The organism is Streptomyces sp. NPDC043853, assembly GCF_056436025.1.
The window spans coordinates 57,672-114,468 of the sequence record NZ_JBWKDJ010000015.1 but is presented as its reverse complement, the minus strand read 5'-3'; the positions used below and the strand labels follow the sequence as shown (position 1 = coordinate 114,468).

The following is a 56,797-nucleotide window of genomic DNA, read 5'->3' as shown; positions in this document are numbered from 1 at the left end:
TTGAGCGCCGAGGGGTTCGTCAGGGAGACCGTCGAACTCGACCCGGACGCGGTCCTGGACTACCTCCGGCCGATCATCGAGCCCGCCGTGGTCGAGGAGTTCACCTTCACCCGGGGGTGGATGCGCGGGCAGGCGGCACGGCTCGCCGATCCGCGCTCCCCCGCACACCAGTTGGGCAAGCAGCTCAACCTGCCACCGTCCTACCTGCTGATCCACCGGGTGACGCTGAGCACCATCGGGGTGCTGTGTCAGCTGGGCGCGACGGTGCGGCTCGGGACGGAACTGGAGGCATGGCTCCCGGGGTTCACCACCGAGGACTGATCACCACCAGGAGGAGTCGAGTCTTCCCTCGATCGCCCGGATGTTGGCCCGGGCGCAGTCGTGGCAGAAGTACTCCCGGACGCCGTTTTCCACGGAGCAGGTCCAGGTGATCGGGGCTCCTTCGGGGGACCGGGTGCCGCAGCGGGCGCACACGACGGTCCGGTCCTCTGGCCCCTGCGGTACGGGGTGGGGGGTTGGCTGGTCCACCTCCAGACGATACCGCCGCACGGCGTTGACAGCGGGCCGCAACGCACCGGGGGGACCGGTCCGTTCGGACCGGCCCCCCCCAAGGGTGGTGCTGTCGTGGCGCGCGGGACGTCAGTGCATGACGGCCATGGCCAGCGCGCGCCGGGCGCGCATCGAGACGCGCTCGGCCCGCCGCTGCATGCGGCGCGCGTTGACCAGGCGGACGGCGCGGCGCTCGGCGTGCGCCTCACGCAGGCGGTCGGCCATATGGGCACGGGCCAGGGCTTCTGGGATGAGTTGCATTTCGCGGGTCCTGTTCTGGCGCGAGGTGATCGCACCGGCGGTGATGAAGTCTTCGGTGGTGGCGGCGGCCTTGGAGGGGGCCAGCTCGCTCGTCGCGTGGGTGGTCATGGGGGCCTGCTTCAGGGGGTCGTGCGTCAGAGGGCGGTCGATCGTTCCGAATCCGGTGCGGTGGGCGGTGTTCATGCCACGACCGGGTTCTTGCGCGGGCGGCCACGCGGCCGCTTGCGGGCGACGACCACGCCCTGGACGAAGAGCTCGCCACCCCAGACGCCCCAGGGCTCACGGCGCTCCATCGCACCGGCGAGGCAGGCCTCGACCAGCGGGCAGGTGCGGCAGAGGGACTTGGCGTACTCGACATCGGCCGGGGACTCGGCGAAGAAGACCTCCGGGTCGAACGAGCGGCAGGGAACGGGTACGCCGAGCTTCTCGATGGCGTCGTCGAGCGCGGTGAGCGCGGTGAGCGGAGTCAAGGTGGAGTCCTCCGGGACTGCGGGCGGGGAGATCGTTCGGTTCTGCGGTACGGACGGGGCGTGCGCTTCGAGTTGCACGGTTGGTTTCTTCCTCGTCTGGTCGTTCCGGCCGGTCGGCCGGTGTGGCTGGTACCTGGTCTTGCCAGTCCCGAGGCCCCTTCGCCCTGCCGTCCCCGTTCGGGGACAAACAGAAGGGCCGCGGATCCCTGGTGGGGTTCCGCGGCCCTGAAGGCGCCGGCCTGATCATGCGATCAGGCTGGATCACTCCAGGGTTCGAGCCCGCGGAAGGCCCACATCAGGTGGTGCTGCGTCGTCTGCTTCTTGGATCCGGCACCGGCCGCCGCAAAGGCATAGGCGCCATGTGCCGCCTGCTGCTTCGCTACTGCCACCGGTGCCTGGGTCGGTCGCTCGTTGCGCTCTCGGACCGGAAGGGTCGCCAGGACGGCGGGGCTGTTCGCGGAAATCGCGGACAGACCGGTGCCCTGACCCAGGGAGGCGGCGGAGGCGGCAAGGAGCGACGTGGAGCCGAGCAGGCAGGAAGCGGCGACCGGGCGATCGGTCATTTTGGTGAAGGTGTTGAAGCTGATCACTGGTCTCGCCTCCTCTCGGCGTCTCGGGGACGGGCTCTGGTGGGCCTGTCCCGTGTATTCGGATAAGTACAGCACGAAGACAGGGCTTCCAAGAAGCCGCTGTTCTCGTGGTTAAGAACCTATGGGGATCCCCAGGGCATGTGCAAACTATTTTTCCGACGAGTTTCTACGCGTCGTCAGCCGACTCGGAGTCAAGCTCCTGACCTGCACAGATGGCCAGGACATCGGCTCCGTACCGGTCGAGCTTGCGGCCACCCACGCCCGAGATCATCGCGAGCTCGCCCGGCTCGGCGGGCGCGGCCTCGGCGATCGCCATGAGGGTCTTGTCGGTGAAGACGCAGTACGCCGGCAGGCCCTGGGCCTTCGACTGGGCCGCGCGCCAGTCGCGGAGGCGCTCGTAGAGGCCCTCGTCCATGTCGGACGGGCAGTCCTCGCAGCGCATCAGCTTGATCTCGCCCGCTTCGGTGAGGGTCTTGCCGCAGACCCGGCAGAGGACCGGCCCGCGCCGGTTCCGCTTGCGGGTGCCGCCGACCTCGGGCTGCGCCCGGTGTCCCGGGGCGGCGGAGCCGGGCCGCAGCCCGCTCAGGAACCGGCTGGGCTTCCGGGAGGCACGGCCCCCCGGGGCCCGGGACAGCGCCCAGGACAGGGTCAGGTGCAGCCGGGCCCGGGTCACGCCGACGTAGAGCAGCCGGCGCTCCTCCTCGACCTGCTCCTCGGTCTTGGCGTAGGTGATCGGCATCATGCCGTCGGTGAGGCCGACCAGGAACACCGCGTCCCACTCCAGGCCCTTCGCGGCGTGCAGGGAGGCCAGGGTGACGCCCTGGACCGTCGGGGCGTGCTGGGCGGCCCGGCGCTCGTCCAGCTCGGTCACGAGGCCGGTCAGGGAGGCTCCGGGGTGCGCGCGGCCGAAGTCCTCGGCGAGCCGGACCAGCGCGGCCAGCGACTCCCACTGGTCGCGGACCGCTCCGGAGCCGGCCGGCGGCTCGGGGGTCCAGCCGGTGGCGCTGAGCACGGCCCGCACCTGCCCGGCCAGGTCCACCACGTCGGCCAGCAGCGGGTCGCGGGCGCCGGAGTGGGCGGCTCCGCGCAGCGCGAGCACCGCCCGGCCGACCTCCTGCCGCTCGAAGAAGCGCTCGGCGCCGCGCAGCTGGTACGGCACTCCGGCGTCGGCCAGGGCCTGCTCGTAGACCTCGGACTGGGCGTTGATCCGGAAGAGGACGGCGATCTCGCCGGCCGGCACCCCGGCGGCGATGAGGTCCCGGACCCGGCGGGCGACGCCCTCGGCCTCGGCGGGCTCGTCCGGATATTCCGCATAGGCGGGGTCGGGGCCGGGCTCGCGCTGCGAGACCAGTTCCAGGCGGTGGTCGGCGGCGCGGCCGCGGGCCTGGTTCAGCAGGCCGTTGGCCAGGTGGACCACCTGGGGGGTGGAGCGGTAGTCGCGGATCAGCTTGACGACCGTGGCCTGCGGGTAGCGGGTGCGGAAGTTCAGCAGGTGGTCCGGGGTGGCTCCGGTGAAGGAGTAGATGGTCTGGCTGGCGTCGCCGACGACGCAGAGGTTGTCGCGGTCCCCGAGCCAGAGTTCGAGCAGGCGCTGTTGGAGCGGGCTGACGTCCTGGTACTCGTCGACCACGAAGTGCTGGTACTGGGCGCGGATCTGGTCCGCGATGACGGGCTGGTCCTGGAGGATGGCGACGGTGAGGAGCAGCACGTCCTCGAAGTCGATCATTCCGCGGTCGCGCTTGAGCTGTTCGTACCCCGCGTAGATCCGAGCGATTTCGGCCATGTCGCGGGGGGCCTCACGGCCCGCCTTGATCGCCGCGGCGGGATAGTCGCCGGGGATGATCTGGGTGACCTTCGCCCATTCGATCTCGCCCGTGACGTCCCGCAGCTCGTTGCGGTCGAGGCGGACGGAGCAGCGGGCGCCGGCTTCGGCGACCAGCTGGATCTTCCGCTCGACCAGGCGGGGCAGGTCGCCGCCGATCGCTTTCGGCCAGAAGTAGTGGAGCTGGCGGAGGGCGGCCGAGTGGAAGGTGCGGGCCTGGACGCCCTCGGCGCCGAGTCCGCGGAGGCGTCCGCGCATCTCTCCGGCGGCCCGGTTGGTGAAGGTGACGGCGAGCACGCTGGCCGGCTTGAACGCGCCGGACCGGACCCCGTACGCGATCCGGTGCGTGATGGCGCGGGTCTTGCCCGTGCCGGCGCCGGCGAGCACGCACACCGGCCCGCGCAGGGTCGTGGCGACCTCGCGCTGCTCCGGGTCCAGACCGAGGAGCACGGCGTCGGCCGATTCGGCGACGTCCGGGAAGGATGAGGAGTGCGTTACTGCTGTCACCCCGCCATGCTGCCAGGTCCCCCGGGGCGGGCGGGAAACTTGTCCACAGCCCGTGCACAACGGTCATACCGGCGGTCATGACGGCCGCCGTCCGGGCCCCTTACGGCATCGCAGGGCGCCCGGACGGTCACCCCGCGTGGCCTCCGGGGCGGCCCGGGAATGGCCGGGCGGTCCCGTGCGTTCCACTCCTTCGGAACGATCCGCTTCCGACCGATCCGCTCCGGACCGGCCCGAACCGGACCGTTCCACTGTGCCGGACCGACCGCCTCGCCCCGAAAGAGAGTGCCCCATGCAGGACAAGGGTTCCGTGACGATGTACAGCACGACCTGGTGCGGCTACTGCCGTCGGCTGAAGTCCCAGCTGGACCGGGAAGGCATCGCGTACACCGAGATCAACATCGAGCAGGACCCGGCGTCCGCCGCCTTCGTCGAGAAGGCGAACAACGGCAACCAGACCGTCCCCACGGTCCTCATCGTCTCCCCCCAGGGCACCGAGTCGGTCATGACCAACCCGAGCCTGGCCCAGGTCCAGCAGGCCCTCGCGGTCTGACCGGCAGGTCCTGTCACAGGTCCTGCCGGCCGGACCGGCCGCACGACGGAGAAGGCCCCCCGCAGCCGCGGGGGGCCTTCGTGGTTTCCGTCACACCGCCCCGGACCCTCAGCCCAGCGGCTTCGGCAGGGGCTCGCCGTACCAGAGCTCGACCAGCCGCGCCGCGATCGAGATCCCCGACGGCGGCAGCACCACGCCCGTCTCGATGGCCGTGCGGAACTCCTCCCGGGAGAACCAACGGGCCTCCTGGATCTCCTCCCCGTCCACGTTGATCTCCGAGGAGAGCGCGCGGGCGGTGAAGCCCAGCATCAGGCTGTACGGGAAGGGCCAGGGCTGGCTGGCGACGTACTCGACCTCGCCGACGCGGACCCCCGCCTCCTCCCAGACCTCGCGGACCACCGACTGCTCGATGGACTCGCCCGGCTCGACGAACCCGGCCAGGGTCGAGAACCGGCCCTCGGGCCAGTGCACCTGCCGGCCCAGCAGCGCCCGGTCCTGCTCGTCGGTGACCAGCATGATCACGGCCGGGTCGGTGCGCGGGTAGTGCTCGGCGCCGCAGCCGGGGCAGCGCCGGACGTGACCGGCCGCCGCGACGACCGTGCGCTCGCCACAGCGGGAGCAGAAGCGGTGCATCCGCTGCCAGTTCTCCAGGGCCACCGCGTGCACCATCAGTGCCGCGTCGCGCGGGCCCAGCAGCAGGCCGGCCTCGCGCAGCCCGGCCGGGCGCGCCGACTGGTCCATGCGGCCCGGCAGCGCGTCCTTCTGCAGCGCGAAGTAGCTCACGCCGTCCTCGTCGGTGCCGAGGAAGTAGCGGTGGGTCTCGGTCATCGGCGCCTCGAAGGCGGGGGTCATCACGATCCCCGTACCGCCGTCCGGGGTGTCGTCGATCAGGACCTGACCGCCGGAGACCACGAAGACCCGGGTCGTCGGGTGGCTCCAGGCAGCGGCCAGCCATGCCTCGTCGAGGCGGTGGTGCGCGGCGCGATCGATTCCGCTGGGCGCGGTGAGCGAGACGGGCCGCTCGGTCAAGATGCTCACAGTGAGATTCCAACTCCCCCGGTGGTGGGACAGGTGCGGGCAGGCTTGTTCGGTGCGGGCGACGCGGCGCGGTGCGGAGCGCGCGGTGCGGGCTTGGGTGTACGGGTACGGCTCGGGGACGGGGCGGCTCGGTGCCGCGGGTGCGGGTTCGGCGGCGTACGGCCGCTTCGCGCGTACGGGGATTCGAGGGGGAGGTACGCGCTCCGCGGGCGTGCGGCGGCGGTGGTTCAGGCGGGGGGCGGTGTCACGCGGGCCTCCAGGTCTCGGCCAGGTCCGCCCACAGGTAGGCGGCCGTCTCCACGCCCTTCACCAGCAGGTCGAGCTCGACCTTCTCGTTCGGCGCGTGCCAGCCGTCCGAGGGGACGGAGATGCCCAGGAAGAGCACGGGTGCGCCGAGCACGTCCTGGAGATCGGCGGCGGGCCCCGAGCCGCCCTCCCTGGTGAAGCGGATCTTCTGCTCGAAGGCGCGGCCCATCGCCCGGACGACGGACTGCAGGGCCGGGTGGTCCAGCGGGGTCAGGCAGGGCCGGGTCGGGGCGCCGAAGACGATGGAGTGCCGGATGCCGGCCGGGACGAGGGCTGCGACCCAGTTCCGGACCGCGGCCTCCACCTCGTACGGGTCCTGGCCGGCGACCAGCCGGAACGACAGCTTCAGGTGGGCGGTGGCCGGGACGATGGTCTTCCCGCCGGGGCCCTGGTAGCCGCTGCCGATGCCGTTGACCTCGGCGGTCGGCCGGGCCCAGACCCGTTCCAGGGTGGAGTAGCCGGCCTCGCCGAGCGTGCCGTGCGACTTGGCGTTGGCCAGCCACTCCGTCTCGTCGAAGGGAAGCTCGGCGATCAGCTCGCGCTCGGCGTCCGTCAGGTCGACCACGTTGTCGTAGAAGCCGGGGACGGCCACCCGCTCGTCCGCGTCGTGCAGCGCCGCGACCAGACGGGCGGCGACGGTCGCCGGGTTGGGCACGGCCCCGCCGAAGGCGCCGGAGTGGATGTCCTGGTCCGGGCCGAACAGCTCGATCTCGCAGTCGGCGATGCCGCGCAGGCCGGTGCAGACGGTGGGGGTCGTCTCGTTCCACATGCCGGTGTCGGAGACGATCACGACATCCGCGGCGAGGCGCTCGCGCTCGCGCTCGACCAGCGCCCGGAAGTGGGTGGAGCCGGACTCCTCCTCACCCTCGACGAGCAGCTTGAGGTTCACCGCAGGGGCGGTGCGGCCGGTCGCCGCCAGGTGCGCGCGCACGCCCAGGGTGTGGAAGAACACCTGCCCCTTGTCGTCGGCGGCCCCGCGCGCGTACATCCGGCCGTCCCGGACGACCGGCTCGAAGGGCTCGCTGTGCCAGCCGTCGGCGAGGGCGGCGGGCTGGACGTCGTGGTGCCCGTAGACGAGGACGGTCGGCGCGTCCGGGTCCCCGCTGGGCCACTCGGCGAACACCGCCGGGGCGCCGGGCGTCTCCCAGACCTCGGCGGTCGGGAACCCGGTCTCCTTGAACCTTCCGGCCAGCCAGTCGGCGCTGCGGCGTACATCGGCATCGTGCTCGGGCTGTGCCGAGACGGAGGGGATGCGCAACCAGTCCGCGAGGTCGTCGAGGAAGGCGGCGCGGTGCGTGTCGATGTACGTGCGGACGGCGCTGTCCGGGGTCTGGCTCATGCCCACGAGCCTAGCTGTCCGCCTGGTGGTCACCGGCCGGGCCTGTGGACGGTCGGCCACCGCGGTCCGGGCCCGGGTCCGCCTCGCCGAGGAGGATCCGTTCGAGGCGCGCGCGGGTGGGCAGGTTCCGGGGCCTGATGACGCGTCCGCTGCGGACGTGCAGGAAGGCGGCGGTGACCTTGTCCAGCGGGGTACCGGTGGTCTCCGCCCAGGCCAGCCGGTAGATCGCGAGCTGGAGCGGATCGGCGTCGGTGGACCGGCCGGTCTTCCAGTCGACGATCTCGAATCCGCCGCCGGGGGTCGTGTACACGGCGTCGATCCGGCCGCGGACGACCCGTCCGGCCAGGGTCAGCTGGACCGGGACCTCCATCCGGTGCGGGGTGCGGTCGGCGTACTCGGTGCGCTCGAAGGCGGCCTTGAGGGTGTCGAGGTCGTGGGCGTCGGCGATCTCCTGGTCGGACCCGGGGAGATCGCCGACGGGGTCGAGGACGTCGAGCAGCGGGAGGGGCAGGTCCTCGAACCGCGACTCCACCCAGGCGTGGAACCGGGTGCCCTGCCGGGCCGCCGGTTGCGGCGGCTTGGGCATCGGGCGCGCGAGCTCGCGTACGAACGCCTGCTCGTCGGCGGCGAGGCGGAGCAGGTCGCTCGCGGAGAGGGAGGGGGGCAGCGGGACGTCGCGAACGGCGGCGCGGGTGCGGCGGAGCTCGCGGGTGAGGGCGTCGAGGTCACGGTCCCAGGAGTCGACCGTGCGGTGCTCCTCCGGAGCGAGCGCGTCGGCCGGTGCGGCCGCGGGGTGACGGGGGCGGGGCAGCCGTGCGTCGCCCGGGCCCGGGGGCGCGTCGGCGGCGCCGTCCCGTCGGCGCGGGCTCCCCTGGACGGGGCTCTCGCCCCGCTCGTCCCCGTACGGGGGGACGTCCGCCCAGCTGCCTTCGCCTGCGGCGTCGGCCCCGTGCCAGAGCTCGTCCTCGTAGGCCGGGCCGTTTCCGGACCAGGGGTCGTCCGCGTACGCCGGGGCCGGCGGCGCGGGCTCGTCGGCGAGCGGGGCGTCGGGCAGGCGCGCCTCGGCTCCGGCCGGGGGATATTGCCCCACCCCGCCCTCCCCCTCGCTCCGCGGGGGGGACTTCCATCCCGAAACCGGGGCTCCGCCCCGGACCCCGTCCGTGCCGCGCGCAGCGGGCACACCGGAGACCGGACCGGCCTCCTCGACGGCCCACAGGTCATCCCCTGCCGTCCCGTCGGCCGGGCCCGCGGACCCCGGGGCTGCGCCCGGGACCTGTTCCGCACTGCGCGCGGGCAGGCCGGAGGCCGGACCCGCCTCCTCGACGGCCCACGGGTCGTCCCCGTACGACGTCCCGCCGGGCGAGCCCGCACGACGCGGGGCCCCGCCCCGGACCCGGTCCGCTCCGCCCGCGTCACGCGCGGCGGGCACACCGGGGGCCGGATCCCCGGAGGCCGGGGCTGCCTCGTCAGCAGCCCACAGGTCGTCCTCGGACGGGAGCGGTTCCTCCTCGTACGACGGGTCTTCGCACGACGGGGGCCAGAGGTACGGATCCTCCGGTGGAGCGGACAGGTGGGACTCGACCAGGGCCGCGGCGGCGCGGCGGAGACGGAACGAGGCCGGGTCCAGCGGCAGGGGCCACGCGTGGGGGTCGGCGGTGGTGTCGGTCAGCGCCGGGTTCTCCGCCTCGGGGGCGGGTTCCTCGGCCCATGCCTCGACCTCGCCGCGGCCGGGCAGCTCGCAGTGCTCGCGGAGGGCGGTGAGGAAGCCCGAGGGGCCGCGCCGTCGCTTCTGGGTCGGCCCCCACCAGTGCGCGGAGGCCAGCAGGAGGGAGCGCGGGCGGGTGAAGGTGACGTAGCCGAGGCGCAGCTCCTCCACCGACTGGTGGGTGCGCATGTCGGCCCGGAAGGCCTTCAGGCCGGCCGCCGTCCACGGCGGGTCCGTCGGCAGCGTGGCCGCGTCCCCGCGCAGCGCGTGCGGCAGCACCTTCGCGTACGAGGTCCAGGACTCGCGCGGCTGTTCGCTCGGGAACGCGCCCGCGTACAGCCCCGGCACGGCCACCACGTCCCACTCCAGTCCCTTGGACTTGTGCGCGGTGAGGACCTTGACCGTGTTCTCGCCGCCGGGAAGCGCGTTGTCCAGCCCCTTCTCGTACTGAGCGGCGGTGCGCAGGAAGGACAGGAAGGCCAGCAGGGTCGCCTCGCCGTCGAGCGCGGCGAACCCCGCCGCCACGTCGAGGAAGTTGGAGAGGGTCTCTCTGCGGCGGGCGGCCAGGGCGTGCGGGGAGGCGGCGAGCTCGACGTCGAGGCCGGTGGTGGCGAGCACCCGGTGCAGGACGTCCATCAGCGGGTCGGACAGGGAGCGGCGCAGGTCGCGGAGCTCCTGCGCGAGGTGTGCGAAGCGGATCCGGGCCTCGGCGGAGAAGGGGAGGCCCTCGTCCGCCCGGGAGCCGCTGCCGTCGAGAAAGGTGTCCAGGGCGTCCGAGAGGGAGACGATCTCCGACGGGTCCACGCCCTCCACCGCCGCCGCCAGGCGGAGGTCCGGGTCGTGGTCCCCGTCGGACGGCCGCTCCCGGGCGACCAGCAGGCGGGCCCGGCGGCCCAGCAGGGCCAGGTCGCGGGCGCCGATCCGCCAGCGCGGGCCGACGAGGAGGCGGACCAGGGCCGCGTTGGCGCCCGGGTCCTGGAGCACCTCGCAGACGGAGACCAGGTCGGCGACCTCCGGCAGGTGGAGCAGCCCGGACAGGCCGACGACCTCCACCGGGACGTCCCGGGCCACCAGCGCGGCCTGGATCGCCGCGAAGTCGGCGCCGGACCGGCACAGCACCGCGATGTCCTTGGGCTCCTTGCCCGTACGGACCTGGTGGGCGACGGAGTCGGCCAGCCAGCCCAGCTCCTCCGCGTGGGTGGTGAGCAGCGCACAGCGGACGAAGCCCTCGTGCTCGTCGCCGGCGGCGGGCCGGAGGGCCTCCACCCCCGCGTGCATGGACCGGAGCGGCGCGGCCAGGCTGTTGGCCAGGTCCAGCAGGCGCCCGCCACTACGCCGGTTCTCGCTGAGCGAGTAGCGGGTGGCCGGGGTGCCGTCCGCGTACGGGAAGTGCTCGGGAAAGTCGTCCAGGTTGGCAACGGAGGCACCGCGCCACCCGTAGATGGCCTGGCAGGGGTCGCCGACGGCGGTCACGGCGTGGCCCGTGCCCCCACCGAACAGCCCGGACAGCAGCAGCCGCTGGGCCACCGAGGTGTCCTGGTACTCGTCGAGCAGGACGATCCTGAACTCGTCCCGGAGCAGCTCGCCCACCTCGGGCCGGGTCATGGCCAGCTCCGCGGACAGCGCGATCTGGTCGCTGAAGTCGATGAGATCGCGGGAGCGTTTGGCGGCGCGGTAGCGGCCGACGAGCTCAAGGAGCTCCAGACGGCCGCGGGCGGCCTCGGGCACCTTCCGGAGGTCCTCGTTGGTGAGCCGTGCGTCGGCGAGCGCGTCGAGCAGCGCGGTGTCATGAACGCGAAGGGCATCCGGGGTGACGAGATGCTCGGAGAGCTCGGCGTCCAGCGCGAGAAGGTCACTGACCAGGTCGGGGATGGACTTGGTCAGTGAGGGGTACGGGCCCGGGGCCTCGCGGAGCACCCGCGCGGCGAGCTGGAAACGGGTCGCGTCGGCGAGCAGCCGGGAGCTGGGCTCCAGGCCGATGCGCAGCCCGTGGTCCTTGAGCAGCTGCCCTGCGAAGGCGTGATAGGTGGAGATGCGCGGCTCACCCGCCGCATCTTCCTCCGCCGGGGAAGGGTCGGGGTCGGTGATGCCGGCCTTCGCGAGGGCCTTGCGGACCCGCTCGGCGAGCTCGCCGGCGGCCTTGTTGGTGAAGGTGAGGCCGAGGACCTGCTCGGGGGCCACAGCGCCGGTGCCGACCAGCCAGACCACCCGGGCGGCCATGACGGTGGTCTTGCCCGATCCGGCACCGGCGACGATCACCTGCGGGGCGGCGGGGGCGGTGATGCAGTCCGTCTGTTCGGGCGTGAACGGGATCCCGAGCAGCTCCTTGAGCTGCTCGGGATCGGTGAGGCGGGGGGCACGGGCGGACACCCGTCCAGGCTAGCCGGACCGTCCGACACCCCGGTCCACGTCGCCCACCACCCCTCGGGCACGACCGCCCAGGGTCGCCGAGACGACCGGAACACACAGCGATCACCGACAGCCCGCACCCGCCGCACGACCGAAGCGCGTAGCGATCGTCGGCGGTCCATGTCCGGCCCCAGGCGGCCCGCACCCGCCACCCGGCAGGAGCGCGTAGCGATCTGATGCGCCCGGACCGCCCTGGATGACGTAGATCTGATCCACTTCCATCCCGCGTCCCGCCCGGAGGGCGGCCGGCCGAGCGGAGCCGCAGCTGGTGCCCGCCAACGCCGAACCGGAGCGGCCTTGGTCCCTCCATGCCATCCCCCGGGGGCGGCCCGACAGTCCTTGTCGTTGCGTGACGGTCGCCGGCGTCAAGGGTGGCCCAACGGGCCATCGGCTTGCCGACGCGACGAAGGAGCGCCCTTGACGCCGGCGGCCGGCACGTAATGACACTGGGACTGACGGGCATCCCCCGGGCACACCTCGCTCCCGCCCAGCCGAACCCGGCTCCGTACACGCCGCGGGGGTCCCTGCGGGGCAATTCCCCCACCCCGCCCCTTCCCGGCAGCACCGATATGCGGCTCCGCCGCAGGGGGGCTCCGCCGCAGGGGGGCTCCGCCCCAGCCCCCGTCCCGGGGCTCCGCCCCCGGCCCCTTCCAGGCCCGCCCCAACACAACCGGGGCCTTCGCCCCCAACCCCATCCCGGGTCCCCGCCCCGCACCACCCCGGGCCCTCGGCCCCTACTCCACCGTCTGCCGGCCCTCCGGCCGTGCGCTGCACGCCGCGCGGAACGAGCAGTGGTCACAGTGCGAGCCGGTGCTCGGGGTGAAGCTCTCGTCGAGGACCCGCCCGGCGGCGGTGGCCAGGAGCTCGCCGACCCACTCACCTGACGGCCCGTCGTACAGCGGCTGCTGCGCCTGCACCTTGGGGTTCCGCTCCCCGCCGTCACGGGCCGCGGCGCCCTGCCGGAGCTGGACGAGTTCGGCACCGCCCGGCTCGGGGCGGGCCCCGCCGAAGTGCTCGTCGACGGCGCCCTCGCGCACGGCGAGCTGGTAGACGGCGAGCTGCGGATGCCTGGCCACCTCCGCCTTGGTCGGCGCGCCCTTGCCGGTCTTGAAGTCGACGACGTACGCGCGGCCCTGCCCGTCCGTCTCGACGCGGTCCATGGAGCCGCGGATCCGGACCTCGTACTCCCCCGCCCCCAGGGTGACGTCGAAGTCGTGCTCGCTGGCGACGGGCGTGCGGCCGGCCCGGTCGGAGTGGTGCCACTGCAGGAACCGCTCCAGGGCGGCACGAGCGTTCTCCTTCTCCTGCCGGGATTTCCACGGCGCGTCGAAGGCGAGGGCGTCCCAGACCGAGTCGAGCCGTTCCATGAGCACATCGAGATCGGCCGGAGTACGGCCGGAGGCGACCTCGTCGGCGAGGACGTGCACCACGTTGCCGAAGCCCTGGGCGACGGTCGACGGGGCATCGGCCTTGACCTCGCGGCCCAGGAACCACTGCAGGGAACAGGTGTTGGCGAGCTGTTCCAAGGCGCTGCCGGAGAGGGCCACGGGGCGGTCCCGGTCGCGCAGCGGGACGCCGGCGCGGGTCGGCTCGTACAGGCCCCACCAGCGCTGCGGGTGGGCGGCGGGGACCAGCGGACGGCCGTCCTCGTCGGTGAGCGCGGCGAGGCGGGCGAGCCGCCTGGCGGCGGCGTCACGGAGCGCGGGCGAGACGTCGGGGTCCACGGTGGTGGCGCGCAGTTCGGCGACCAGCGCGGGCACGGCCAGGGGCCGGCGCGGTCGGCCGGTGACGTCCCTGGGAGGCACCCCGAGTTCGGTGAGGAACCGGGAGGGCTGGTCGCCGTCGTCGGCGGGCGCCTTGACCGCGGTGACGACCAGGCGGTCGCGCGCACGGGTGGCCGCGACGTAGAAGAGCCGGCGTTCCTCGGCGAGCAGCGCACCGGGGGTGAGCGGCTCGGCGAGGCCGTCGCGGCCGATCCGGTCGGCTTCGAGGAGGGAGCCGCGGCGGCGCAGGTCGGGCCAGAGCCCTTCCTGGACCCCGGCGACCACGACGAGACTCCACTCCAGGCCCTTGGAGCGGTGCGCGGTCATCAGACGAACGGCCTCGTGCCCGCCGGTGTGGCGCTTGGCGAGGGTGTCGGCGGCGATGTCCTCGGCCTCGAGCTGTTCGAGGAAGTTGAGGGCGCCGCGGCCGCCGGTGCGCTCCTCGGCGCGGGCGGCGGTTTCGAAGAGCGCGCAGACGGCGTCGAGGTCGCGGTCGGCATTGCGGCCGGCGGCGCCGCCTCGGCGGGCGTTGCGTTCGAGGCGCTGCGGCCAGGGGGTGCCGTCCCAGAGGGCCCAGAGGGCCTCCTCGGCGGTGCCGCCGCCGGCGAGCAGCTCGGTGGCCTTGCGCAGGAGCGTGCCAAGGCGGTGCGCGCCCCGGGCGTACGCCGGGTCGTGGGCGAGGAGGCGTTCCGGCTCGGCGAGGGCGCGGGCGAGCAGGACGTCGGACGGAGCCGGTACGAGTACCCCGGCGGCGCGCTCCTCGTCGCGGAGGGCGCGGCCGAGTCGGCGGAGTTCTGCGGCGTCCATGCCGCCGAGGGGGGAGGCCAGGAGGTCGAGGGCGGCGTCGACGCCGAAGCGGGGGGCGCTGGCGCTGGGCTCGGGCGTCGGCTCGGACTCGGGGGTGGTCCCCGAGGCACCCGCCTCCTGGGCTTCCGTCTCCCGGATGCCCGGGTCCGGGGCTCCCGGGGCGGAGTCCGAGCCGTGTCCGGCAGGCCCGGTGCCATCGGTGTGCTGACCGGGGCCGGCCTGCGGTCCGGTCTCCGCTACGGCCGTCGGCGCGCCGGCGCCTGTGAGGGCAAGCTCATCGCCGCGAGCCGCGTCGGCGGAACCGGACTCGGCGGCTGAGGCATCGCCGGGGGACGCTGCGCGATCAGTGCCCGCCGGTGTGCCGTGTGCCCACCCGTGCCGCCCTGCGGCACGACTGCCCACACGGCCGGAGGTAAGGGTCTCCGGCCGTGTGGGAGCCAGTGCCGAGGCCAGGGCCGATTCCGCGCACAAGCGGAGAGCCGTGAGGAGAGGGGACGCCGCAGGTTCATGGCGGAGGGGGATGTCCGCGCCGTCCGTCTCGACCGGGACGCCCGCGGAGATCAGGGCGCGGCGCATCGACGGGAGCGTACGGCCGCCCGCGCGGACCAGGACGGCCATGTCCTGCCACGGCACACCGTCCTCCAGGTGGGCCCGGCGCAGGATGTCGGCGATGTTGTCGAGCTCCGCCGCCGGCGACGGGTACGTGAAGACCTCCAGCCGGCCGCCCTCCCGGGTCGCCCGGAGGTCGCGGTGCGCGCGGACCGCCGCGGCGGGCAGGCGCGGCACCGGCATCCGCATCGTGAGCAGCCGCGTCGCCGCGAGCAGCGCGGCGCCGGAGCGGCGGGAGACCGTCAGCGGGGTGACGGCCGCGCTGGGGAAGGATCCGGCGAAGTCGAGGATGCCGTTCACATCCGCGCCGCGGAAGGCGTAGATCGACTGGTCGGGGTCGCCGAAGGCGACCAGCCGGGCGCCCCCGCCGGTCAGCGCCTGCAGCAGCCGGATCTGCGAGGCGTCCGTGTCCTGGTACTCGTCCACGTAGACCGCGTCGTAGAGGGCGGCCACGGACGGGGTGCGTTCGGCCAGCAGCACGGCCCGGTGCAGCAGCTCGGTGTAGTCGAGGGTGCCCTGCATGTCCAGGACGTCCAGGTACTCGGAGAGGAAGGCGGAGGCGGCCGCCCAGTCCGGCCGGCCGATCCGCCGGGCGAAGCCGGCCAGCGCGTCCGGGCCGAGGCCGAGCTCACGGCTGCGCGCGAGCACCGCCCGGACCTCGTCCGCGAAGCCGCGCGTGGTCAGCGCGGCCCGCAGGTCGTCGGGCCACGGAATGGAGCCCAGTTCCCGCTGCCCCTCCAGCAGGGCCCGTACGGTCACGTCCTGCTCGGGGCCGGAGAGCAGGCGCAGCGGCTCGGTGAACAGGTCGGCGTCCTGGTGGGCACGCAGCAGCCCGTAGCAGAACGAGTGGAAGGTGGTGGCCTGCGGGGCCCGCGCGCCGCCCAGCCGCAGCGCGGTCCGGTCGCGGAGTTCCACCGCAGCCTTGCGGCTGAAGGTGAGCACCAGGATCCGGTCCGGGTCCGCCCCGGCCTCGACCCGGGCCGCGACCGCCTCGACGAGTGTGGTGGTCTTGCCGGTACCGGGTCCGGCGAGCACGAGCAGCGGCCCTTCCGTATGGTCAACCACCGCACGCTGCGCTGCGTCCAGCACGGGGGGAGCCACCGGGTCCGGTCCGCCGCGCAGCAGCCGGTACACATCGGGGTTCCGCGTGCGGCTGTGGGAGGAAGAGGTGATCACGTGGGGTGCCGGTCCGGTCCTGAGGGGTGGGTCTGCGTCTGCCGAAGAGGCAACGCTACGGCAAGCGGTGCGCCCGGCGCAGTTCCGTCCGCGCGTCCCTCTTACGGGTCCGTGATCGTCCGGAAGAGCCTCCGCGCGGCGCCGGAATCACGGAAGCTGTCAAGTGTGAGAGAGACCTCGTCCGCCGTCCGAGCCGTCCCAGCGGGCTCGCCGCATGTCCAGTCGCGGCCCGGCCGCGGACTCCCGGAGCGGGGTCCCCTCGACGCGGTAGTGCTCCAGGGCGCGCCGCTCGCTGCCCGGCAGTGGCACGCCGTCGGCGCGGACCACGCGCCACCACGGGACGGCTCCGCCGTAGAGGGCCATCACCCGCCCGACCTGGCGCGGGCCGCCCTCGTCCAGCCATTCGGCTACGTCGCCGTAGGTCATCACCCGGCCGGGCGGAATCCGCTCGGCGGCCTCCAGCACGCGCTCCGCGTATTCGGGCAGGGCGCCCGGGTCGGGGTTCTGCTCGCTCATTCGGGACATGGTGCCGTACGGGCCGGAAGGCCGCACGGAACGTTTCTTTCCGGGTGGGCCCACACCCTGGTGACCCGCCGGGCAGCCGGTCCGTGCCACCATCGTCCGGGCGGTGACCGGTGATACGTGATCAAGAAGAGACGACGGAAGTGAAGGCGAACCAGCGGGGTACGAGTCCTCCGGACGACGCGGACGCGGGGCGGGACGCGTCCGCGCCGGAGCCTTGCTCCGACGTGGAGCCCCGTCGGAGCGTCGCGTCCGGCGCCGGATCCGGCCCTGCGCCCGGAACCGGGACCGGGACCGGGACCGGCGCTGCGCCCGAGACCCGGACGGGCTCGGACGACGCCGAGAACGACCCGGGGAACGAGGCCGGTCCGGTCTCCGGGTCCGGCACGGCCGCCGAGGCTGCCGAAACCGGAGGCGAAGCCGAAACCGGAGCCGAAACCGAAACCAGAGCCGAAGCAGAAGAGACCGAAGCAGCAGCCGAAGAGATCAAAGCCAAAGAGACCGTAGCCGCAACGGCCGAAGCCGAGACCGAGGCCGAATCCAAAACCGGGGCCGAATCCAGGACCGAGGCCGACACCGGCACCGGCACCGACACCGAGGCGCGGAGCGGGCATGCCAGTTCCGACCGGGTCGAGATCGACGAGCCGCTGCTCGCCGCCCGCGTGCACCGGCCCTCCGATCTGGTGCGGCTGCTGATCGGCATCCTCGGCATCGCCCTGGTGCTCGGCATCGCCGCCTTCGCGCACGGCACCGCCGCCGGCCTGGAGGCCGACATCAGCGCGGGCACCCAGGAGGCGCCGCCGCTGCTGATCAAGGTGGCCGGGCTGGTCGGCAGCATCGCCGTGCTCCTCGTCCCGGTCGCCTTCGCCATCGAGCGGCTGATCAAACGCGACGGGCTGCGGATCGCCGACGGCGTCCTCGCCGCCGTCCTCGCGCACGGGGTCACCCTCGCCACCGACCTCTGGGTGTCGCAGTCCGCCCCGGACAGCATCCAGGACGCCCTCACCCGCGCCACCGGCGCCGGCGAGGGCCTCACCGACCCGGTGCACGGCTACCTCGCGCCCGTCATCGCGTACATGACCGCCGTCGGCATGACCCGGCGCCCGCGCTGGCGGGTCGCGCTGTGGGCGGTGCTGCTGCTCGACGCCTTCGCGATGCTGGTCGGCGGCTACACCACCCCCTTCTCGATCATCCTCACGGTGCTGATCGGCTGGACCGTGGCGTACGGGACCCTCTACGCGGTCGGCTCCCCGAACGTCCGGCCCACCGGCCAGAACCTCCTCGCCGGCCTCCGCAGGGTCGGCTTCCAGCCGGTCACCGCCATGCGCGCCGAACCGCTGGAGGGCCCGGAGGTGCCCGAGCAGCGGGACCGGGGCCGCCGCTACCACGTGACCCTGGAGGACGGCCCGCCGCTCGACGTCACCGTCGTCGACCGCGAGCAGCAGGCGCACGGCTTCTTCTACCGGGTGTGGCGCCGGCTCACGCTGCGCGGCATCACCACCCGGCGCAGCCTGCAGTCGCTGCGGCAGGCGCTGGAGCAGGAGGCGCTGCTCGCGTACGCCGCGATCGCCGCCGGGGCCAACGCGCCCAAGCTGATCGCCACCTCCGAGCTCGGCCCCGACGCCGTGATGCTGGTCTACGAGCACCTGGGCGGGCGCAGCCTGGACGCCCTCTCCGACGAGGAGATCACCGACGGGCTGACCCGTAACGCGTGGGAGCAGGTACGGGCCCTGCACTCGCGGCGCATCGCGCACCGGCGGCTCACCGGAGACGCCCTGGTGGTGGATCGTTCCGGCAATATCACCCTCACCGACCTGCGCGGAGGCGAGATCGCGGCCGGCGATCTGATGCTGCGCATGGACATCGCCCAGCTGCTGACCACCCTCGGTCTGCGGGTGGGCGCGGAGCGCTCGGTGGCCGCGGCGGTGTCGGTGCTCGGCGGGGACGCGGTGGCGGACTGCCTGCCGCTGCTGCAGCCGATCGCACTGAGCCGGTCCACCCGGTCGACGCTGCGGCGGCTGGCCCGGGAACGGGCGCAGCGCGAGCGCGAGGCGGTGCTGGAGTCCTCGCGGCTGGCGAAGGAACAGCGGGAGGCGGAGGCGGCCGCCCGCAAGGCGCCGGCCTCGGCGAAGTCGGCGAAGGCCGAGTCCAAGGCGGAGAAGCGGGCGGAGAAGCGGGCGCTGGACGTGGCGCTGGACGAGGCCCGGGAGGAGGACCTGCTCAGCCAGATCCGCCGCCAGGTGCTGCTGATCCGGCCGATGGCGCCGGTGGAGCCGGCCCGGCTGGAGCGGATCCGGCCGCGCACCCTGGTGTCGTTCATCGCGGGTGCCTTCGCCGCGTACTTCCTGCTGTCGCAGCTGACGCACGTGGATTTCGGGACCATCGTCGGCGAGGCGCAGTGGGCGTGGGTCGGCGCGGCGGTGGCCTTCTCGGCGCTCAGCTACTTCGCCGCGGCGATGAGCCTGCTGGGGTTCGTGCCGGAGCGGGTGCCGTTCCTGCGGACGGTGTGTGCGCAGGTGGCGGGGTCGTTCGTGAAGCTGGTGGCCCCGGCGGCGGTCGGCGGTGTCGCCCTGAACACCCGCTTCCTGCAACGTGCGGGGGTGCGGCCGGGGCTGGCGGTGGCGAGCGTGGGCGCCTCGCAGCTGTTCGGGCTGGGCTGCCACATCCTGCTGCTGCTCGCCTTCGGCTACCTGACGGGGACCGAGGAGACCCCGGAGATGACCCCGTCGCGGACGGTCATCGCGGGTCTGCTGACGGTCGCGGTGCTGGTGCTCGTGGTGACGGCGATCCCGTTCCTGCGGAAGTTCGTGGTGACCCGGGTGCGGGCGCTGTTCGCGGGCGTGGTGCCGCGCATGCTGGACGTGCTGCAGCGGCCGCAGAAGCTGCTGACCGGCATCGGCGGGATGCTGCTGCTGACCGGGTGCTTCGTGATGTGCCTGGACGCGTCGATCCGCGCTTTCGGCGGCGGCGAGGCGATCTCGCTGGCGAGCATCGCGGTGGTGTTCCTGGCGGGCAACGCGCTGGGCTCGGCGGCGCCGACGCCGGGCGGTGTGGGCGCGGTGGAGACCACGCTGACGCTGGGTCTGATCGCGGCCGGCCTGGACAAGGAGATCGCGATCTCGGCGGTGCTGTTGTTCCGGCTGATGACGTTCTGGCTGCCGGTGCTGCCGGGGTGGGTGTCGTTCAACTACCTGACCCGCAAGGAAGCGATCTAGCCTCCCGGCGGGGCTGTACGGGCCCGGCTCCGCCGCGCCGGGGGTGCGCGCCGGCCCACCCCGCCGGCCGTGTGGGCAGTCGTGCCGCTGGGGCGATAGGGGTCCCCCCCTGCTCGAGCGAAGTCGAGAGCTTGGGGGAGGGTGGGCACACGGCACCCCGGTCCCGCGAGGGCTCGCGCAGCCACCCCGCGCCCCGGTCCGGCTGCGGTCCGGACCCCGTCCGGGCGGAGCTCCGCTCCTGGCGGTGCCGGGCCCGGCGAAGCCACCGCCCTGCCCGGGCGGCGCTGCGGCTGCGGCTGCGGCGGAGCCGCGCCAGGGCTTCGGTGGGGCCGGAGCGAGCCTGCGGGGCGGCGTTCCGGTGTGCCCACCCGTTCCGCCCTGCGGAACGCCTGCCCACACCTCGGCGGAGGTGCCTGCCCGGGCCTCGGCAGAGGCGCGGGAGGGCACAGCCCTGCGGAACCCCTGCCCACACCTCGGCGGAGGTGCCCCACCAGTGCGGGAGGGCACAGCCCTGCGGAACGCCTGCCCACACCTCGGCGGAGGTGCCCCACCGGTGCGGGAGGGCGCAGCCCTGCGGAACGCCTGCCCGGGCCTCGGGGGTAGGGAGCGATGCCGCGGCTGGGTTCAGTCGTACGGGTCCGGCTTCGGTTCCGGGGGACACCAGTCGTCGAGCATCGCGCCCAGGAGCTCCGCGCAGCGGGACTGGGCCGGGGACGGGTCGCGGGGCGGGAAGGCCGGGACCGGCACGCGTTCCGGACGCCCGTGCTCCGGTTCCGCGTCGGCGAAGTCCGGCTCCGGGAACCCCGTCGCCCTCGCCGCCGCCTCCAGCGCCTGGATGTGCACGAACCAGTCGTGGGCCAGCAGCTCCACCCGTACGTCGTCCGCCGTCGCCCCGGCCAGCGCCGACAGCTCCGCCTCCAGCCGCGTGCGTTCCGCCCGCAGCCTGGGGTGCGCGGCCTCCACGTGGCGTCCGGCCGCCTCGTACGCCGCCACCTCCCGGCCCAGCGGGTGCTGCGGCCCGGCCACCGTCGATCGCCGGGCCCGGAAGGCCGCGTCCAGCCGGGCCAGCAGCTCCTCCCCACCGGCACCCGGCTCAAGGGCCGGCCCTACGTCCCCGGGAGGCAGCCCCAGCTCCGTGGCCCGCACCGCCCACAGGATCCGGACCAGGTCCTCGTACCCGTATCGGCGGCGGCCGTCCGGCCCGCGCTCCGGTTCCGGGAGCAGTCCGGTCCGGTGGTGGTGCCGGATCGCCGTCGGGGTGGTCCCAGCCAGCACCGCCGCCTCGCCGATGCCGACCGTGGTCCGCTCCCGGTGCGGGCGGTCCACCCGGCTCCCGCCGTTCTCGGCCTTCCCGCCGTGGTCGTCCTTCGCACCGTGCTCGTCGGGCGCACCGTGCTCGTCGTTCTCGCGGTTCATACCCACCAGGTCACCACGGACGGGCACAGAACGCTCACCCCCGAACGGGTCACGGCAGGGGCGGGCCGGTGGAATCACCCACAGGATGGGTTCATGACGGGAAAAGCCCTGCGGACCACCGCTGCCGCCGCCCTCACCGCCGCCCTGCTCTCCACCGCGGGCTGTTCCGACAGCTCCGTCCAGCCCAAGAGCACCGGCGGCACGGGCAGTCCACAGGCCGGCCCGCAGAAGCTCGACTGGAAGACCTGCCCGCCACCGACACCTGCCCAGGGCGGCGGGGAGGCCCCGTCCAAGGAATGGCAGTGCGCCACCCTCAAGGTGCCGCGTGACTACGCCGACCCCGGCGGTGAACAGATCGAGCTCGCCGTGATCCGTTCCCCCGCCAAGGACAAGAGCAAGCGCCTCGGCTCGCTGGTCTACAACTTCGGCGGTCCGGGCGGCTCCGGCATCACCACCCTGCCGTCCGCCGCCGACGACTACGGCGCCCTGCACGAGCGCTACGACCTGGTCAGCTTCGACCCGCGCGGGGTCGGCGGCAGTGATCCGGTGCTCTGCAAGAACGACAAACAGCTGGACGAGTACTACGCACAGGACAGCACCCCCACCACCCCCGCGCAGGAGAAGGCCTTCACCGACGGCATCCGGGGGTACACGCAGGCCTGCGAGAGGAACTCCGGCGCGCTGCTCCCCTACGTCGGCACCGAGAACGCCGCCCGCGACATGGACGTGCTGCGGCAGGCCCTGGGCGACGAGAAGCTGAACTACTTCGGCATCTCGTACGGCACGGAGCTCGGCGGGGTCTACGCCCACCTGTTCCCCGACAAGGTCGGCAGGGCGGTGCTCGACGCGGTGGTGGACCCGACCGAGACGACGGAGCAGAGCGCGCTCGGCCAGGCGAAGGGCTTCCAGCTGGCCCTCGACAACTTCGCCCAGGACTGCGTGGACCGGGGCGACGCGTGCCAGCTGCAGGGCAGCACGGTCAAGGAGATCGAGGACAACATCATCAAGCTGCAGCAGAAGCTGGAGAAGGAGCCCATCCCCGGCATCGGTGACCGCAAGCTCACCCAGTCCGCGGCCACCAACGGCATCGCCCAGGCGCTGTACTCCAAGGACCTGTGGCCGCTGCTGGAGCAGGGGCTGGACGAGGCCGAGGGCGGTCAGGGCCAGCTGCTGATGGCGCTCTCGGACAACCTCAACGGACGCGACCAGCAGGGCAGGTACAGCAACATCCTGGCGGCCAACACCGCCGTGAACTGCGCCGACTCCAAGCAGCGGTTCGACCTGGCGCAGACGAAGGCGAAGCTGCCGCAGTTCAAGGAGGCCTCCCCGGTCTTCGGCGAGTTCATGGCCTGGGCCCTGATGAGCTGCACCGGGTGGCCGGTGACCGGCGCCTGGGACACGCCGAACGTGAGTGCGCCCGGCGCCCCGCCGATCCTGGTGATCGGCGGCACCGGCGACCCGGCCACCCCCTACGAGGGCACCCGGCACATGGTGGAACGGCTGGGCCCGGGGGTCGGCGTGGAGATGACCTACAAGGGCGAGGGGCACGGCGCGTACAACAGCGGCGACCCGTGCGTGCAGAAGGCGGTCAACGGCTTCCTGCTCGACGGCACCGTCCCGCCCGCGAAGACGGTCTGCACCGCCGCCTGAAGCCAGGAAGTCAGGAAGGTCAGGAAGTCAGGCACGTACGGAGGGGCCGTACCGCATCCCGCGCGGTACGGCCCCTCCGGGTCGTCACATCATCCGGCAGGTCCGGCGGACCCGCCAGACCGACCGGCCTAGTAGACCGGCTTCGACGGCTCGATCTGGTTGACCCAGCCGATGACGCCGCCGCCGACGTGCACCGCGTCGGCGAAGCCCGCGGACTTCAGCACCGCGAGGACTTCCGCACTGCGGACACCCGTCTTGCAATGCAGGACGATCTTCTTGTCCTGCGGCAGGTCCTGGAGGGCGTTGCCCATCAGGAACTCGCCCTTGGGGATCAGCTTCGCGCCGGGGATCGAGACGATCTCGTACTCGTTGACCTCGCGGACGTCGATGATCTCGATGTTCTCGCCCTCGTCCATCCACTCCTTGAGCTGCTTGGGAGTGATGGTGGAGCCGAGAGCCGCCTCCTGGGCCTCCTCCGACACGACGCCGCAGAAGGCCTCGTAGTCGATGAGCTCGGTGACGGTCGCGTTCGGGCCGCAGACCGCGCAGTCGGGGTCCTTGCGGACCTTGACCTGGCGGTACTGCATCTCCAGGGCGTCGTAGATCATCAGGCGGCCGACGAGCGGCTCGCCGGTGCCGGTGAGGACCTTGATGGCCTCGGTGACCTGGATGGAGCCGATGGACGCGCAGAGCACGCCCAGCACGCCGCCCTCGGCGCAGGACGGGACCATGCCCGGCGGCGGGGGCTCCGGGTAGAGGCAGCGGTAGCACGGGCCGTGCTCGGACCAGAAGACCGAGGCCTGGCCGTCGAACCGGTAGATCGAGCCCCACACGTACGGCTTGTTCAGCAGCACGCAGGCGTCGTTCACCAGGTAGCGGGTGGCGAAGTTGTCGGTGCCGTCGACGATCAGGTCGTACTGGCTGAAGATGTCCATCACGTTGTCGGCCTCGAGCCGCTCTTCGTGCAGGATCACGTTCACGTACGGGTTGATGCCGAGGACGGAGTCGCGCGCCGACTCGGCCTTGGAGCGGCCGATGTCCGCCTGGCTGTGGATGATCTGGCGCTGCAGGTTCGACTCGTCGACCTCGTCGAACTCCACGATGCCCAGCGTGCCCACGCCGGCCGCCGCCAGGTACATGAGGGCGGGCGAGCCGAGGCCGCCGGCGCCGACGGCGAGCACCTTGGCGTTCTTCAGGCGCTTCTGGCCGTCCATCCCGACATCCGGGATGATCAGGTGCCGGGAGTACCGACGGACCTCGTCAACGGTGAGCTCAGCAGCTGGCTCGACCAGGGGTGGCAGCGACACGGGCACTCCGTAGATGGGGAGCGTCCCCGCTGGGGCGCGGGACGCGAACTGATGGTTGTACTTCCCGTAACAGTGCCACGCCCTTCTTCATTCCGAGACACCCTGTCCGATACGCGAGACAATTTCGTCCCAGTACGCGGGCATTCCGGCCCAGGGGTCCCCGTCCCCGCGGCGCCCGGCGCGGTCCGAGCGGTCCGTGAACCAGACGGTCCCGGCCCCCTGCCAGCGGGCGATCCGCATCGCCTCCTCCAGATGGGTGCGCGGCACCCCGTGCACCAGGTGGCAGAACCGCTCCGGCGGGTACTCGGACGTCCACTCCGCCACCTGTGACCAGCGGTAGTCCGCCCAGGCCCCGGAGAAGGTGACCAGCTGGTCGGCGGTCTCGGCGTAGCCGGGGTAGGGGTGGGTGCCGTGCCCGAGCACGATCCTGGGCGCCGCGCCGAGCGTCCGCAGGGTGTCCACGACCCGGCGCACGGCCGCGAGCGAGGCCCGGTCGGAGGGGGCGTCGGCCAGGTAGAAGCCCCCGACCTTGTACCAGTCGAGGTACCGGTGGGCATCGGAGAGCAGCTCCCCGGCGGACCGCGCGCCGTCCCGCACCGCGAGATGGCCGAGCAGGGTGCCCCCGGCCTCGCGCAGCTTGTGGGCCGCCTCGGAGCAGTGCGGGTCGGGCCGCCGGCCGGGGCCGTCCGCGACGTTGAGCACGGCCCAGTGCAGCGGGGTGCCGGGCCGGGCCAGCTCGCCCCACTCGGCGGGGGCGAGCAGCGGGTGCGCGTAGCCGGGCACGCCAAGGCCGAGCCGGCCGGCCTCGGTGGCGGCCGCTGCGGCGCCCGGCGGGGTGGTCAGATGCGGCATGCCGCCTCCATCCAGATGTCCGCGAGGGATTCCTCCAGGTTGATCCGCGGCCGCCAGCCGAGCCGGTCGCGGGCGGTGCGGACGTCGGCCTGCTGCCAGGCGCCACAGCCGTCGGGGTAGGGGTACGGGGGCGCCGCCGCGGCGGCGAGCTGCTCGGCGGTGGCCTCGGAGCGGGGGGCCCCGATACCGGCGTGCCGGGCGGGCAGGCCGTGGCCGTGCAGCCGGTCCGGGGCGTCGATCTCGTGCAGGGCGCCGCCGTAGCCGGCGACCCTGGCCAGGACGGCGGCGGCGTCCCGGAGCCGCACGGCCCGGCCGGTGCCGATGTTGACCACGCCCTGGGCGGCGGACAGGCTCGCCGCGTGCACGGCGCGCGCCACGTCCCGTACGTCGACGAAGTCGCGCTGCACGCCGAGGCCGCTGAGCTTGATCTCGCTGTCGCCGGACTGCATGGCGCGGCGCATGGCCTCGGCGAGCCGGCCGAGCGGGGACCCGGCGGGGGTGCCGGGCCCGACGGGTGAGAACACCCGGAGCACGACGGCGTCCAGCCCGGAGCCGAGCACCAGCTCGGTCGCGGCCAGCTTGCTGACGCCGTACGGGCCGCCGGGTCTCGGCACGGCGTCCTCGGCCGTGCTGGACCCCGGCTGGCTGGGCCCGTACTCGGCGGCACAGCCGAGCTGGACGAGCCGGGCGCCGCAGCCGCTGCGGCGCAGCGACTCGCAGATGGTGGCGACGGCCACGGTGTTGTGCCGGGTCAGCTCGCGGGCGCCGCCGCGGGTGGCCCCGGAGCAGTTGATCACCACGCCGGGGTGGACGGCGTCCAGGAACCGGGTGAGCGCGCCGGGGCTGCCCGTGGCCAGGTCGAAGCGGACGTCGGCGTCGTCCCCCCGCCCGAGGGCGGTGAGCTGGACCGCGGGGTCGGCGAGCAGCCGGTCGGCGACGTAGCGGCCGAGGTATCCGTTGGCTCCGATCAGCAGCACCCTCATCGCGCGGCCCCCTGCTCGATTCGCCGGCAGTTCATGTCTTCTCCTTGTCGGGGTACGGGGTGTCGGGATACGGGGTGTCCGGGTCGCGGGTGCGGGGTCCGGGCGTGTGCGGAGGCGCGGGACAGCGCGACGGTGGCGTGCACGGCGGCGGCCGCGACGAGCACGGCGCCGAGTCCGGGGACGGGCAGCAGCACCGGCGCGAGGGCGGCTCCGAGGAAGGCGGCGGCCGGCCGCCGACCGTGGTGGGCGCAGAGCAGCCGGGCGAGGAAGAGCAGCAGGGCCAGGGGCACGGCGGCGGTGAGCGGGGCGCCCGTGAGGGCGAGCAGGGGCAGGGCGGCGGCCGCGTACGCGGCGGTGGCCGCGAGCGGCAGCGGCCGGACGGTGGCGGCGAACTCGTCGAGGGTGCGGAGGGTGCGCAGCCGGCGGCGGGCGTGCGCGGAGCACCAGGACGCGGCCCAGTGCGCGGGCAGCGCGCCGAGGGCGAGTCCCAGGCCGAGGGCCTGGCCGTGCACGTGGACGGCGTACGCCACCGCGGCCGCGCCGGCCGCGGTCGCGGCCCGGGGCAGGGCGGCGCCCTTCGCCCCGGCGGGCCAGAGGAAGGCCAGGGTGACGGCGAGGCCGGTCAGCGGTGCCGCCCAGCCGCCCGCGACCGGCCCGGCCAGTACGGCGGCCAGGGCGGCGAGCCCGGCGGGGACCACGGACCGGAGGGCGGTCCGGAGCGCGGCGCGGCGGTCGCGCGCGGGCTCGGGCCGGGATTCCGCGGCGAATATCGCGGCCGGTCGGGGTACCCGGGCGTGGATCTCCTCGGCAAGCGAGAACACGTCGCGGTGGCGGCAGCGGGCGGCGGTCCGGTCGGTGACGCCGGCGGCCTCCAGTCCGGCGGCGATCTCCAGCGGGCCGACGGCGCGCTCGCAGAGCTCGCGGTGCCGGTGCATCAGGGCCTTGACGGGGTCACCGCCGCCGCGCCGCCGCAGCGGTGGCGCGGCCTGCGGCGCGTTGTCCCGCTGGTCCGGGACGAAGCCCTGCACGACGCCCCCGCGCCAGGCGACCTGGAGCGAGGTGTCGGGGAGGCCGGGGCGGGGTGGGGTGAAGTCCGTCATACCGGCGCCTCCGCGGCTCGGCTCGGGGTGGTCCAGTGGCCCGGTACGCGCGCCTCGGCCGGGATGGCGAAGGGGAGCTCCGGGTGGGCCGCGCTGCCGCCGGCGGCGGCGATCAGGTCGACGTACATCTCCCCGAAGGCCGCCACGGTGCGGTCCGCGGCGAACAGTTCCAGGGCCCGCGCGCGGGCGGCCGCGCCCAGGCGGGCCGCCCGCTCCTGGTCCCGCAGCAGGGAGAGGCACGCCTCCGCCAGGGCCCGCGGGTTGCGCGGCGGGACCACCAGACCGGTGCCGCCGATCACCTCGAACACGGCGCCCACGTCCGTGGACACCGTGGCGCGGCCGCAGAACATGGCCTCGACCAGCGTGGTGGGGAAGCCCTCCACCACGGACGAGGAGACGACCACCCGTCCGGCCGCGTACGCCTCCGCCACCGACGGCGCGTACGGTCCGCCGATCTCCTCGAAGCTCACCGGGTTCTCGCCGGCCGAGACCGCGTCCGCCGCCTCGTCGGGGAACAGCTGGGCGGCCAGGGCCCGGCAGTCGGCCAGGTAGCGCGAGTCGGCCGGGTGGCGCGGGTCTCCCGGGTGGCCGGAGCCGGCCGCGGCACGGGAGCCGTCCGGCACGGGCGGGTCCGTGCAGAAGATCCGCAGCCGGGCCTCCGGCTCGGCCCGCCGGACCTCGGCGAAGGCGTGCAGCAGTCCGATCAGGTCCCGCGCCGGCTCGACCCGGCCGACCCAGACCAGCGTCGCGGGCTCTGCCTCGGCGAGGTCCGCCTCGCCGACGGTGGCGAATCGGTCCGCCTCCATGCCGGGGTACACCGTGCGCACCCGCGCCCGCGGCGCCCCGCACCGCTCCTGCCAGCGCCGGGCGTGCGCGTTCCCCGGGGTCAGCAGGTCGGCCCGGGCGTACAGTTCGGCCGCCAGCCGGACCTGGAACCCGCCGGTCAGCGCCCGCACGGCCCTGGTGCCGCCCTGCTCCAGGCAGTGCGCGCGGAGCCGGCTGCCGTACTCGGTGACCAGCAGCGGGACTCCGAAGAAGCGTTTGGCCACCAGGCCGGGCAGCGCCGCCGTCCCGCCGGTCGCGGCGTGCACCACGTCGGCCGCTCCCAGGCTCTCGTACCAGTCCAGCGACAGCGGGCGGAGCGCCCGTTCCAGGGCCGCCGCGGCGTCCAGCAGGTCGGCGGCGCCGGCCGCCTGGACGGCGCGGTGCGCGCCCGGGGCGCGGCAGGCCGCCTCCAGGACGCGGAGGGCGTCCTCGGACCGCAGGGCGGCGGTCAGCCCGCCCTGTTCCTGGGCGAGTTCCGCGAGGGCGTGGAGGCCGTCGGCGAAGGCCCGGGCGTGCTCGTGGTCGCGTCCGGCGCCGGCGTCCGGCGCCGCGCAGATGCCGGCGGCCAGCTGCCGGAAGGCGGCCGCGAACCGCGCCCGGTCCCGCCGCCGCAAGCGGCGCGGGCCGTCGGCGGCCCACTCCCGCGGCTGTGCGTAGAGCGTGAACTCGTGCTGTGGGAGACCGCGCACGAGCCGGTCGCACCACTGCCTCGAACCACCGTCGGTCAGTAATCCGATCCGCACGCGTGGCACCCCCGTTCTCCCGTACGCGGCGATCGGGTCTCGCCGCGGGAGAACTCAAGCGGATCTGCCGGGGGCGCGACGGACGGTTGTCCGTCGTGCCACCGGAAGGGGTGAAGAGTCGTAACTTTCCCGTACGGTTCGCGTTCGACCGCGCTAACCGGGCGGCCGGGTCAGTCGACCGGACGCCCCGTCAGCCGCTGGGGAAAACCCACGGGTTGGGCTTGCAGGAGACGCCGTCGATGTCGAGGGACTTGGTCTGCTGCTGCATGACCGGCGCGAGCGCGCCCGGGGTGCGGCAGTTCACGTGACCGTGGCCGAGCCGGTGCCCCACCTCGTGGTTGATCAGCATCTGCCGGTACGCGAACATCGCCTGCGCCCCGTAGGTCTCCGAGCCCTGCGCCCACCGGAAGGCGTTGATCATCACGCGCTCGGTCTTGGCGGAGTCGCAGGACACGTTGTCGACGGTGGTGTCCAGGTCGGACTTGGCGCACCAGGTCCCGGTGGTCCCCGGGCTGGCCAGCGTGATCACGAAGTCGACCTCGCCGGAGGGCACCCGTTCGAAGGTGCGCTCGCCCTTGTGCGCCCAGCTGCGGTCGTCGTTGAGGGTGCGCTGCACGGCCTCGGCGAACAACGTGCCGTCGAGGCCGAGTCCCTGCTCGACGTCGACCCGGTAGCGGACCAGCTTGCCCTTGCCCGGGGCCTTGGCGACGCCCGGCACGGTGTCGAACTTCCCCGGGCCCGCGAGTTTGGGGTCGATCGGGAACTGCTCGGCCATCTTCTGTTCGAAGGTCAGCTCCGGCGCGGGCGCCGGCACGGCCGCCCCGCCGCCCTGTGCGGCGTTCGGGGTGGCGCGACCGTCGGAACGGGAGGCGGCGGACTGTCCGGGGACCGCCCGGTCGCCGTTGTCCCCGGCCGAGTGCGCGCCGAGCCGCAGACCGTCCTCGTCACCGGTGACCTGGCCGGCGACGACCACGGCCAGCACGGTGGTGACGGCGGCGGCCGCCACGCCGGTGAGGGTGCGCACCTTCACCCCGCGCCGCGGGGCGGCCGGACCGTCCGGGGCCGGGTCGTCGTCCTCGGGCGCGGTCCGGGTGGACGGCACCCGGCGGTGCGCTCCGGTGGAGGTGGCGGGACCGTCGGCGGGACCGGGGGCGTCGGCGAGCCCGGGGTAGCCGCGCGGGAACTCCCGCCCGGGCTGGGGGAATCCGGTGCCCGTGGCGGGCGCGGCCGCGGCGAAGGCCGGGGTGCCGTAGGCGGGCGTGCCGAAGGCCGGGGTGTCGGTGTCCCGGAAGCGGGGGGCGGCGAAGCCCGGCTCCTGCACGGCGGGTCTGCGCGGCACCCCGCGCCAGTCCCCGTACACGGTGGCGGGGCCCTCGCCGGGGGCGGCTCCCCAGCCGCCGCCGTCCTCCCTCAGCTCCGGGTGGCCGGAGCGCACGTCGGGCCCGGGCTGCTGCCCGTAGCCGAGGTGCGTCACGGAGGGCTCGGCGCGTCGTCGGCGCCCGGTACCGCTTCCGGCGCCCTCCCCGGTCCCCGGTCCCGCCGCGGGTGCGGACCGGTGCACCGGGGGTGGCGGGGCGGGCACGGGTTGGCCGGAGGCCGGGGCCTTGCGACTATGTCGTCCCACGAATCCTCAGCCCTTGCCCTCGCCCGTGTGCAGTTCGTGTGCGTGCCCGGCCGGGTCGTCCCGCAGCAGGTCCTCGAAGGCCGCGGCCACCAGGTCGGGGTACTCCATCATGGCCACGTGCCCGGCCTCCGGCAGGGTCAGCAGCCGCGAACCCCGGAAGGCTGCGGCGGCCTTGCGCGCCATCCGGTACGAGACGAGCCGGTCCCGGCCACCGTAGACCAGGAGCGTCGGCGCGAGAACCCGTTGCGCCTGGCGCCACAATCCGTGCTGGCCACCGAGGGTGTACGCGTCGACGATGCCGCGCGAGGAGCGGGCCATGGCCTCCCAGAAGTAGGGGAGCGCCATCCGCCGTTCCATCTCCGCGACGGCGTCCCGGAAGCCGTCGGGCGTCACCCGTGAGGGGTCCCCGTAACAGAGCCCCATCACTCCGCGGGTGCGCTGTTCGGCGGTCAGGTCGCGGAACATGCGGGAGACCACGGACACCGCGCCGGGCACCGCGAGCAGGGCCGTGGGCACCGCGGTCCGCTGCACCCGCAGTTCGGGCAGGGCGGGCGAGACCAGGGTGAGGGTGCGCACCAGGTCGGGCCGGACGGCCGCGACGCGGGTGGCGACGGCGCCGCCGAGGGAGTTGCCGAAGAGGTGCACCGGCCCGCGGCCGGCCGCGTCGAGGTGGCGGATCACGGATCGGGCGAGGGCGGTGACGGAGTAGTCGCGGTCGGCGGGCGGCGGCGAGTCCCCGAAGCCGGGCAGGTCGACGGCTTCCCCGTCGACGGTGTTCTCCAGCTGCTGCATCAGCGCCGACCAGTTCAGCGAGGATCCGCCGAGGCCGTGCACGAAGAGCGCGGGTGGCAGTCCTTCCCGGGCGGGCGGGCGTGAGCGGACGGTGAGGGTGAGGCCCGGGAGCGCTACGCTGCGCAACCGCTCGCCTTCGGCCACCCGGACCGCGCCCACCGGTGAGGGGTGCTCCGCGGCGGACCGTACACCCGGCAGCTCGGTGGAAGACATGCGCCCAATGTTACGAGACGATCAAGGCCGGAACCGGTGTGTCCGCAGTCACAGGTCCGCGTAGCGGCGCACTGCCGTGTCTCCTAGGCTCATAGGAGGAGCGAGGGAAAGAAGGGGAGCGGCATGACTGTCGATCCTGCGGAGCCGGAGACCTTCCAGGCCCGGTTCGAGGAGGGACTGGACGCGGAGGCCCCCGAGGCGGACGCGGCGGAGCAGCACACGGAGCTGAATCCGCGCGAGGACGCACCGCTCACCGGTCACGAGCGCGGTGAAGCCACCGAAGGCGATGCCGCCGAGCAGGCGCGGGTGATCGCCGTCGACGACGACGACTACCGCTGACCAGCGCTCGCGGGCGCTGGTAACGCGTCCGTACCGCGAGAAATCTCGGTCCGGACCCCCCTTATTCGGTTACCGAAAAGTACGATGGCGGGCGCGGCGCACAGCGCACTGTGTTCTAGAGAAAGTGGGAGGCGGCGTGACAGCCATCGAGCAGACCGAGGCGGCGCGCCCGCGGGGCACGCGACTGCCGCGCCGAGCCCGACGCAACCAGTTGCTGGGCGCGGCCCAGGAGGTTTTCGTCGCGCAGGGGTACCACGCGGCGGCGATGGACGACATCGCCGAGCGCGCGGGAGTGAGCAAGCCGGTGCTGTACCAGCACTTCCCCGGCAAGCTCGACCTGTACCTGGCGCTGCTGGACCAGCACTGCGAGAACCTGCTGCAGGCGGTGCGCGGGGCCCTGGCCTCGACCACCGACAACAAGCAGCGCGTGGCGGCGACCATGGACGCCTACTTCGCGTACGTGGAGGACGAGGGCGGCGCGTTCCGGCTGGTCTTCGAGTCGGACCTGACCAACGAGCCGGCGGTGCGGGAGCGGGTGGACCGGGTGTCCCTGCAGTGCGCCGAGGCGATCTCGCAGGTCATCGCCGAGGACACCGGACTGTCCAAGGACGAGTCGATGCTGCTGGCCGTGGGCCTGGGCGGGGTGTCGCAGGTGGTGGCCCGGTACTGGCTGTCCAGCGAGAGCCCGGTGGAGCGCGAGAAGGCGGTCGGCCTGCTGACCTCGCTGGCCTGGCGGGGCATCGCGGGCTTCCCGCTGCACGGCACGGAGCAGCCGACCGAACAGCCCACCGAACAGCCCGGCGCGCAGGCCGCGGAGTAGCCCGCCGCTCGGCACCGCTCCCCGCCGAGCAGCACGAACGCACGCCGGACGGTGTTCCGGCGCACGGTCCCCGGGAGGTGTTCCGGGGGCCGTTCACGGCTGCCCCGCGCGTTCTCCGGCTGTTCGCTGCCAGCGTGTGCCGGGGACGCCGTGCGCGTCCTGACTCCGGGCTAATGTGTCCGGAGTACGGCGCGGTGATCGCGCGACCCGGAGACGTCGGAGGGACAAGCCGTGGAGGTCAAGATCGGCGTGCAGCACGCACCCCGGGAGATCGTGCTGGAGACCGAGCTGAGCGCGGAGGCGCTGGAGGCCGTCGTCACCGACGCCCTGACGGGCAAGACGGCGCTGCTCGCGCTGACGGACACCAAGGGCCGCAAGATCCTGGTGCCGACGGACCGCCTGTCGTACGTCGACATCGGCGAGCCGGCCTCCCGCAAGGTCGGCTTCGGCGCCGCCTGAGCGGCGGCTCCGGCACCGTCCGGAGCGTGCGGGCCCGGGAAACGGCCCGGTGGGAGGTACCCCACCGGGCCGTTTCCGTTTCTTCCGCTTCGGGTAGGACCGGCAGTGACCCGGTTTCCCTGACCCCGTGGGAGGGCCCTCATGCTGCTGCTGGAAGTGCTCGGCTCCGCCCTGGTGGGTCTCGCCCTGTCCGCGGTCGCCGTGAGACTTCTCGGCGCGCGGCTGCCCTCACCGCGGTTGGTGCTGGTCAGCGGCGTACTGGGAGCCCTGTTCGGGCAGTACCTGACGGTTTTCGCGCTGGGCCCGGGGCACCATTCGCCGGCCGCGAGCCTGCTCGGCGCTGCGCTGGTGTCGGCGGTGGTGCTGTCCCTGCTGCTGCGGCCGGCCGGTCGCTCGGGGAGGTCGGCCCGCCGGGCTCCGTTTTCACTCCCGTCGGGAGGATGAGTGATCCCGTGCGGGATCCCTCCCGTGAGCCGGCCCCGGAGCGCACCGCACCGGGGCCGTGGTGTGCCCGCCCAGAGGACGTCAGGCGGCCAGGCCGAGCGCGGCCATCCGCTTGGTGTGGGCCTTGGTGATGCGGGCGAACATCTCGCCGACGGCCGCCAGGTCGAAGCCGGCCGCCATCCCGTCGACCCCGCCGACCAGCATGGTGGACAGCGCGTCGCGCTCGGCGACCACCCGCTGGGCCTGCGAGAGCGCCTCGCCCATCAGCCGCCGCGCCCACAGGGCGAGCCGGCCGCCGACGCGCGGGTCGGCCTCGATCGCGGCCCGCACCTTCTCCACGGCGAAGTTGCCGTGGCCGGTGTCGTCGAGCACGCCGAGGACCAGCGCGCGGGTGTCGGAGTCGAGGTGGGTGGCCACCTCGCGGTAGAAGTCGCTGGCGATCGAGTCGCCGACGTACGCCTTGACCAGGCCCTCCAGCCAGTCCGAGGGCGCGGTCTGGCGGTGGAAGTCGTCGACGCCCTTGGCGAAGGGCTCCATGGCGGCGGTGGGCTCGGCGTCGACCGCCGCGAGCCGGTCGCGCAGCCGCTCGAAGTGGTGGAACTCCGCGGAGGCCATCTTGGCGAGCTCGGCCTTGTCGGCGAGGGTGGGCGCCATCTTGGCGTCCTCCGCGAGCCGCTCGAAGGCGGCGAGCTCTCCGTAGGCGAGCGCGCCGAGCAGGTCCACGACGGCGGCCCGGTACTGCGGCGAGGCGGAGGCTTCCGCCCAGTTCTGGGCGGCGATCCCGGTGGCGGTCCCGGCGGCGCTTCCGGTGTTCTCGCCGGGGCCTTCGGCCGGGGGCTGAGCAGTTTCTTCGGTCGACATGCTCCGCACAATAGCCCGCCGGACGGGCCCGGGAACGGCCTGCCCGGCCCGGCCGCCGGGGCCCGGCAGCCCCGGGCCGGGCCCGCACCGATCCCGCTCGGACCCCGGGCCAGGATGTCGCCCAGGTGAATTCGCCCGACACACCTGCGCGAATCCGGGGTACAGTGGTATTGCGCCTGCCGAGTATTTCGGCGGCGCATCCGAATGAGGATGCCCGGTCGGTGGCCCGATCGGCTCCAACCGACCGCCCTCGGTGTGATGCGCACGTCCATGCGTGCCATCTCCCATGAGGGGCCCCCTCAGCGGCACGAGCGCTTGAGCGATGGCAGTGGTCCCGCGCAGCTTCGTACGTACGCAGCTCTACGGCAAGTACGGCAAGCCCGGCACGGTACGACCCCCCTCGCCGCCTCGCGCCGCGTCTCACAGAAGAGGCAGCACCCTGACTACGTTCCGAGACCTCGGGATCTTTCCCGAGACCGCCGAAGCCCTCGAGGCCGTCGGCATCGTGTCCCCCTTCCCCATCCAGGAGATGACCCTCCCCGTCGCCCTCTCCGGCACGGACGTCATCGGCCAGGCGAAGACCGGAACCGGCAAGACGCTCGGTTTCGGCCTTCCGCTGCTGGAGCGGGTCGTCGTCCCCGCGGACGTCGAGGCGGGCCGGGCCACGCCCGACCAGCTCACCGACTCCCCGCAGGCCCTCGTCGTCGTCCCGACGCGCGAGCTGTGCACCCAGGTCACCAATGACCTGCTCACCGCGGGCAAGGTCCGCAACGTCCGCGTCCTCGCCATATACGGCGGCCGCGCGTACGAGCCCCAGGTCGAGGCGCTCAAGAAGGGCGTCGACGTGATCGTCGGCACCCCGGGCCGCCTGCTCGACCTGGCCGGGCAGAAGAAGCTCGACCTCTCGCGCGTGAAGGCGCTCGTCCTGGACGAGGCCGACGAGATGCTCGACCTGGGCTTCCTGCCCGACGTCGAGAAGATCATCAACCTGCTTCCGGCGAAGCGCCAGACCATGCTGTTCTCGGCGACCATGCCGGGCGCGGTCATCGGCCTGGCCCGCCGCTACATGTCGCAGCCCACGCACATCCGCGCCACCGCGCCGGACGACGAGGGCGCCACGGTCGCCAACATCGCCCTGCACGTGTTCCGCGCGCACTCCATGGACAAGCCGGAGATGGTCTCCCGGATCCTGCAGGCCGAGGGCCGCGGACTGGCGATGATCTTCTGCCGGACCAAGCGGACCGCGGCCGACGTCGCGGAGCAGCTGGAGCGGCGCGGCTTCGCCTCCGGCGCCGTCCACGGCGACCTGGGCCAGGGCGCGCGCGAGCAGGCCCTGCGCGCCTTCCGCAACGGCAAGGTGGACGTGCTCGTCTGCACCGACGTCGCCGCCCGCGGCATCGACGTCGAGGGCGTGACGCACGTCATCAACTACCAGTCCCCCGAGGACGAGAAGACCTTCCTGCACCGGGTCGGCCGTACCGGCCGCGCGGGCAACAAGGGCACCGCCGTCACCCTGGTCGACTGGGACGACATCCCGCGCTGGCAGCTGATCAACAAGGCGCTGGAGCTCGACTTCCACGACCCGGAGGAGACGTACTCCACGTCCCCGCACCTGTACGAGGCGCTGAACATCCCGGCGGGCACCAAGGGCATCCTGCCCCGGGCCGAGCGCACCCGCGCCGGTCTGCGCGCCGAGGAGATCGAGGACCTGGGCGAGACCGGCGGCCGTGGCCGCAAGGCCGCCGCGCCGGTCCAGGAGCGTCCCGAGCGGACCCGCACGCCGCGTCAGCGGCGGCGGACCCGCGGTGGCGCGGAGCTCGGCGCGGAAGCGGTGGCCCCGGCCGCCGAGGCCACCGTCGTCGCCCCGGCCGCCCCGGCGGACGAGGCCCTGGCGGAGCCGCGCAAGCCGCGCCGCCGCCGGACCCGCGTCGGCCGCACCCCGGCCGGCGGTGCCACCGCGGTCGTGGAGACCGCCGTCGCCGCTCCGGTCGCCGAGGCCGTCGTGGCTCCCGTGACCCCGGTCGCGGAGGCGCCGGCAGAGGCCGAGGCCCTGGTGAAGCCCCGCCGGACCCGGACCCGCAAGACGGCCGCGACCGCCCCCGCCGAGGCCGCTCCGGTGACCCCGGTCGCCGAGGAGGCCCCGGCCGCCCCGGTGGCGGAGGAGGCTCCGGCCAAGCCGGCGCGCCGGACCCGCACCCGCAAGGCCGCGGAGACGGCCCCGGCCGCCGAGACCGCCGCCCCGGTGACCCCGGTGACCCCGGTCGCCGAGGAGGCACCCGCCGCCCCGAAGCGGACCCGCGCCCGCAAGGCCGCGGTGACCGAGGCCCCGGCGGCTCCGGCGGCCGAGGAGGCCCCGGCCAAGCCGGCGCGCCGGACCCGCACCCGCAAGACCGCGGAGACGGCCCCGGCCGCCGAGACCGCCGCCCCGGTGACCCCGGTGACCCCGGTCGCCGAGGAGGCACCCGCCGCCCCGAAGCGGACCCGCACCCGCAAGGCCGCCGTGGCCGCGGCGGCGGAGCCGGAGTTCCAGACGGCCGCGCCGGTCGAGCCGGTCAAGGTGCGCCGCCCGCGGGTCCGCAAGCCCGTGGTGTCGGAGACCCCGGAGCCTGACTTCCAGATGGCTCCCCCGGTCGAGCCGGTGCGCACGCGCCGCTCCCGCTAGCAACACCCCGAAGGCCCGGACTTCCCCAGGGAAGCCCGGGCCTTCGGCCTTTCCCGTGCCGGGGGCGCGAACAGGCACACCCTCCACCGGAGGCGTGCGCAGCCACCTCCGCCGAGGTACGCCCGACCCCCGCCAAGGCCCGGCCGGGCCCCGCCAGGGTGCGGCCGACCCCCGCCGAGGTGCGGCGGCCTCCGCCGAGGTGCGCCCGGCCCCCGCCGAGGTGCGCGGCAGCCTCCGCCGAGGTGCGCCCGACCCCCGCCGAGGTGCGGCCGACCCCCGCCAAGGCCCAGCCGGGCCCCGCCAGGGTGCGGCCGACCCCCGCCGAGGTGCGGCGGCCTCCGCCGAGGTGCTCCTCGCCCCCGCCGAGGTGTGGGCGGCCTCCGCCGGAGGTGTGGGCAGGCGTTCCGCAGGGCGGAACGGGTGGGCACACCGGAACGCCGCCCAGCAAGCTCGCTCCGGCCCCACCGAAGCCATGGCTCGGCTCCGGCCCCAGCGCCGCCCGGCCAGGGCGGTGGCTTCGCCGGACCCGGCACCGCCAGGAGCGCAGCTCCGCCCGGACGGGGCCCGGACCGCAGCCGGACCGGGGCGCGGGGAGGCTGCGCGAGCCCTCGCGGGACCGGGGTGCCGTGTGCCCACCCGTGCCGCCCCAGCGGCACGACTGCCCACACGGCCGGGCGCATCCGGCACCCTGCCCCCGCGGCCGTGGCAACGGCCGGCAGCCCCCCGCGGTCGCGGGGTCGGGCACGACTGCCGACGCGGCCGGCGGCAGGGGGCTGGGCGGGGGCCGGCCGCCGGGCCGGACCCCACGGCGGCCGGACAGGGGCCGGTGCGCCCGCCCGCACCGCCGGGGCCCGCACCGCCGGGGCCCGCACCGCCGGGGTGCCCGCGCCGCCGGGGTGGCGGTCGTACCCGACGGCCGGGTGAACCGGCCGGTAACCTCGTCGTATGAGCAAGCCGCCGCGCCTGACGCTGCCCTCGTGTGCCCGCGCCCGCCGTCTGGAGACCGCCCGGGGCGCGTTCGCCGTCCATGAGGCCGGCGAGCCGGCCAAGGGCACGGCCCTGCTGGTGCCCGGCTACACCGGCAGCAAGGAGGACTTCCTCGGGCTGCTGGAGCCGCTGGCCGGCGCCGGGTACCGGGTGATCGCCGTGGACGGCCGCGGCCAGTACGAGAGCCCCGGCCCGCGCGAGGAGTCGGCGTACTCCCTGGAGGAGCTCGCCCGTGACCTGCTCGCCCAGGCCGGCGCACTCGCCGCGGAAAGCGCGGACCGCGCGCCCTTGCACCTGGTCGGGCACTCCCTCGGCGGGCTGGTCTCGCGTGCCGCGGTGATCCGCGACGCCGCTCCCTTCCGCAGCCTCACCCTGATGAGCAGCGGTCCCGGCGCGATCTGCGAGGCCCAGCAGGCCCGTACGAAACTGCTGGTAGCCGCGCTGGAGGCGATGCGCGAGGACATGCCGGGGGTGTGGGCGGCGATGCGCGCGGCGGACCCGGAGGACGCCGTCCCGGACACGCCGGAGCTGGCCGCCTTCCTGCGGAACCGCTGGCTGAGGACCGTCCCCGAGCAGCTGATCGCCACCGGCCGGGTGCTGATCTCCGAGCCCGACCGGGTCGGCGAGCTCGCCGGGGTGCCGCTGCCGAAGCTGGTGATCTCCGGATCCTCGGACTACGTCTGGCCGGTGACGCAGATGGACGACATGGCCCGGCGGCTGGGCGCGGCCCGGGTGGTCGTCGAGGGGACGGACCACTCCCCGGGTGCCGAGGAACCGTCGGTCACGGCCGCGGCGCTGGTCTCCTTCTGGGACTCCGCCGGCGCCCCGCCCCACACCATTCGTTAGCCAAGGAAAAAATTTCCTTAGCGTAGGGAATGATTTCGTTCTATCCTTCGTTGGACCCTCTGCAAGGAGAACACTGACGAAGGGAGAAGCCCGTGCGCTTCGAGATTCTGCGCCTGGACGACGTCGACGGAACCGCCGTGGACAGCACCGTCGTGGACGCGGCCTCCGTCAACCGGATCGTGCAGCAGGCCGCGGCGATCGGCCAGCGCATCCTCATCCGGCCGGCCGAATCCGTGTCCGCCTGAGGCTCCGCCCACGCGTCGAAGGCCCCGCTCCCGGTCCGGGAGCGGGGCCTTCGACCGTTGCGGAGACCGGGCGCGCCGGGGTCAGGCGGCCTCGATCACCTGCAGCACACCGTTGATGATCTGCTGGACGGCGATCGCCGACAGCATCATGCCCGCCAGCCGGGTCACCAGGACGACGCCACCGTCACGGATCACCCGAATGATCACCAGCGAGTACCGCATGACCAGCCACAGCACCACGTGCATGGCGACGATCGCGGCCCATACCGACACCTGCCCGCTGAGGCCCTCCGCCTTCTGTACGGCGAGGATCACCGAGACGATCGCACCCGGCCCGGCCAGCAGAGGCATGCCCAGCGGGACGAGGGCGACGTTGACGTCCTTGGTCTGCTTCGGCTCGTCCGTCTTGCCGGTGAGCAGGTCCAGTGCGATGAGGAGCAGCAGCAGACCGCCCGCGATCATCAGGGCGGGCACGGAGACGTGCAGGTAGTCCAGGATCTGCTGGCCGCCGATACCGAAGACGGCGATGACGCCGAAGGCCACGCAGACCGCCTGCCAGGCCATCCGGCGCTGGACCTTGACCGGCCGCCCGGACGTCAGGGCGAGGAAGATCGGAGTGATCCCCGGCGGGTCCATAATCACAAAAAGGGTGAGAAACAGGGATCCGAAGATCGCGAAGTCGAACACGAAGACGCCTTGCAGGAGTGTCGTACAAGTGGAGTGAAGGGGGCGCGGCGGTGCGCCGACAGGGGAAGTCCAGTGCAGTGGCGGCGCGTGCGCGGCACACGTCGGCCGGGACGCGTCGACGGGGACGCGTCCGCTGCCCGGAGGAAGCCCGGTACGGAGAGGTCAGCGGGCGGAGGCGGTTCCGCCCGTGCCCATCACCGGGAACGCGCCGGTCGCACGGCGCGTGATCTCGCCGTAGACCTCGGGGTCGGTCGTGTACTCCCCGAGGCGGCAGGTCTTGCGACTGCCGTGGTAGTCGCTGGAACCGGTCACGAGCAGGCCCAGCTCGTCCGCGAGGCCGCGCAGCCGGGCGCGGGTGGCGGTGTCGTGGTCCATGTGGTCGACCTCGATGCCGTCCAGGCCCGCGGCCGCCAGCTCGGCGATCACGCTCTCCGGGACGCACCGGCCGCGCTTGACGGCGGCCGGGTGCGCGAAGACGGTGACCCCGCCGGCCGCCTTGACCAGCCGGATCGCGTCAAAGGGGTCCAGCTCGTGCTTCTCGGCGTACGCACGGCCGCCATCGGCGAGCCAGTCCGGCGTGAAGGCGGCCGAGACGTCCGGGACCACGCCCAGCTCGACGAGGGCCGTGGCGACGTGCGGCCGGCCCACCGAGCCCTCGCCGGCGATCCGGGAGACCTGTTCCCAGGTGACCGGCACGCCGAGCTCCCGCAGCTTGCCGATCATCGCCAGGGCGCGGGGCGTCCGGTCGTCCCGGACGAGCTCGCGCTCGCGGGCGAGCTCCGGCTCCTCTGGGTCGAAGAGGTACGCGAGCATGTGCAGTCCGATGCCGTCGAGGCGGCAGGACAGTTCGGCACCGGTGACCAGGGTCAGACCGGGCGGCACGGCCGCGACGGCCTCGGCGTACCCGCCGACGGTGTCGTGGTCGGTCAGCGCGACGACGTCCAGCCCGGCGGCGGCCGCGCCCAGGACCAGCTCGGCGGGGGTGTCCGTACCGTCGGAAGCCGTGGAGTGGGCGTGCAGATCGATGCGCACAGCACGGCTCCAGGGGCGGGACGGACGGATGGGGACACCCCAGGATACCCGTGAAACAGGGACGGCCCGGCGCCCCGCCGGGGGCCTCGGACCCGGCCGGGAACCCGGGCTCCGGGCCCGGCCGGAGGCGCCCGGTTCAGTGGCTCGCTCAGGGCCCCGCTCAGCGCCTGTTCGGCGCCACGCTCAGCGCCCGTTCGGCGTCCCGTTCAGCGCCCGTTCGGCGCCGCGCTCAGCGCTCGCCCGGCGTCCCGTTCAGTCGGCGGCGAGGATGCGCGGGCTGAGAGCACCACAGGGGACGAGCTCGACCTCGGCGCCCGCGTCCCGCAGGTCGGCCAGCACCAGCTCCTCGTACATCAGCAGGCCCGACTTCTCGGGCCAGACCACCGCCCACAGCCAGATCCCGCGTGCCTCGCCCACGAACACGGCGCGGTCCTCCGGCGCACCGGAGACGTGCCAGAGCGGGGTCGGCCGGCCGCCCGCGATCACCTTGGCGTCGGGTGAGCGGGAGACGTTCAAGTAGGCGCCGGGGTCCGGGCCGTCGATGCCCGCGTACCGCGCGCCCAGGCCCACCCCGAGCTCCTCGGCGACGAGCACCAGTTCGCCCATACCGCCCACCGGCCCGGGGCCCGAACAGGCCACCGCCGTGGCACGGCCGCCGCTGCGGTCGTCCCCAGCGGCGGCGACGCCGGTGAAAAGCCATCCGATCGGCAGCGGCCACGGCATCCAGACCGGCACCTTGGCCCGGGCGGCGATCACTCCGAGCCCCTCCACGCTGGGCGGGACGACCGGTTGCAGGGGCTGGACGGCGCCGTGCACGGCGCACTGCCAGGAGTCGGAGAAGAGACCGGGCGCCCTGACCCGGCCACCGCACTTCGGGCAACTCGGTTCGCCCCTCATAAGAAGCCACGTTCCTCTCCGGCCGGTGCCGCGTCAAGGGACGATCACCCGTCCGGGCGCCATTCGTGACCCTTCGGGGCCCCGGCCTCAGTCCAGGGCGACCGCCGTGCGCCGCGGATCCCGCAGGTCGGTGCCGCGGTCCAGCCAGCGTTCCTGGAGGGCCGCCGCGCCGTGCACCCGCTTCCAGGCCGCCTCGTTCGGCGTCATCGGCAGGAGCGGCAGGAACCGTACGGGATCCATGGGGTCGTCCAGGACGAGGTCCTCGACCAGCCCGCCGGACTCGCCGACCAGCACGGAGCTGAACGGGGCGCCGGGCCAGAGCGGTTCGCCGAGGTCCAGCGAGGCTCCGGGGGCCACCACGAGCCCCTCCACCTGCGGGCTGGCCCCCAGCACGGCCAGCGGGCGGAGCACCTTGTCGGTGTCCGCCAGGCCGGCCCGGACGGTCAGCAGCAGTTCGGCGCGCGGGCCGCGCACCGGGTCGCTCACCACCGCGGTGGGGTCGCCCATCGGCTGGGCGGACATGCCGAGGGTGGCGTAGCGGACGAGGTCGCCCTCGCCGAAGCGGAGCACCTCGATGCGGTCGGTGCCGAGGAAGGTGACGGCGGCGCGGGCGTCGGGTTCGCCGAGCGCGGTACGCAGCCGGGCTTCGACAAGTGCCAGGAGATCTGCCATGCCGCGAGCATAGAACTCATATGAGACGGGTAAAGGGAGGGTTTTGACCACCTGTCGGCTGATAGTGTTGACCGCTGGATTGGGACGTCCCCCACGGGGGACCGGCCGGAGGAGGTGGGGCTGCGGTGGATCGAAGTCGATCGGGCAGTACCGGCCACCACGTCTCCCGTCGTCCTGTTCCTTCCTCCGCCCCGCAGCGGTAGCGCGTTCCGCGCCGTCATCCCTGCCAGGGTTCTTCGGAAGGTCTCCCACCCGCGCGGTCCGCCGTGCGTAGGAGCCAGCCATGTCGATGATCCGTGACCTGCGCGCAGTCGTCCGTCCCTCGCTGCGCAAGTCCACTCCCGTCCAGCCCGGGTACGAGACCACCCGCGACCCTTCGGCGAGCAGTGCCGTGGTCGACTGCGCGGTGTACCGCGACGGCCGCCGGCTGCCGCGGACCGCCTGCCCCACCCCGCGGGCGGCCATGCGCGAGGTGCGCAAGGACGGCGGTTTCACCTGGATCGGCCTGCACGAGCCGACCGAGGCCGAATTCGCGGGCATCGCCGCCGAGTTCGGGCTGCACCCGCTCGCCGTCGAGGACGCGGTGCACGCCCACCAGCGGCCGAAGCTGGAGCGCTACGACGACACGCTCTTCGCGGTCTTCAAGACCATCCACTACGTCGAGCACGACGAACTCACCGCCACCAGCGAGGTGGTGGAGACCGGCGAGGTGATGTGTTTCACCGGCCGGGACTTCGTCATCACGGTCCGGCACGGCGGACAGGGCTCGCTGCGGAGCCTGCGGCACCGGCTGGAGGACGAGCCCGAACTGCTCGCCAAGGGGCCCTCTTCGGTCCTGCACTCCATCGCGGACCACGTGGTGGACGGCTACATCGCGGTGGCGGCGGCCGTGCAGGACGACATCGACCTGGTGGAGAGCGAGGTCTTCGCGGCCCCCGCCGGGAAGGGCGCGCCGCGCGGCTCGGACGCGGGGCGGATCTACCAGCTCAAGCGCGAGGTACTGGAGTTCAAGCGGGCGGTGTCGCCGCTGATGCGGCCGATGGAGCTGCTGAGCGAGCGGCCGATGCGGCTGGTGGACCCGGACATCCAGAAGTACTTCCGGGACGTGGCCGACCACCTGGCGCGGGTCCACGAGCAGGTCATGGGCTTCGACGAGCTGCTGAACTCGATCCTGCAGGCCAATCTGGCGCAGGCGACGGTGGCGCAGAACGAGGACATGCGCAAGATCACCTCGTGGGCGGCGATCATCGCGGTGCCGACCATGATCTGCGGCGTGTACGGGATGAACTTCGAGCACATGCCCGAACTCCAGTGGAAGTACGGGTATCCGCTGGTAATGGCCACGATCTTCGGGGCCTGTTTCACCATCCACCGGACGCTGCGGCGCAACGGCTGGCTCTAGACCCTGATCCGCTGGACGGGCCCCAGAGGGGTGCCCGTCGCCCCGGCCGCCTGGCGGACGGCCCCGGAGCGCGCGCACACCGTCGCCTACTCTGTGCGCATGACTCTCAGCGCACTCGAGCTGGCCCTCGTCGAGGAGGCCACCAAGAAGTCCGGCCTCATCTGGGTCCGGGGCACCGGCCCCGACCGGGCGCTCTGGCACGCCTGGGTCGACGGCGCGGCCCACGTGCTGGGCGACGGGCCCGGCGAACAGCCGTTCCCGGGGCTGGCCGACGGGAGCACCGCCGAGGTGACCGTCCGCAGCAAGGACAAGGGCGGCCGGCTGGTGGCCTGGACGGCCCGGGTGAGCGAACTGGCGCCGGGCAGCGAGGCCTGGGAGGCGGCCGCCGCGGAGTTGAAGGGCAAGCGGCTGAACGCGCCGGACTCGGACCGGATGACCGAGCGCTGGGCCCGCGAGTGCCGCCTGCTGCGCCTGGCACCGGAGTCGGCGGCCACGGACCTGCCGGGGGGCTCGCTGGCGGCCGCGCCGCTGCCGTCCCCGGGGATCACCCGCCGTCCCGTTCCGGCGGGCCTGCCCAAGCTGCTCCTGAAGCGCAAGAAGAAGTAGTCCCCGCAACAGTTCCCGCAGCAGCCCCCGCCGCAGGCGCCGGTGGAATCGCCGGGAGAGTCGCCGGTGAGCCGTCCCGGCGGCTCACTTGCAGGGGAAGGTGACCTGCTCGCTGCGGACGCTCTTCCCCTGGTCCGGCAGGTGGAGGGTGACGTACCCGGTCACCGCCTTGGCGTTGCGGGGTGCCGGCACGTCCACCACCTGGAGGATGACCTTGGTGGCGGTGCCCGCCCCGAAGACGAGGGTTCCCGGGGAGACCCGGGCGCGGCTCGTGTTCACGGTCCAGTGGTAGCGGACCGTGCCCGGCCCGCTCGCCGTGATCTTTCCGTCGAAGGCCATGGCCACGGGCGTGCCGTCGCACTCGACGGTCTCCCCCGACTTCAGCAGGGTGACCACCTCGACCTTGGTGACCTTCACCGCCTGCTCGACCCCGATCGTCCCGGCGGTTCCGGCGGCTCCGGCCTGCGCCGCGTGGGCGGGGGCGAGGCCCACCAGGGAGGCGAGGAGCGGGGCGGCGAGGAGCATGAGGTGTCGATGCCGGTTCATCGTGCTGCCTTCCGGATGAGGAAAGCCCCCGATCTCGGTCCCAGGATATCGGCGGGCGGCCCGGGCGGCCCGGCCGCCGGGATCAGCCCTGCGAGGGGTCGGCGCCCTGGCCGGACCCGGACCCCGAACCCGAACCCGAGCCCGAACCGGACCCCGAACCGGACCCCGAGCCCGACGGGGTGCCGGTGCCGCGCGTGGTCGGCAGCTGGGAGCCGTAGTCCACCGTCTGGTCCTCCGGCGGGGCCTCGATCTGGAACTTCGTCCCCCAGTCCGCCAGTTCGACCGTCCCGGCTCCCCCGGCACGCTCCATCCGCAGCGGGTACGGCGTCCCCTGCAGCGACACCGTCAGCCGGCCGCCCGCGCCCTTGTCCGCCGTCACCATGACCGACCGGGTGTGCCCGACCGTGGTGTACGAGGCGCCCTTCGCCAGCTTCCCGTGCAGCCCCAGCAGCCCGTCCAGCATCACGTCCATGTCCGTGAAGCCGCGCAGCTGCTTGTACGAGGGGTCGCCCTCGGGCACCTTCACGAACTTGTCGCCGAGCTTCCCGGCCGCCTCTCCCTGGCCCCAGAACGCCGCGTTCGCCTTGAGGTAGAGCTGCTCCCCGACGCGCAGCAGCTGGAAGGTGCTCTCCTTCGACTTCACCTCGCCGGAACCGCCGTCCGACCTCAGCCGCATGTCCAGGGTGAAGGACTTGCCCCCGCTCACCACCGTGCCGGACAGCCGCACCGAATCGGCGCCGTCCGCCGCCGCCCGCGCCTTGTCCTCGATCTGCTCGGCGGACAGCTTCCCGACCCCGTTGGTGCCCTTGTCCGGGTCCTCCCCCGTGCAGCCGGTGCCGGAGACGGCCAGGCCCGCGCACAGGGCCCCGGCGAGGGCGGCCCGGCGCAGCCGTGCGGCGGAGGAGCAGTCGGTCACGGGCGGGTGCCTCTCGTCGTCGTTGCCAAGCAGGTTGCCGAGCAGGTTGCGGAGCAGGTTGCGGAGCAGCAGGCAGCGTACCCGGCCGGGGTTCGCCCGCAGGGCCCCGGGCGGCCGCCCCACCAGCGCGGATCCGGGGGCCACGGGCTAGCCTGACCCTGACGACGGGCCCGCGGGCCCGCACGGCCCGGGAACCGGCGGAACAGCGAGCCGCGGGGAACCGGCCGCACGACCCGGACAGGACCCCGCCCACGACCACGCTCCAGGAGGCGCTCGGATGGCTGCAGGCGCCCCGCGGATCTTCGTCTCGCATCTGTCGGGCGTACCCGTCTTCGACCCCAACGGCGACCAGGTGGGCCGCGTCCGCGACCTGGTCGCGATGCTGCGGGTCGGCGGCCGCCCGCCGCGCATCCTCGGGCTGGTCGTCGAGGTGGTCAGCCGGCGCCGGATCTTCCTCCCGATGACCCGGGTGACGAGTGTCGAGGGCGGCCAGGTGATCACCACCGGTGTGGTCAACATGCGCCGCTTCGAGCAGCGCCCGACCGAGCGGCTGGTCCTCGGCGAACTGCTGGACCGCCGGGTGAAGCTGGTCGAGGGCGGCGAGGAGGTCACCGTCCTGGACGTGGCCATCCAGCAGCTGCCGGCCCGCCGCGACTGGGAGATCGACAAGATCTTCGTCCGGAAGGGCAAGGGCGGCGCGCTGCGCCGCCGCGGCGAGACCCTGACCGTGGAGTGGTCGGCGGTCACCGGTTTCTCCCTGGAGGAGCACGGGCAGGGCGCCGAGAGCCTCCTCGCGACCTTCGAGCAGCTGCGCCCCGTCGACCTGGCGAACGTCCTGCACCACCTGACGCCCAAGCGGCGCGCCGAGGTGGCCAACGCCCTCGACGACGACCGGCTCGCGGACGTACTGGAGGAGCTGCCCGAGGACGACCAGATCGAGATCCTCGGCAAGCTGAAGGAGGAACGGGCCGCCGACGTCCTGGAGGCGATGGACCCGGACGACGCTGCCGACCTGCTTTCCGAGCTGCCCGCCGACGACCAGGAGCGGCTGCTCACCCTGATGCAGCCGGAGGACGCGGCCGACGTGCGCCGCCTGCTGTCGTACGAGGAGAACACCGCGGGCGGTCTGATGACCACCGAGCCGATCGTGCTCCGCCCGGACGCCACGGTGGCCGACGCCCTGGCCCGGGTCCGGCAGGCCGACCTGTCGCCGGCGCTGGCCGCGCAGGTGTACGTGTGCCGGCCGCCCGACGAGACCCCGACCGGCAAGTACCTGGGCACCGTGCACTTCCAGCGGCTGCTGCGCGACCCCCCGTTCACCCTGGTCAGCTCCATCGTGGACACCGACCTGCCGCCGCTGCGGCCGGACGCCTCGCTGCCCGCCGTGACCAGCTACCTCGCCGCGTACAACATGGTGGCGGTACCAGTGGTCGACGAGAGCGGCTCGCTGCTGGGCGCGGTGACCGTGGACGACGTACTGGACCACCTGCTGCCGGACGACTGGCGGGAGACGGATTTCCACGCGGAGGAGGCGACCGGGCGTGGGCAGTGAGCGCGACGACGCGCGCGAACGGCGCCGGGAGCAGCTGCGGGAGCGGCGCGAACAGGCCCGCCAGCATGCGCGCCAGCAGGGCAGCCGGCACGCCCGTGCGCACGGGCTCGCCGACCGGGAGAAGGACCGCGAGCGGCCGAGGTCGCGGGACCGGGGCGAAGAGGCCGCGGAGCGGACCGGGTCGAGCGCGCTGACCCGTTCACGGGTCCGGCTGGACCTGCCGAGGGCGCCGCGGCGGGCGATCCTGCCCACGTACGACCCGGAGGCGTTCGGCCGGTTCTCGGAGAAGATCGCCCGGTTCCTCGGCACCGGCCGGTTCATCGTCTGGATGACGCTGGTCATCATCCTGTGGGTGCTGTGGAACGTCTTCGCGCCCGGGCACCTGCGGTTCGACCAGTACCCGTTCATCTTCCTGACCCTGATGCTGTCGCTGCAGGCCTCCTACGCCGCCCCGCTGATCCTGCTCGCGCAGAACCGGCAGGACGACCGGGACCGGGTCACCCACGAGCAGGACCGCAAGCAGAACGAGCGGTCGATCGCGGACACGGAATACCTGACGCGGGAGATCGCGGCGCTGCGGATGGGCCTGGGCGAGGTGGCGACCCGCGACTGGATCAGGTCGGAGTTCCAGGACCTGATCAAGGAGATGGACGAGCGGCGGCTGTTCCCGGCGGAGAGTGACGAAGGCGACCGCTAGCGGGCTTGGGGTTGGCGTGCTACCGGGCCGTACCATCGGGTCATGGCTACCGACACACCCGCTGCCGCCACGCCCGACCAGGACGCGATCCTCGACGCGCTGGCGACGGTCAACGACCCCGAGATCCACCGGCCGATCACCGAGCTCGGCATGGTCAAATCGGTGGAGATCGGCGACGGCGGCGCGGTCGCCGTCACGGTCTACCTGACGGTGTCGGGCTGTCCGATGCGCGACACGATCACCAAGAACGTGTCCGAGGCGGTCCTGAGGGTCGCGGGCGTCACCACGGTGGACGTCTCCCTCGACGTGATGAGCGACGAGCAGCGCAAGGAGCTGGCCACGGCGCTGCGCGGCGGCCAGGCCGAGCGCGAGGTGCCGTTCGCGAAGCCGGGTTCGCTGACCCGGGTGTACGCGGTGGCCTCCGGCAAGGGCGGCGTCGGCAAGTCCTCGGTGACGGTCAACCTGGCCGCGGCGATGGCCGCGGACGGCCTGAAGGTCGGCGTGGTCGACGCGGACATCTACGGGCACAGCGTGCCGCGGATGCTCGGCGTGGACGGCAGGCCCACCCAGGTCGAGAACATGATCATGCCGCCGTCGGCGAACGGCGTGAAGGTCATCTCCATCGGCATGTTCACCCCGGGCAACGCGCCGGTGGTGTGGCGCGGTCCGATGCTGCACCGCGCGCTCCAGCAGTTCCTCGCCGACGTCTTCTGGGGCGACCTGGACGTGCTGCTGCTGGACCTGCCGCCGGGCACCGGCGACATCGCGATCTCGGTGGCACAGCTGGTGCCGAACGCGGAGATCCTCGTGGTCACCACCCCGCAGCAGGCCGCCGCGGAGGTGGCGGAGCGGGCCGGCTCCATCGCCGTCCAGACCCACCAGAAGATCGTCGGCGTGGTCGAGAACATGTCCGGGCTGCCCTGCCCGCACTGCGACGAGATGGTGGACGTGTTCGGCACGGGCGGCGGCCAGCTGGTGGCCGACGGCCTGACCAAGACGGTCGGCGCGACGGTGCCGGTGCTGGGGCAGATCCCGATCGACGTCCGTCTCCGCGAGGGCGGCGACAACGGCCGCCCGGTCGTCCTCGCCGACCCCGACTCTCCGGCGGGCTCGGCCCTCCGCGCGATCGCCGGCAAGCTCGGCGGCCGCCAGCGGGGCCTCTCCGGCATGTCCCTGGGCATCACCCCGCGCAACAAGTTCTGACACCCCGCCCGACGTGAACGGCCACCGCCCTCGGCGGTGGCCGTCGCCGTATCCGGCCATGGGTCACGGGTGGCTACACGTACCCCGCGAGGTCCGTCTGCGCGAACGCCAGCCCGTACGCGCTCATCCCCCGCCCGTACGCGCCCACGTGCACCCCGGCCGGGGTCGACCCGGCCAGCACCCACCCGAACTCGGACTCCCGGTAGTGGAAGGGCACCGGCACGCCGTCCACCGGCAGCGACAGCGTCGACCAGTCCGGCCCCGCCAGGTCGTCGGCCAGCTCCCACGCCGCCTCGGTCTGCTGCTCCAGCCAGTCGCTGCGCCGCTGGTGGTCCATCTGCCCCGGCCAGGTGAAGGCCAGCAGGCCGGAGCCGGCCAGCCAGGCCGCCGAGGACACCGAGGTGGCCTCCAGCACGCCCGTGCCGTCCCCGCTGCGCCGCAGGGGGTTGCTGGCGACGGTGATCACCACCGCGAAACGGTCCTTCTCGCCGGTCGCGAGCTCACCCCGCGCGGACGGCTCGTCCCCGTGCCCGACCGAGCCGTGCTCGACGGTGCCGTCGGCGCCGGTGCCGACCTGCATCAGCCAGCGCGGCCCGGTGAACGCCTCGTCCAGCCCGTACCAGGGGAAATCCGCCCTGAGGAAGCCCTCGGCGGAGCGCCGGGCCACCGGCACGGGCCGCTGCGGCGCCGCGGCGGCCTGCGCCGCCGTCTCCGCCTCCGCCTGCGGCTGCGGCGCCGCCTCGGCGGGCGCGGGCGCCTGCTGCTCCGGCGTCGGAGGCGCGTCCGCCTCCGCGGCGGGCTGCGCCCCTACCCGGCTACTACTGGTGGTCTCCATCTACGCGGCCTCTCGTTCCGTGGGATCCGGAACGGCCCTCCCCCTCGCGTCGCTGGGGGCGCCCCCACCCACGGGCGGCCTGCGTCCGGACAGATGGAGAGAATAGCCACCCGTCCCGCCCTCACCGGGCAAGCGGCGACAGAACCCCCCGGGTGGCCTCACGCGCACCCCTCCGGGAGGCTCTTCCGCAGCGCCCGCCCGCGCGGGCCGCGTGTCGCTCAGGCCGTGTGTCGCTCAGGCCGCGTGTCGCCCGGGCCGCCCGTCGCTCAGGTCGCGTCCAGGTCGTACGCCGCCGGGCGCGGCGCCGCCGCGGGCCCCTCGGGCCTCTTCTCCAGGCTGGTGGTCCCGGGCGCGGGAGCATCCGTCTCGCGGCCGTTGACGGCGTCGGTGACCTCGCCCAGCTCCTTGCGCAGGTCGAAGCTGCCGCGGATCTCCTTCAGGTCCTCGTTCTCCGCCAGCTGCTTGCGGATGAACGTCTTCGGATTCAGGTCCTCGAACTCGAAGTCCTTGAAGTCCGGGCCGAGTTCCGAGCGGATGTCCTGCTTCGCGCTGTCCGAGAACGCGCGGACCTTCCGGATGAACCCCGTGACGTCCGAGATGACCTTCGGCAGCTTGTCGGGGCCGAAGACGAGGATCGCGAGCACCACGATGGTGACCAGCTCAAGGCCGCCTATGTCGTTGAACACCTTGCCGCTCCTTGGCTCTCATCCTCCGGGCCCCGACAACGGTACCCGGCGTTCTCGGCCGACCGACACCTCGCTCCACCAATACCCGCGGACGTCACGAACCGTTCGCCGAACCGAGGGTGAGTTCGATTCTCCGCTCCTGTCCGTCGCGGACCACCGTCAGGGTGAGCGGGTCGCCCGGGCGGTGCGCGCGGATCTTGATGATGAGCTCGTCCTGGCCGTGCACGCGCCGCCCGTCCACCCGCGTGATCACGTCGCCCGCCTCGATCCCGGCCCGGTCGGCCGGGCCGCCCGCCGTCCGGCTGCCGACCCGCGCGCCGTCGCCCTCGTACCGCAGGTCCAGGGTGACGCCGATGACGGGGTGGGTGGCGCGGCCGGTCCGGATGATCTCCTCGGCCACGCGTTTGCCCTGGTTGACGGGGATGGCGAAGCCGAGGCCGATGCTGCCGCTCTGCTGCTGGGGGCCGGTTCCGCCCTTCTCGGCGCCCCGGATGGCGCTGTTGATGCCGATCACCCGGGCGCGGGCGTCGAGCAGCGGGCCGCCGGAGTTGCCGGGGTTGATCGGCGCGTCGGTCTGCAGGGCGTCGACGTAGCTGACGTCGCTGCCGTCGCCCCTGTCCCCGCCCGCGGTGATGGGGCGGCCGGTGGCGCTGATGATCCCGGAGGTGACGGTGTTGGAGAGGTCGAACGGCGCGCCGATGGCCACCACCGGGTCGCCGACCTTGACGTTCTCGGAGTTGCCGAGGGCGAGCGGGCGCAGGCCCCGCACCCCGTCGACCTTGACGACGGCGAGGTCGTAACCGGTGTCGCGGCCGACGAGCTTCGCCGCCACGCTCTCCCCGGTGCTGAAGGTCACGAATATCTGCTTGGCGTCGGCGACCACGTGGTTGTTGGTGAGGATGTGTCCGCCCGGGTCGAGCACGAAGCCGGTCCCGGTGCCGCTGCCGCCGCCGTCGGCACCGCCGCCACCGCTGACGTGCAGGGTCACCACCCCCGGCAGGGCGGTGGCCGCGATCCCCGCCACGCTCTCGGGGGCCCGGCCCTTGCTCTCCGGGCCGGCCTGGGGGAGTTCCAGGCGGGTGGACGCCTGCCGCTCGGCGAGTACGCCTGCGTAGCCCCCGATGCCGCCGGCGAGCAGCGCGATGCCGACGCCGGCGGCGACCAGGGTCCGGCGACGGGGGCCGGCGGCGGGACGGCCGGCGTCGAAAACCTGCAGCGGGGCCTGCGGGGCCTCGCCCCAGGGGTCGTAGCGGGGGGCCGGCACGGCGGCGGCCGGCCGCTCACCGGCCGCTCCGCCCGCCGCGGCCGCCTCTCCGGCTCCGCCGGGCCCGGCGGGAGGTTCCTCCGCCGGACCCTCGGGGCGGCTCCACCACACCGGCCCCGGCTTGGCCGAGTCGGTCGCCTGGCTGTCGGACATGGACACTCCCCGCGTACGTACACGCCGTCGGACGGCACATCTGCGGAGGATTCAACCAGCTCGACCCCGCGCCGCGCGTCCAGTCACCCCACCGGGGTGACGGCCCGTACGGCGGGGGGCCGGACCGGCAGGTGGATCAGCGGCTGAGGCGGGCCGGGTGGGGGGACGGGGCCGGGGGCAGCGGGCCGGGCTGGGCGGCGGGGCGCCAGGCCGTGGCCAGGGCGGGGCTGGGGGCGCGGCCGTGCAGGGCCGCGTCCGCCATCAGGACGGCTCCGCCGGACATCGCTCCGCCGGACATCGCCCCACCCGGCGTCGGGAGTGCTCCGCCGGTCATCGTCGGCCGGATCGACGGGGTGACGTTCGCCCCGCCCTCGCCGCGCGCGTTCGGCTCGACGCGGGTCTCGATCGGCAGGGACCCGCCGAGCGCGATGGCCGCCAGCGAAACGGCGCCGGCGGCGACGAACGCGAACCGCCGGCGGGGGCGCCCGCCCACCTCATGGATCGGGAAACCCTGCCGCGGCGCGGACGGCGCGGCCGGCAGCGCGAACGCGAAAGGGTCCGCGCCGGGCGCGCCGGGGCCGCCCGGACCCCCGGGCTGTCCGGGCAGCCCCTGCAGACGGGCGAGCAACGCGGCCGGCGGTGGCGGCGGCGCGCTCTCCACGAACAGGGCCTTCAGGCGCCGCTGCGCGTCCGCCTCGGCCTTGCAGCGGGCGCAGGTCGCCAGGTGCGCGAGCACCCGCTCGCGCGCGTCATGGCTCAGCTCACCGTCCACCAGCGCGGCGAGCCGGTCGCCGAGATGCTGTTCCGCCGGTGACGGCGACGGGGTGGCTCCGGTCACTCGGTCCCGCCCCCTCCCCCGAACCGGCCCAGGACCCCAGTCCCGGCGACCCCGGCGACCCCGGCGAGCGCACGCTGCTCCGCCCGGGCCTCGGGAGAACGGTGCTTGAGCGCCTTGCGCAGGTGGGAGCGGCCGCGGTGGATCCGGCTGCGGACCGTACCGAGCTTCACACCGAGGGTGGCGGCGATCTCCTCGTACGACAGGCCCTCGATGTCACAGAGCACGACGGCGGCGCGGAACTCGGGCGCGAGGGTGTCCAGCGCCTGCTGGACATCGGCGTCGAAGTGCGTGTCGTGCAGCACCTGCTGCGGGGAGGGCTCACGGCTGGGCAGCCGCTCCGCGGCGTCGTCGGCGAGCGAGTCGAAGCGGATCCGCTGCTTGCGGCGGACCATGTCGAGGAAGAGGTTCGTGGTGATGCGGTGCAGCCAGCCCTCGAAGGTGCCCGGCGTGTAGGTGGAGAGGGAGCGGAAGACCCGGACGAAGACCTCCTGGGTGAGGTCCTCGGCGTCGTGCTGGTTTCCCGTCAGCCGGTAGGCGAGGCGGTAGACGCGGGCGCTGTGCGTGCTGACGATCTCCTCCCACGAGGGAGGCGTCCACGCCTGGGAGCCCGCATCGGCGGCAAAGGTCGCGGTGGTCGCGGTGGCGGCGGAGTGGAAGCGGTCGGCAGCAGCAATGTCGGTCACGGATTTCGGCTCACCCGCCGACCAGAAGAGGCGTCTGAATACACCTCCACGATCCACAGGCGCAGCCGCACCTCCCCTATCGGCTCTGGTGGTGTCCAGTGGAGCCCCTACCATAGCCACCCCCTCCGTCAGCTTGGGATAAGTGTTTTTGCCCGAACTTTGCACGGGTCGAGGGACGAATGCCCCCTCTCCGACTTCAACGCCCGGTCCCATCTGCGGGTTCCCGCGACCAACGGATACAGTCACCGTTGCGCCAACTAAGGGGACAGGAGAGGGTCATTACCGGCAACCGGCAGACGAGCTGGGCGTTCGCCGACGCGTTTGTCGCCGAGGACGACGCTCTGCGGTGGGCCCGCGACCGGGCGAGGGAGGCGGGCCTGCGTTCCGTCTCCCCCGGCACCGGGGCCGCGCTGCGCCTGCTCGCCGCCACCGCCGACGCCAAGGCCGTCGCGGAGATCGGCACCGGCACCGGAGTCTCCGGCATCCACCTCCTGCACGGCATGCGCCCGGACGGCGTACTGACCACGGTGGACCCCGAACCCGACCGGCAGGCGTTCGCCCGGCAGGCGTTCCGGGCGGCCGGCTTCGCGGGCAACCGGGCCCGCTTCATCCCCGGCCGGGCCCTGGACGTCCTGCCCCGGCTCGCGGACGGCGGGTACGACCTGGTGTTCTGCGACGGCGACCCGTGCGAGTCCCTGGACTATCTAGCTGAATCGTTGCGCCTGCTGCGCCCCGGCGGGCTGGTGTGCTTCGAAGGGGTCTTCTCCGACGGCCGTACGGTCGACTCGGCCGCCCAGCCCCTCGAGGTGCTCCGGGTCCGGGAGCTGCTCCGCACGGTCCGCGAGAGCCCGTCCCTGGACGCGGCGGTGCTGCCGGTGGGCGACGGCCTCCTCTGCGCCGTCCGGCGCTGACGCCGCCGGCCCGGCGCGACCCCGGCGCCGCACCCCCGGCGGGCGCGCGCACGCACGACACCCGCACGGACACACCCGCACGGATACAGCCCACGGATACAGCGCTGCCCCGGTCGCACGGGGCGACCGGGGCAGCGGTAAGAATTCAAAGGGTGCCGGCGCTTCAGCCGACGACCTTCTTCAGGGCGTCACCGAGGGCATCGGCCTCGTCCGGGGTCAGCTCGACCACGAGCCGACCGCCGCCTTCGAGCGGTACGCGCATGACGATGCCCCGCCCCTCCTTGGTCACCTCGAGCGGGCCGTCACCCGTCCGCGGCTTCATGGCCGCCATGCTCGTTCCCCTTCCTGAAACCAGCTCATCGTCAGCCGACGGCCCCATTCAGGCGCCTAGTACCCGGCATCGAACACATTGCTTCCCGGCCATTATCCCGCATGTCAGGACCCGATGACCAACATCAGCGGGGAACGCTTGGGCAACGCGCTCGTCCAAAACCACTCATTTCGGGGATCCGCCTGCGATACTTCGCCCCCGCCGCCGGGACCGGACGCCTCCGATCTTTGACGCACATCACACAACGGGGCGTGCCGGTGCCCCGGAGGTTCCGCCATGCTGACCCGAGACGACACCCGCGACGAAGGGGGAATCCCGCGCCATGGCCGACAGCGTGCTCTACGAAGTGACCGACGGACTCGCGACGATCACGATCAACCGCCCCGATGCGATGAACGCCATGAACACCGAGGCGAAGGTCGCCCTGCGGGACGCGGTCGAGGCGGCGGCCGGGGACCCGGCGGTCCGGGCGGTCCTGCTGACCGCGGCCGGCGGCCGCGCCTTCTGCGTCGGCCAGGACCTCAAGGAGCACGTCGGGAACCTGGCCTCGGACCGCGAGCGCGGCACCTCGCTGACCATGACCACGGTCGCCGACCACTACAACCCGATCGTCCGCGCCCTCGCCGGGATGCCGAAGCCGGTGGTGGCGGGCGTGAACGGGGTCGCGGCGGGCGCCGGCTTCGGCTTCGCGCTGGCCGCGGACTACCGCGTGGTCGCCGACACCGCCTCCTTCAACACCTCCTTCGCCGGGGTGGCGCTCACCTCCGACTCCGGCATGTCCTGGACCCTGCCACGGCTGATCGGCGCCTCCCGGGCGTCCGACCTGCTGCTGTTCCCGCGCAACCTGAAGGCGCAGGAGGCCTACGAGCTCGGCATCGCCAACCGCGTGGTCCCGGCGGATTCCCTGGCGGCGGAGGCGGCGGCGGTGGCCCGGAAGCTGGCCGACGGCCCGACGGTCGCCTACGCGGCGATCAAGGCCTCGCTGGCGTTCGGGGCCTCGCACTCGCTGTCCGAGGCGCTGGAGAAGGAGGACGAGCTCCAGACCCTGGCCGGGGCCTCCGAGGACCACTCCATCGCGGTGGCCGCCTTCCTGGCCAAGGAAGCCCCGAAGTACCTGGGCCGCTAGGGCCTGATCCGCCGGACAGGCCCTGTCCGGCCGCCCCGGCCTCCCCGCCCGCGGTCAGCCGCGGGTGCGGGAGGCGCAGCTGGACAGGTGGTCGTTGACCAGGCCGCAGGCCTGCATCAGGGCGTAGGCCGTGGTCGGGCCGACGAAGCGGAGGCCGGCCTTCTTCAGGGCCTTGGCCAGGGCCGTGGACTCCGCGGTCACCGCCGGGACTTCCGAGGTGCTGTGCGGTGCGGGGGCCGGCTCCGCCGGGGCGTGCGACCAGATCAGCCCGTCCAGCTCGCCCGGCTCCCACCCGGCCAGCACCTTCGCGTTGGCCAGGGTCGCCTCGATCTTCATGCGGTTGCGGATGATCGCCTGGTCCGCCAGCAGCCGTTCCACCTCGCGCTCGCCGAACTCCGCGACCGCGGCGATCTCGAAGCCCGCGAAAGCGGCCCGGAAGCCCTCCCGCCGCCGCAGGATCGTCAGCCAGGACAGCCCCGACTGGAACGCCTCCAGGCAGAGCCGCTCGTACAGCGCGTCGTCCCCGTGGACCGGGCGCCCCCACTCCTCGTCGTGGTAGGCGATGTAGTCCTCGGTGGCCAGCGACCACGGGCAGCGCAGCGCCCCGTCCGGCCCCGGGACGGCGAGGACGGCCGGTGCGGTCACTGGTCACCCTTGGTGAGCAGCGGGCGCGCCGCCGCGGCCGCCTCCAGCTCGGCGATGCGCGCGTCGCGCGCCTCCAGCTCCGCGCCCAGCCGGGCCAGTGCCTCGTCCACCTCCGCCATCCGGTAGCCGCGTGGCGAGACCGGCAGCCGCAGGGCGTCCACGTCGGCGCGTACGACGGCCCGGTGCTCGGGCAGGCCGTCCACGACCTGCTCGGGCGCGGCCTCCGGCAGCACCGCCTCCTCACCACCGCCGATCACGGCGAGGGTGACCGCGGCGACGACCACGACCAGCGCGATCAGCAGGAACCAG

At 73.8% G+C, this 56,797-nt stretch carries 51 protein-coding genes (2 of these 51 only partly in view); 18 read left to right on the top strand and 33 right to left on the bottom strand.

Annotation, left to right across the window (positions count from 1 at the left end):
- On the top strand, positions 1 to 321 hold the 3' end of the coding sequence (locus tag AC067U_RS30900) for an ABC1 kinase family protein (RefSeq protein ID WP_478833116.1). It extends 1,008 nt beyond the left edge of the window; the window shows 321 of its 1,329 coding nt (coding positions 1,009–1,329); its start codon lies beyond the left edge, outside the window; it ends in the stop codon at positions 319 to 321.
- Here AC067U_RS30900 and AC067U_RS30895 read toward each other — a convergent pair whose 3' ends face one another.
- From AC067U_RS30895 to AC067U_RS30875, 5 genes are all read right to left on the bottom strand, one after another.
- Complete coding sequence (locus AC067U_RS30895) at positions 322 to 528, bottom strand: hypothetical protein (RefSeq protein WP_365114665.1); 207 nt, start codon at positions 526 to 528, stop codon at positions 322 to 324. It lies immediately after the preceding gene.
- 111 nt (positions 529 to 639) lie between these two features.
- Positions 640 to 993, bottom strand: coding sequence for a hypothetical protein (locus tag AC067U_RS30890; RefSeq protein WP_478833115.1), 354 nt, complete (start codon positions 991 to 993; stop codon positions 640 to 642).
- On the bottom strand, positions 990 to 1,358 hold the full coding sequence (locus AC067U_RS30885) for a WhiB family transcriptional regulator (RefSeq protein ID WP_478833114.1): 369 nt from the start codon (positions 1,356 to 1,358) through the stop codon (positions 990 to 992). The genes AC067U_RS30890 and AC067U_RS30885 overlap by 4 nt, the downstream gene beginning before the upstream one ends.
- A gap of 173 nt (positions 1,359 to 1,531) precedes the next feature.
- The gene (locus tag AC067U_RS30880; RefSeq protein ID WP_478833113.1) at positions 1,532 to 1,870 is read right to left on the bottom strand and encodes a hypothetical protein; all 339 of its coding nucleotides are present in this window, start codon (positions 1,868 to 1,870) and stop codon (positions 1,532 to 1,534) included.
- Between the two features lie 166 nt (positions 1,871 to 2,036).
- Positions 2,037 to 4,199: an ATP-dependent DNA helicase UvrD2 gene (locus AC067U_RS30875; protein ID WP_478833112.1), complete on the bottom strand. Its 2,163-nt coding sequence runs from the start codon at positions 4,197 to 4,199 to the stop codon at positions 2,037 to 2,039.
- Positions 4,200 to 4,488: 289 nt separating this feature from the next.
- On the opposite strand from AC067U_RS30875, the gene AC067U_RS30870 reads away from it, so the two are divergent.
- Positions 4,489 to 4,749 carry a mycoredoxin gene (locus AC067U_RS30870; RefSeq protein ID WP_478833111.1) on the top strand — a complete coding sequence of 87 codons (261 nt, stop codon included), beginning with the start codon at positions 4,489 to 4,491 and terminating at the stop codon, positions 4,747 to 4,749.
- A gap of 108 nt (positions 4,750 to 4,857) precedes the next feature.
- Here AC067U_RS30870 and nudC read toward each other — a convergent pair whose 3' ends face one another.
- From nudC to AC067U_RS30845, 5 genes are all read right to left on the bottom strand, one after another.
- Positions 4,858 to 5,787 (bottom strand): NAD(+) diphosphatase, encoded by a 930-nt coding sequence (gene nudC, locus AC067U_RS30865; RefSeq protein ID WP_478833110.1) that lies wholly within the window; start codon positions 5,785 to 5,787, stop codon positions 4,858 to 4,860.
- A 244-nt stretch (positions 5,788 to 6,031) separates the two neighbouring features.
- On the bottom strand, positions 6,032 to 7,432 hold the full coding sequence (locus AC067U_RS30860) for a dipeptidase (protein WP_478833109.1): 1,401 nt from the start codon (positions 7,430 to 7,432) through the stop codon (positions 6,032 to 6,034).
- Positions 7,433 to 7,442: 10 nt separating this feature from the next.
- Positions 7,443 to 11,507 (bottom strand): ATP-dependent DNA helicase, encoded by a 4,065-nt coding sequence (locus AC067U_RS30855; protein ID WP_478833108.1) that lies wholly within the window; start codon positions 11,505 to 11,507, stop codon positions 7,443 to 7,445.
- Positions 11,508 to 12,280: 773 nt separating this feature from the next.
- The gene (locus tag AC067U_RS30850; RefSeq protein ID WP_478833107.1) at positions 12,281 to 15,901 is read right to left on the bottom strand and encodes an ATP-dependent helicase; all 3,621 of its coding nucleotides are present in this window, start codon (positions 15,899 to 15,901) and stop codon (positions 12,281 to 12,283) included.
- Positions 15,902 to 16,060: 159 nt separating this feature from the next.
- Positions 16,061 to 16,417 (bottom strand): MGMT family protein, encoded by a 357-nt coding sequence (locus tag AC067U_RS30845; RefSeq protein ID WP_478833106.1) that lies wholly within the window; start codon positions 16,415 to 16,417, stop codon positions 16,061 to 16,063.
- Positions 16,418 to 16,566: 149 nt separating this feature from the next.
- On the opposite strand from AC067U_RS30845, the gene AC067U_RS30840 reads away from it, so the two are divergent.
- Positions 16,567 to 19,638 (top strand): lysylphosphatidylglycerol synthase domain-containing protein, encoded by a 3,072-nt coding sequence (locus AC067U_RS30840; protein WP_478833105.1) that lies wholly within the window; start codon positions 16,567 to 16,569, stop codon positions 19,636 to 19,638.
- Between the two features lie 624 nt (positions 19,639 to 20,262).
- On the opposite strand, the gene AC067U_RS30835 is transcribed toward AC067U_RS30840, so the two are convergent.
- Positions 20,263 to 21,054 carry a helix-turn-helix domain-containing protein gene (locus AC067U_RS30835; RefSeq protein ID WP_478833104.1) on the bottom strand — a complete coding sequence of 264 codons (792 nt, stop codon included), beginning with the start codon at positions 21,052 to 21,054 and terminating at the stop codon, positions 20,263 to 20,265.
- Between the two features lie 93 nt (positions 21,055 to 21,147).
- Here AC067U_RS30835 and AC067U_RS30830 point away from each other — a divergent pair, with 93 nt between their 5' ends.
- Entirely contained in the window at positions 21,148 to 22,704 is a 1,557-nt protein-coding gene (locus tag AC067U_RS30830; protein WP_478833103.1) for an alpha/beta hydrolase, read from the top strand.
- 128 nt (positions 22,705 to 22,832) lie between these two features.
- Here the strand turns inward: AC067U_RS30830 and moeZ are convergent, their stop codons facing one another.
- From moeZ to AC067U_RS30795, 7 genes are all read right to left on the bottom strand, one after another.
- Positions 22,833 to 24,011, bottom strand: coding sequence for an adenylyltransferase/sulfurtransferase MoeZ (moeZ, locus tag AC067U_RS30825; protein ID WP_478833102.1), 1,179 nt, complete (start codon positions 24,009 to 24,011; stop codon positions 22,833 to 22,835).
- An 87-nt stretch (positions 24,012 to 24,098) separates the two neighbouring features.
- Positions 24,099 to 24,863, bottom strand: a complete 765-nt coding sequence (locus tag AC067U_RS30820) for a spherulation-specific family 4 protein (protein ID WP_478833101.1) — start codon at positions 24,861 to 24,863, stop codon at positions 24,099 to 24,101.
- Entirely contained in the window at positions 24,851 to 25,846 is a 996-nt protein-coding gene (locus AC067U_RS30815) for an NAD-dependent epimerase/dehydratase (protein ID WP_478833100.1), read from the bottom strand. Before AC067U_RS30815 ends, AC067U_RS30820 begins: the two co-directional genes overlap by 13 nt.
- Positions 25,843 to 26,946 (bottom strand): hypothetical protein, encoded by a 1,104-nt coding sequence (locus AC067U_RS30810; protein WP_478833099.1) that lies wholly within the window; start codon positions 26,944 to 26,946, stop codon positions 25,843 to 25,845. The genes AC067U_RS30815 and AC067U_RS30810 overlap by 4 nt, the downstream gene beginning before the upstream one ends.
- Positions 26,943 to 28,514, bottom strand: coding sequence for a glycosyltransferase (locus tag AC067U_RS30805; protein WP_478833098.1), 1,572 nt, complete (start codon positions 28,512 to 28,514; stop codon positions 26,943 to 26,945). The genes AC067U_RS30810 and AC067U_RS30805 overlap by 4 nt, the downstream gene beginning before the upstream one ends.
- A gap of 190 nt (positions 28,515 to 28,704) precedes the next feature.
- Positions 28,705 to 29,988, bottom strand: a complete 1,284-nt coding sequence (locus AC067U_RS30800) for a DUF3152 domain-containing protein (protein ID WP_478833097.1) — start codon at positions 29,986 to 29,988, stop codon at positions 28,705 to 28,707.
- Positions 29,989 to 30,144: 156 nt separating this feature from the next.
- Positions 30,145 to 31,143 (bottom strand): alpha/beta fold hydrolase, encoded by a 999-nt coding sequence (locus AC067U_RS30795; RefSeq protein ID WP_478833096.1) that lies wholly within the window; start codon positions 31,141 to 31,143, stop codon positions 30,145 to 30,147.
- Between the two features lie 123 nt (positions 31,144 to 31,266).
- Between AC067U_RS30795 and AC067U_RS30790 the strand changes: the two genes are divergently transcribed.
- From AC067U_RS30790 to AC067U_RS30775, 4 genes are all read left to right on the top strand, one after another.
- Positions 31,267 to 31,482, top strand: a complete 216-nt coding sequence (locus tag AC067U_RS30790) for a hypothetical protein (RefSeq protein WP_478833095.1) — start codon at positions 31,267 to 31,269, stop codon at positions 31,480 to 31,482.
- A 136-nt stretch (positions 31,483 to 31,618) separates the two neighbouring features.
- Positions 31,619 to 32,302: a TetR/AcrR family transcriptional regulator gene (locus AC067U_RS30785; RefSeq protein WP_478833094.1), complete on the top strand. Its 684-nt coding sequence runs from the start codon at positions 31,619 to 31,621 to the stop codon at positions 32,300 to 32,302.
- Positions 32,303 to 32,533: 231 nt separating this feature from the next.
- A complete protein-coding gene (locus AC067U_RS30780) occupies positions 32,534 to 32,761 on the top strand; it encodes a DUF3107 domain-containing protein (RefSeq protein ID WP_478833093.1) in 228 nt (75 codons plus the stop codon).
- 141 nt (positions 32,762 to 32,902) lie between these two features.
- Positions 32,903 to 33,205 carry a hypothetical protein gene (locus AC067U_RS30775; protein ID WP_478833092.1) on the top strand — a complete coding sequence of 101 codons (303 nt, stop codon included), beginning with the start codon at positions 32,903 to 32,905 and terminating at the stop codon, positions 33,203 to 33,205.
- 81 nt (positions 33,206 to 33,286) lie between these two features.
- Here AC067U_RS30775 and AC067U_RS30770 read toward each other — a convergent pair whose 3' ends face one another.
- Positions 33,287 to 34,066 (bottom strand): ferritin-like fold-containing protein, encoded by a 780-nt coding sequence (locus AC067U_RS30770; RefSeq protein ID WP_478833091.1) that lies wholly within the window; start codon positions 34,064 to 34,066, stop codon positions 33,287 to 33,289.
- 529 nt (positions 34,067 to 34,595) lie between these two features.
- On the opposite strand from AC067U_RS30770, the gene AC067U_RS30765 reads away from it, so the two are divergent.
- The 3 genes from AC067U_RS30765 (at position 34,596) to AC067U_RS30755 (ending at position 38,806) form a co-directional block, all read left to right on the top strand.
- Positions 34,596 to 36,728, top strand: a complete 2,133-nt coding sequence (locus AC067U_RS30765) for a DEAD/DEAH box helicase (protein WP_478833090.1) — start codon at positions 34,596 to 34,598, stop codon at positions 36,726 to 36,728.
- 945 nt (positions 36,729 to 37,673) lie between these two features.
- Positions 37,674 to 38,561, top strand: a complete 888-nt coding sequence (locus tag AC067U_RS30760; RefSeq protein ID WP_478833089.1) for an alpha/beta fold hydrolase — start codon at positions 37,674 to 37,676, stop codon at positions 38,559 to 38,561.
- Positions 38,562 to 38,653: 92 nt separating this feature from the next.
- On the top strand, positions 38,654 to 38,806 hold the full coding sequence (locus AC067U_RS30755; protein ID WP_478833088.1) for a hypothetical protein: 153 nt from the start codon (positions 38,654 to 38,656) through the stop codon (positions 38,804 to 38,806).
- Positions 38,807 to 38,887: 81 nt separating this feature from the next.
- Here the strand turns inward: AC067U_RS30755 and AC067U_RS30750 are convergent, their stop codons facing one another.
- The 4 genes from AC067U_RS30750 to AC067U_RS30735 all read right to left on the bottom strand — a co-directional run bounded on the left by AC067U_RS30750 (position 38,888) and on the right by AC067U_RS30735 (position 42,094).
- The gene (locus tag AC067U_RS30750; protein ID WP_478833087.1) at positions 38,888 to 39,493 is read right to left on the bottom strand and encodes a MarC family protein; all 606 of its coding nucleotides are present in this window, start codon (positions 39,491 to 39,493) and stop codon (positions 38,888 to 38,890) included.
- A 162-nt stretch (positions 39,494 to 39,655) separates the two neighbouring features.
- Positions 39,656 to 40,525: a PHP domain-containing protein gene (locus AC067U_RS30745; RefSeq protein ID WP_478833086.1), complete on the bottom strand. Its 870-nt coding sequence runs from the start codon at positions 40,523 to 40,525 to the stop codon at positions 39,656 to 39,658.
- 252 nt (positions 40,526 to 40,777) lie between these two features.
- A complete protein-coding gene (locus AC067U_RS30740) occupies positions 40,778 to 41,422 on the bottom strand; it encodes a DUF6758 family protein (RefSeq protein WP_478833085.1) in 645 nt (214 codons plus the stop codon).
- 87 nt (positions 41,423 to 41,509) lie between these two features.
- Entirely contained in the window at positions 41,510 to 42,094 is a 585-nt protein-coding gene (locus tag AC067U_RS30735) for a suppressor of fused domain protein (protein ID WP_478833084.1), read from the bottom strand.
- A gap of 283 nt (positions 42,095 to 42,377) precedes the next feature.
- Between AC067U_RS30735 and AC067U_RS30730 the strand changes: the two genes are divergently transcribed.
- Both AC067U_RS30730 and AC067U_RS30725 read left to right on the top strand, forming a co-directional pair.
- Positions 42,378 to 43,496, top strand: coding sequence for a magnesium and cobalt transport protein CorA (locus AC067U_RS30730; RefSeq protein ID WP_478833083.1), 1,119 nt, complete (start codon positions 42,378 to 42,380; stop codon positions 43,494 to 43,496).
- 99 nt (positions 43,497 to 43,595) lie between these two features.
- Positions 43,596 to 44,102 (top strand): hypothetical protein, encoded by a 507-nt coding sequence (locus tag AC067U_RS30725; protein WP_478833082.1) that lies wholly within the window; start codon positions 43,596 to 43,598, stop codon positions 44,100 to 44,102.
- Between the two features lie 84 nt (positions 44,103 to 44,186).
- On the opposite strand, the gene AC067U_RS30720 is transcribed toward AC067U_RS30725, so the two are convergent.
- Positions 44,187 to 44,648 (bottom strand): hypothetical protein, encoded by a 462-nt coding sequence (locus AC067U_RS30720; protein WP_478833081.1) that lies wholly within the window; start codon positions 44,646 to 44,648, stop codon positions 44,187 to 44,189.
- 82 nt (positions 44,649 to 44,730) lie between these two features.
- Positions 44,731 to 45,564, bottom strand: a complete 834-nt coding sequence (locus AC067U_RS30715; protein ID WP_478833182.1) for a hypothetical protein — start codon at positions 45,562 to 45,564, stop codon at positions 44,731 to 44,733.
- A 277-nt stretch (positions 45,565 to 45,841) separates the two neighbouring features.
- Here AC067U_RS30715 and AC067U_RS30710 point away from each other — a divergent pair, with 277 nt between their 5' ends.
- The 3 genes from AC067U_RS30710 (at position 45,842) to AC067U_RS30700 (ending at position 49,016) form a co-directional block, all read left to right on the top strand.
- Entirely contained in the window at positions 45,842 to 47,116 is a 1,275-nt protein-coding gene (locus AC067U_RS30710) for a magnesium transporter MgtE N-terminal domain-containing protein (RefSeq protein ID WP_478833080.1), read from the top strand.
- 190 nt (positions 47,117 to 47,306) lie between these two features.
- Positions 47,307 to 47,813 (top strand): DUF1003 domain-containing protein, encoded by a 507-nt coding sequence (locus AC067U_RS30705; protein WP_478833181.1) that lies wholly within the window; start codon positions 47,307 to 47,309, stop codon positions 47,811 to 47,813.
- A gap of 42 nt (positions 47,814 to 47,855) precedes the next feature.
- The gene (locus tag AC067U_RS30700; RefSeq protein WP_478833079.1) at positions 47,856 to 49,016 is read left to right on the top strand and encodes an Mrp/NBP35 family ATP-binding protein; all 1,161 of its coding nucleotides are present in this window, start codon (positions 47,856 to 47,858) and stop codon (positions 49,014 to 49,016) included.
- Positions 49,017 to 49,089: 73 nt separating this feature from the next.
- Here the strand turns inward: AC067U_RS30700 and AC067U_RS30695 are convergent, their stop codons facing one another.
- The 5 genes from AC067U_RS30695 to sigE form a co-directional block, all read right to left on the bottom strand.
- Entirely contained in the window at positions 49,090 to 49,851 is a 762-nt protein-coding gene (locus AC067U_RS30695) for a hypothetical protein (protein WP_478833078.1), read from the bottom strand.
- A 266-nt stretch (positions 49,852 to 50,117) separates the two neighbouring features.
- Entirely contained in the window at positions 50,118 to 50,537 is a 420-nt protein-coding gene (locus tag AC067U_RS30690; protein ID WP_478833077.1) for a sec-independent translocase, read from the bottom strand.
- A gap of 94 nt (positions 50,538 to 50,631) precedes the next feature.
- Positions 50,632 to 51,954 carry a S1C family serine protease gene (locus AC067U_RS30685; protein ID WP_478833076.1) on the bottom strand — a complete coding sequence of 441 codons (1,323 nt, stop codon included), beginning with the start codon at positions 51,952 to 51,954 and terminating at the stop codon, positions 50,632 to 50,634.
- A 136-nt stretch (positions 51,955 to 52,090) separates the two neighbouring features.
- The gene (locus tag AC067U_RS30680; protein WP_478833075.1) at positions 52,091 to 52,792 is read right to left on the bottom strand and encodes a zf-HC2 domain-containing protein; all 702 of its coding nucleotides are present in this window, start codon (positions 52,790 to 52,792) and stop codon (positions 52,091 to 52,093) included.
- Positions 52,789 to 53,589: an RNA polymerase sigma factor SigE gene (gene sigE / locus AC067U_RS30675; RefSeq protein ID WP_478833074.1), complete on the bottom strand. Its 801-nt coding sequence runs from the start codon at positions 53,587 to 53,589 to the stop codon at positions 52,789 to 52,791. Before sigE ends, AC067U_RS30680 begins: the two co-directional genes overlap by 4 nt.
- A gap of 134 nt (positions 53,590 to 53,723) precedes the next feature.
- Between sigE and AC067U_RS30670 the strand changes: the two genes are divergently transcribed.
- Positions 53,724 to 54,386, top strand: a complete 663-nt coding sequence (locus AC067U_RS30670; protein WP_478833073.1) for an O-methyltransferase — start codon at positions 53,724 to 53,726, stop codon at positions 54,384 to 54,386.
- 163 nt (positions 54,387 to 54,549) lie between these two features.
- Here AC067U_RS30670 and AC067U_RS30665 read toward each other — a convergent pair whose 3' ends face one another.
- The gene (locus AC067U_RS30665) at positions 54,550 to 54,717 is read right to left on the bottom strand and encodes a DUF3117 domain-containing protein (RefSeq protein WP_003966491.1); all 168 of its coding nucleotides are present in this window, start codon (positions 54,715 to 54,717) and stop codon (positions 54,550 to 54,552) included.
- Positions 54,718 to 55,039: 322 nt separating this feature from the next.
- Between AC067U_RS30665 and chcB the strand changes: the two genes are divergently transcribed.
- The gene (chcB, locus tag AC067U_RS30660) at positions 55,040 to 55,843 is read left to right on the top strand and encodes a 2-cyclohexenylcarbonyl CoA isomerase (protein WP_478833072.1); all 804 of its coding nucleotides are present in this window, start codon (positions 55,040 to 55,042) and stop codon (positions 55,841 to 55,843) included.
- Positions 55,844 to 55,897: 54 nt separating this feature from the next.
- Here chcB and AC067U_RS30655 read toward each other — a convergent pair whose 3' ends face one another.
- Entirely contained in the window at positions 55,898 to 56,488 is a 591-nt protein-coding gene (locus tag AC067U_RS30655; RefSeq protein WP_478833071.1) for a DNA-3-methyladenine glycosylase I, read from the bottom strand.
- Positions 56,485 to 56,797: the 3' portion of a DivIVA domain-containing protein gene (locus AC067U_RS30650; protein ID WP_478833070.1), read on the bottom strand. Its footprint extends 11 nt past the window's final position; the window shows 313 of its 324 coding nt (coding positions 12–324); its start codon lies off the right edge, out of view; its stop codon occupies positions 56,485 to 56,487. Before AC067U_RS30650 ends, AC067U_RS30655 begins: the two co-directional genes overlap by 4 nt.

Bases quoted from the DNA above. Each gene is read 5' to 3' on its own strand.
- AC067U_RS30695 (WP_478833078.1), bottom strand. From the start codon at position 49,851: ATGGAGACCACCAGTAGTAGCCGGGTAGGGGCGCAGCCCGCCGCGGAG.
- AC067U_RS30795 (WP_478833096.1), bottom strand. From the start codon at position 31,143: ATGTCTTCCACCGAGCTGCCGGGTGTACGGTCCGCCGCGGAGCACCCC.
- AC067U_RS30770 (WP_478833091.1), bottom strand. From the start codon at position 34,066: ATGTCGACCGAAGAAACTGCTCAGCCCCCGGCCGAAGGCCCCGGCGAG.
- AC067U_RS30665 (WP_003966491.1), bottom strand. From the start codon at position 54,717: ATGGCGGCCATGAAGCCGCGGACGGGTGACGGCCCGCTCGAGGTGACC.
- AC067U_RS30830 (WP_478833103.1), top strand. From the start codon at position 21,148: ATGACGGGAAAAGCCCTGCGGACCACCGCTGCCGCCGCCCTCACCGCC.
- AC067U_RS30725 (WP_478833082.1), top strand. From the start codon at position 43,596: ATGACTCTCAGCGCACTCGAGCTGGCCCTCGTCGAGGAGGCCACCAAG.
- AC067U_RS30740 (WP_478833085.1), bottom strand. From the start codon at position 41,422: ATGAGGGGCGAACCGAGTTGCCCGAAGTGCGGTGGCCGGGTCAGGGCG.
- AC067U_RS30760 (WP_478833089.1), top strand. From the start codon at position 37,674: ATGAGCAAGCCGCCGCGCCTGACGCTGCCCTCGTGTGCCCGCGCCCGC.
- AC067U_RS30810 (WP_478833099.1), bottom strand. From the start codon at position 26,946: ATGACGGACTTCACCCCACCCCGCCCCGGCCTCCCCGACACCTCGCTC.
- AC067U_RS30735 (WP_478833084.1), bottom strand. From the start codon at position 42,094: ATGGCAGATCTCCTGGCACTTGTCGAAGCCCGGCTGCGTACCGCGCTC.
- AC067U_RS30685 (WP_478833076.1), bottom strand. From the start codon at position 51,954: ATGTCCGACAGCCAGGCGACCGACTCGGCCAAGCCGGGGCCGGTGTGG.
- AC067U_RS30700 (WP_478833079.1), top strand. From the start codon at position 47,856: ATGGCTACCGACACACCCGCTGCCGCCACGCCCGACCAGGACGCGATC.
- AC067U_RS30870 (WP_478833111.1), top strand. From the start codon at position 4,489: ATGCAGGACAAGGGTTCCGTGACGATGTACAGCACGACCTGGTGCGGC.
- AC067U_RS30890 (WP_478833115.1), bottom strand. From the start codon at position 993: ATGAACACCGCCCACCGCACCGGATTCGGAACGATCGACCGCCCTCTG.
- AC067U_RS30765 (WP_478833090.1), top strand. From the start codon at position 34,596: ATGACCCTCCCCGTCGCCCTCTCCGGCACGGACGTCATCGGCCAGGCG.
- sigE (WP_478833074.1), bottom strand. From the start codon at position 53,589: ATGGTAGGGGCTCCACTGGACACCACCAGAGCCGATAGGGGAGGTGCG.
- AC067U_RS30710 (WP_478833080.1), top strand. From the start codon at position 45,842: ATGGCTGCAGGCGCCCCGCGGATCTTCGTCTCGCATCTGTCGGGCGTA.
- AC067U_RS30815 (WP_478833100.1), bottom strand. From the start codon at position 25,846: ATGAGGGTGCTGCTGATCGGAGCCAACGGATACCTCGGCCGCTACGTC.
- AC067U_RS30845 (WP_478833106.1), bottom strand. From the start codon at position 16,417: ATGAGCGAGCAGAACCCCGACCCGGGCGCCCTGCCCGAATACGCGGAG.
- AC067U_RS30835 (WP_478833104.1), bottom strand. From the start codon at position 21,054: ATGAACCGCGAGAACGACGAGCACGGTGCGCCCGACGAGCACGGTGCG.
- AC067U_RS30730 (WP_478833083.1), top strand. From the start codon at position 42,378: ATGTCGATGATCCGTGACCTGCGCGCAGTCGTCCGTCCCTCGCTGCGC.
- AC067U_RS30790 (WP_478833095.1), top strand. From the start codon at position 31,267: ATGACTGTCGATCCTGCGGAGCCGGAGACCTTCCAGGCCCGGTTCGAG.
- AC067U_RS30820 (WP_478833101.1), bottom strand. From the start codon at position 24,863: ATGCCGCATCTGACCACCCCGCCGGGCGCCGCAGCGGCCGCCACCGAG.
- chcB (WP_478833072.1), top strand. From the start codon at position 55,040: ATGGCCGACAGCGTGCTCTACGAAGTGACCGACGGACTCGCGACGATC.
- AC067U_RS30775 (WP_478833092.1), top strand. From the start codon at position 32,903: ATGCTGCTGCTGGAAGTGCTCGGCTCCGCCCTGGTGGGTCTCGCCCTG.
- AC067U_RS30860 (WP_478833109.1), bottom strand. From the start codon at position 7,432: ATGAGCCAGACCCCGGACAGCGCCGTCCGCACGTACATCGACACGCAC.
- AC067U_RS30720 (WP_478833081.1), bottom strand. From the start codon at position 44,648: ATGAACCGGCATCGACACCTCATGCTCCTCGCCGCCCCGCTCCTCGCC.